Below are 55699 nucleotides of genomic sequence, written 5' to 3'. Positions count from 1 at the left end.
GAATACTGCAAGGAGCGCAAGACCTTCAGCAGCGCGCTGATCGACAATCAGGTGATCCACTTCCGCCTCGCCGAATTGCAGACCGAAATCGAATGCCTGCGCGCGCTGGTCTATCAGGCCACCGAGCAATACATCAAAGGCCAGGACGTCACCCGTCTGGCGTCGATGGCCAAGCTCAAGGCCGGGCGTCTCGGTCGCGAAGTCAGCGACAGCTGCCTGCAATATTGGGGCGGCATGGGCTTCATGTGGGACAACCCGGTGGCCCGCGCCTATCGCGATGTGCGGCTGGTGTCGATTGGCGGCGGCGCCGACGAAATCATGCTCGGCATCATCTGCAAACTGATGGGCATCCTCCCGGGGAAGAAGAAATGAGCATCCTGCCCGATTGCCAGACCCTGCTGCTGGAGCAACATGGCGGCGTGCTGCACATCACCCTCAATCGCCCCGACAGCCGCAATGCGATGAGCCTGCACATGGTCGCCGAACTGCGCGCAGTGTTCGCTGCGGTAAAGGATGACCGCGATGTTCGCGCCCTGGTGCTCAGTGGCGCCGGCGGGCATTTTTGTGCCGGTGGCGACCTCAAGGACATGGCCAACGCCCGCGCCCGGGGCGCTGACGCCTACCGCGAATTGAACCGTGCTTTCGGCGCGCTGCTGCAAGAAGCGCAGCACACGCCGCAAGTGCTGATCAGCGTGTTGCAAGGTGCGGTGCTCGGCGGCGGGTTCGGGCTGGCGTGTGTCAGCGACATCGCCATCGCCGATCATCAGGCGCAGTTCGGCCTGCCGGAAACCAGCCTCGGCCTGCTGCCGGCGCAAATCGCCCCGTTCGTGGTGCAGCGCATTGGTCTCACCGAAACCCGCCGACTGGCGCTGACCGCTGCACGCTTCGACGGCCTGGAGGCACGACGTTTGGGGCTGGTGCATTTTGTCGAGCAGGATTCGCAAGCCCTGGCCGAGCGCCTTGATCAAGTGCTCGGCCAGATTTTGTGTTGCGCACCGCAGGCGAATGCGATGACCAAAAAATTGTTGCTGGCCAGTGCCGGACAGCCGTCGAGTGAATTGCTCGATGAGGCGGCGCAATGGTTCAGCGACGCGGTAGCTGGAGCCGAAGGGATCGAGGGCACCATGGCTTTTGTGCAAAAGCGTAAACCGCGGTGGGCTACCTAAAAGCATCGCTGGCAAGCCAGCTCCCACAGGGGATTTGCGTCGCTCACAAAACCTGTGGGAGCAGGCTTGCCAGCGATGAGGCCAGCACATGCAATGCAACTTCCAAGGAAATAGCCCATGCCCGCCATCCACAAAATCCTGATCGCCAATCGCGGTGAAATCGCCTGCCGCATCCAGCGTACCGCCCAGGCCCTCGGTTATCGCACCGTCGCCGTGTTCAGCGACGCCGATGCCGACGCCCTGCATGTGCAGATGGCCGACCAGGCGGTGCACATCGGCCCGGCGCCCGTGCAGCAGTCCTACCTGAACATTGCGGCGATCCTCGATGCCGCACGCCGCAGCGGCGCCGACGCGATCCATCCCGGCTATGGCTTTCTTTCGGAAAACGCCGGGTTCGCCCGCGCCTGCGAAGAAGCTGGCCTGACCTTCATCGGCCCAAGTGCCGAGGCCATCGAGTTGATGGGCAGCAAGCGCCTGTCGAAAATCGCCATGCTCGACGCCGGCGTACCCTGCATCGCCGGCTATCAAGGCGCGGCGCAGGATGACGCGACGATGCTGCGCGAAGCCCAACGCATTGGCTACCCGTTGATGATCAAGGCCAGCGCCGGCGGTGGCGGGCGCGGCATGCGTCTGGTGCACAACAGCGACGAATTACCCGCGCAATTGCGCACCGCGCGTTCCGAAGCATTGAACGGTTTCGGCAGCGACGAACTGATCCTCGAACAGGCGCTGATCGAGCCACGGCATGTCGAGGTGCAGCTGTTCGGCGACCACCATGGCAACCTGATCTATCTGGGCGAACGCGATTGCTCGGTGCAACGACGCCATCAGAAAGTCATCGAAGAAGCACCCTGCCCGGTCATGACCCACGCGTTGCGTCAGGCCATGGGCGAAGCGGCGCTCAAGGCCGGTCGTGCGGTGAATTACGTCGGCGCCGGCACCGTCGAATTTCTGCTCGATGCCCGTGGGCAGTTCTACTTTCTGGAGATGAACACGCGGCTGCAGGTCGAGCATCCGGTCACCGAGTTGATCACCGGGCTGGATCTGGTCGCCTGGCAACTGGCGGTCGCCGAAGGGCAACCACTGCCATTGACTCAGGACCAGGTCACGCTGAATGGCCACGCCATGGAAGTACGCCTGTATGCGGAAGATCCGGCGCAGAATTTCCTGCCGCAGACCGGGCGCATTCAAGCCTGGGAACCGGCGCTGAGCCCAGGCGCGCGGATCGATCATGGCTTGCTCGAAGGCCAGTCGATCAGCCCGTTCTACGACCCGATGCTGGGCAAGCTGATCGCTCACGGCGCCACCCGCGAAGAGGCCCGGCGCAAGCTGCTGCGCGCGGTGCAGGACAGTGTGCTGCTCGGCGTGCAGAGCAATCAGCGGCTGCTGGACAGCCTGCTGCAACATCCGCAGTTCATCAGCGGCGAATTCAGCACTGCGTTCATCGCCCAGCACTTCACCGATCACCCAGACCTGCACACCTATGCCCCGAGTGCAGAAGAGCTTGCGATCGCCGCCGTGCTGTTTTACCAGGCCGGCGCGCAAGCCCACCGTTCGCCGCTCAAGGGTTGGCGCAACAATGCCGGCGTGCCGCTCAACTTCCGTCTCGGCCTTGAACAACAGGACTGGACGCTACAACTGCTGGCGGGCGGCGATGGTCACTTCAGCGTCAACGTCATGCAGCGCTCGCTGGCGGTCAAGGTCATTGACGGTGATCAGCGCTCGGTGACCCTGGAGATCGACGGCCTGCGTCAGCGTCACGCCTATCGGCTGGAGGGCGAAGCCCTTTGGCTGTTCACCCATCCCGGCAGCCTGCGCCTGGAGGATCGAACTCATGCACTGATCAACAGTCAGAGCAGCGTCAGCTCCGGCACGCTCAAGGCGCCGATGGACGGGGCCATCGTCGACGTACTGGTCAGCGAAGGCAGCCCGGTCAGCAAGGGTCAATTGCTGGTGGTGCTGGAGGCAATGAAAATGGAGCACCCGCTCAAGGCCGGCATCGATGGCGTGCTCAAGCGGGTGCAGGTCAAGGTCGGCGATCAGGTAAAAAATCGTCAGGTTCTGTTGCAGGTCGAGTAGTCACCCGGACACAAGCGCGGGGTTTGACTACGCTCTGATAAATCAGAACGCGGAAATCAGGAACCCTGCGATGCCCCATTGGCTGGTCATAGATCTGGAAGCCACCACAGACGAGGGTGGCTGGCCGGTTACGGACATGGAAATCATCGAGATCGGCGCGACCCTGGTGGATCGGGCCGGGCGCGAGCAGGATCATTTCCAGCGCTTCGTCAAACCGACGCGGCGCCCGTTGCTGACGACGTTCTGTCGAGAACTCACGCACATCACCCAGGCCAATATCGATGCCGCGCAACCATTGAGCGAGGTCTGGCCGGCTTTCGAGCGCTGGCTCGGCCAGCACCAGACCCGTCTCGAAGGCTGGGTCAGTTGGGGTGACTACGACCGCAAGCAACTGCTGCAGGAATGGCAACGTCTGCACCTCGACAGCCTCTTGGGCCGGGTGCCGCACATGAATCTCAAACAGCGCTTCGCCAAGGCGCGGCGCCTGGAGCGGCCATTAGGACTCAACGGTGCGCTGCAACTGGCGGGCATGCAGTTCAGCGGTCAGCAGCATCGGGCGCTGGAAGATGCGCGCAATACCGCGCGCTTGTTGCCGCTGGTGTTGCCACTCTAACGCAGGTGACGGCGCCAGAAGCGTTGTGCATACTGGCCGCCCCTTTTTGACCCTTTTAAGCCCTTTTCGAGAGGAATCGCCCATGTTCAAAGTCAACGAGTACTTCGACGGCACCGTCAAGTCGATCGCTTTTGGCACCGCTGAAGGTCCGGCGACCATCGGCGTCATGGCCCCGGGCGACTACGAATTCGGCACCGCTCAGCGCGAAATCATGCACGTGATCTCCGGCGCCCTGACCGTCAAACTGCCGGACAGCAGCGACTGGGAAACCTTCGCCGCCGGCAGCCAGTTCAACGTGCCGGCCAACAGCAAGTTTCAGCTGAAAGTTGCGGTCGACACCGCTTACCTGTGCGAATACCGCGGCTGACACCACGGTTTTCCCGGCGCAAAAAAATGCCCGTGTCACAAGACACGGGCATTTTCATTTCAACGCCGGTTACTCGAGGATTTCCACCGCCATCCCGACTTCGAGCTGACCGTTGCTGTCGTTGACCAGGTTCTGCCCGAACATCGCACCATCGGCCTGGGCCCGGTATTTCTGCAAGGTCGCCAGCGGTTCGCGATCGGCACTGCGTTCGCCGGTCTGCGGATCGATGGTGGTCAGAATGCAGCGTGAGCATGGCTTCACGACCCGGAACTCGACGTCACCGATACGGATCCGCTTCCACCCATCCTCGGCGAACGCCGCGCTGCCCTCGATCACCAGATTCGGCCGAAAGCGCAGCATCTCCAGCGGCCGCCCGACCTTTTGCGAAAGATCCTGCAACGATGCCTCGCCGATCAACAGCAACGGAAATCCGTCGGCAAATGCGACCTGATCATCATCCTTGCCGATACCTGCCTGGGTCATGCGCGCACGATCCAGCGGCACCTGCACCAGCCGCGTCGGTTTGCCAATGAAGTCGCTGACCCAACGCGCTGCGGCGTCACCGGCATCCGGTACGCGCAGGGTGTCGCGCCAGATGGTCACGCCGCGCAGTTCGGCGTCGTTGCCCGGCAAGGCAATCTCGATTGAAGGCTGTTCTGGCGCACTCAGGGTCAGACCGCCCTGCACATTCCACAGGGCGGACAACTGGCTCATCTTCGCTTCAGCGCGCTGGGTCAGGAAGCGGCCACTGGCCTCGTCCACCAGCATCCAGCGTCGATCCCCTGCGAGGCCCAGTTTGTCCAGACCAATCGATTGCAGAATCTCGGGTTTTCCGGATTTCAACGGGTAACGATAAAGCGCGCTCAGACGCAGCATGGCCAGCTTCCTGGTGGCTAAAGAAAGCCACCCTATACGAGCTTGATCTGCGAATCAAAGCCTCAGTCCAGACGCCGCAAAACAATGTAGGAGCTGCGGCACGCTGCGATCTTTTGGCCTTTAAAATCAAAGTTAAAAGATCGCAGCGTGCCGCAGCTCCTACAAAAGTGGTTTGGTGTCAGGATCAGGCCGGTACTTCATCCAGCATCAGCCGCTGGCGCACCACGTCGACCAGTTTGTCCGGCTGGAACTTGGAGAGGAAGTTGTCGCAGCCGACCTTCTTCACCATCGAATCGTTGAAGCTGCCGGACAGCGAGGTGTGCAGCACCACGTACAGGCTGCGCAGGCGCGGGTCGTTGCGGATTTCGGTGGTCAGGCGATACCCGTCCATTTCCGGCATTTCCGCATCAGTGAAGATCATCAACAGTTTGTCGGTCATGTGCACGCCGGTATCGGCCCAGGCCTTGAGCATGTTCAGCGCTTTCAGACCATCGCTGGCGATGTGCATTTTCACCCCGAGCTGACCGAGGGTGTCGCGCAGTTGCGAAAGCGCGACGTTGGAGTCGTCCACCAGCAGCACTTCGCGACCTCGGGCACGTTCCAGCACCGGATCGTCAAGCTTGTCGCGCGAAACCTTGGCGTTGTACGGGACGATTTCGGCGAGGACTTTCTCGACGTCGATGATTTCCACCAACTGTTCGTCGACCTTGCTGATCGCAGTCAGGTAATGCTGACGCCCAGCGCTGGTGGGCGGCGGCAGGATGGCTTCCCAGTTCATGTTGACGATGCGATCCACGCCCCCCACGAGGAAGGCCTGCACCGAACGGTTGTATTCGGTAACGATGATGGTGCTGTTCGGACCCGGCACCAACGGGCGCATGCCAATCGCCTGGGACAGGTCGATCACTGGCAGCGTCTGGCCGCGCAGATTGACCACGCCGCAGACAAACGGGTGGCGCTGGGGCATCAGGGTCAGCTTGGGCAGTTGCAGCACTTCCTGAACCTTGAACACGTTGATCGCGAACAATTGGCGTCCGGCCAGTCGAAACATGAGAATTTCCAGGCGATTCTCACCCACCAGTTGCGTGCGTTGGTCTACCGTGTCGAGAATGCCGGCCATCAATGACTCCTGGGCTTGTTCTGATGAATTCACTAAGAGGAGTTATCGGCGGTTGGTGGCCAATCTTGATCCCCATAAAGATTGATATAAAAATGCCAGACGCGGGCATTGATGTCACATTAACATCATGCTTTACTGACGCGGTGTTTTCATCTGCAACATTCTCTTCTGGCGCGACCACCGTTCGCGTCACAGGTTCCCGCGCATCAGGGAATCCCCTAGGAACAATCAGGCCCAACCTGATGTTCGCAGTATCCAATAGCCATTAATGTGACGCCATTCTCATTGCATGAACGGAGTCAGGCTATTGTGTGCGATCGCAGTTCGGTGGAACCCCATCCTCTCGAAACCCTCAGCTTGTGCACCTGCACGCCGGGGCGCGGTCTCGCGACGGTTCATGATCGTCGACACACACGGCATTCCCTCATCAGACATGACGCTGTGGAGATAAGCATGCCAATCGACCGCAAAGACTGGGCACAACGCTTTCCCGAATTTCTCGTCGAGGCTGAAACGCTCCTGGCCAAGTCCGAAGAATGCCTGAGCCATCTGCAGATGATCAGCAATGACAAGGACGCCATCGATTGCATGCGCACGACCCTGCTCAAGCTCGCCCGCCGGGCCGAAGCGTTGGCGCTGGAAGCGGTTTCCGAGTTCTCCCTGCACATTCACAGCCTGCTCAGCCATGCGCCGGACTCTATCGATCTGCATGCGCAGGCGCTGGATGCGCTGAAGGACTGCTTTACCCTGATGGCCTGGCAGATCGAGCTGGTGGACCAGAACACTGGCCAGTTGAGCCTCGATACCAGCGAACAGAAGTCTCTGATCGAAGCCTTTGCATTTCAGGTCGGTCAATGCGGGTTTCAATCGCCGCTCCCGACCCAGTCACTTTTGTTCACGCTGGAACGCCAGGCCTGATTGATCGCAATCGAGTCCGCAGATCCCGTTTGATGAATGTCGCAAATGAATAGTTCTTGCCTGCCAGCGACAAGCACAAGTTAATTAATCACACCTGACCGCTGCAGATATTTTCCTGCCGCCTCAGGGTTTTCCTGTGTCTGTATAACCGGCAACTTCAGGCAATATCGATAAGCGCAAGAGGCAATAAAGCGAGTTTTTTCCAGAATGGAACTCATGTCCAACTCAGCGTCTTTCCTGACTTGCTGGACATAGGAGGCAAGCGCGACCAACGGTACCTTAAGTGGTATTATGCCGAGCACTAATTGCTTTCAATTAGTGGCAAAGTGATTCAATGGCAGACATCCATCGAAGTTGGCGGTCAGATATCGTTCACTGAACCTCACTAAAACCAATAACATTATTGACAGCAATTTCAGACAGAGATCTGCCCACCACCGGTTGATCTACCCGCAGCGAACATCCATTGGCTCCATCCGTTATGTACGCCAGTCTCAAGTCACTCAGCACATGGCCACCTTCCCGGGAAAATGCCCGCCGCTTCACACTTATATTGTGTGTCGCCGCAACCGTCGGCAGCTTGCTGACCTATGGCTTTTCGGCACCACTGTCGTTAGGTGTACTGCTATTGAACGGCGCTGCCACCGCATGTGTGTGGGTGCAATATCGGCTGTCGCGCAAATCGATCAAGTTCCAGCCCAAGGAACTCGCGGACCGTTTGCTCGAAGTCCAGGAGAACGAGCGCCACCGACTCAGCCGCGAACTGCATGATGATATCGGCCAGTTGCTGACCGCCGCCAGGCTGCAAAGCGAGTGGCTGAAAAAACGCTTGCCGCAGGATCTGCAAGAGCATTGTTCGACGTTATGCGACACCCTTGAAGAAACCCTGAACAAGGTGCGCGATGTGTCGGCCATTCTCAATCCGCGCCAGTTGACCAGTCTCGGTCTCGAAGCCAGCCTGCGCGCGCACCTGCTCAAGACCCTGGCCAACACCTCGGTGCACTGGAGCCTTGATTGCCAGCAGCGGCTAAACGGCATTCCGGAAGAAATGGCGGTCGCCGCTTTTCGCATTACCCAAGAAGCGGTTACGAATATCCTGCGTCATGCGCAGGCCAAGAATCTGCTGATCCGCGTGCAGCGTCTGCCACAAGGCCTGACATTGTTTATCAGCGACGATGGTCTGGGATTTGCGCCCGCCGCCGACCCGGCCCGCGAAGGACAACGAGGCATGGCCGGGATGGCCGAGCGAGTCGAACAACTGGGCGGCACGCTGAGCGTCATCAGCGAGCCGGGCAACGGCACTCAAATCGAAGCACTCTTCCCCTGGGCGCCCCGTGCACTCGAGCGGGCCAGTACGAATAAGGTTATGCGTTGACTTGTAACTTACTTCTGGTGGATGACCACTCGCTGATCAGGGCCGGCGTGCGCGCTCTGGTGCTCGATATCCCCGGCTACGCGGTCGTTGGCGAAGCCAGCGATGGCTCGCAGCTGCTCGAGATGGTCGAGCAACTGAGCCCCGACATCGTGTTGCTGGATATCTCGATGAAGGAAACCGGTGGCCTGGAAGCTTTGCAGCGACTCAAGCGGGTGCGCCCGCAAAGCAAGGTGCTGATTCTGTCGATGCACACCGATCCGGCGCTGATCATGCAGGCTCTGGAATCCGGAGCGCACGGTTATCTGCTCAAGGACACCACGGCCACCGAGCTTGAACACGCCCTCGAGGCCCTGCGTAACAACGAACGCTATCTGAGCCCGGCGATCGCCCATACCGTGATCAACCAGGCACTGACCCGCACACAGAAAAACCAGCCGGAAGTCGCAGACTCGCACAATCTGACGGCCCGTCAGCTGGAAATCCTGCGGTTGATCGTGCGCGGCAAATCCACCCGAGAAATCGCCAACGGCCTGGGCCTGAGCATCAAGACCGTCGAAACCCACCGCTCGCAGATCATGAAACGCCTGCAGATCTACGACGTGGCGGGTCTGGTGCTGTTCGCGGTGCGCGAGCAGATCATCAGTCTCGACGACTGATTGCCGCGGCACCGCTCAGCAGCGGCGAATGCTCGGGCAAGTGCACCCGCAGGGCAGCCGGACGCGCCTCGAAACGCAGGCTTTCGCCTTCCAGCGGCTCGCCGTCAAGGTTGATGCTCAGGCCCTCGGCGACCTTGATTTCGACCCAGGGCAAACGCGCCCTGACAAACAGATTGTCGAGGCCGAAACCGTCGCTGAGCAGACTTTTCAGGGTACCGACCAACTCCTGGGGCGCCGGCAGGATGCTGATATCCAGCAGGCCGTCATCCGCCAGTGCCTGCGGACACAATTCATGTCCGCCGCCCGCCTGGCGACCGTTGCCGATGCCCAGCGCCAGCAGCTCGCCACTCCAGTGAAAATCCGGCCCCTGCAATTCGCCGTAGGCCGCATGCAACTCACTGAAGCGCGACAGACCGGTGAACAGATAAGCCGCTCCGCCCAAGACTTTTTTCAGGTCTTCCGAGGTATTGGCGGTGACCTGACTGCCGAACCCACCCGTCGCCATATTGAGAAAAATCTGCTCGCCGGCTGCGCCCAGATCAATGTCTCGTGGCGGTACATCCAGCAACTCCAGGGCCTCGGCCGGTTCCAGCGGGACTCCCGCCGCGCGAGAAAAATCGTTGGCCGTCCCCAGCGGCAACAACACCAGGCTGGCTTGATGCGGATGGGCGGAAAGTGCTTCGGCGATATCGCGCAACGTACCATCGCCACCGCCGGCGATAATTTTTGTATACCCCGCCGCCAGTGCCTCTTGCACCAGCCGTTGCGCGTCCCCAGCCTCCCAGGTCAAGCGCACCGCCAGGTCCCAGCCCTGCTTGCGTTTGTCTTCAACAGCGGTGCGGACCGCCTCGTTGAGTGCCTGCTTGCCATGCAGAATCAACAGTGCCCTGCGTTCACTCATATCGGTTACTCCCCAGGATTGAATCGGTATGAAACATCTTGACCACTGGTGCACGCAAAAAAGCCGCAGGTTTTACTTTTAATTCAAGCGTCTGAATCACGGCGTCCTACACAGCGGTATTTTTTCTTACAACATGTGAGGAATCGGCTCAATTGACCCATCACGATCATTGATTCACCGTGTGCAGGTGGTATCAATTTTCAATTCAACAACACAAGGATGTGCAGGTAATGAGTAGAAACACTCACGGAGCTGGTAACGGGCCGACTCATGGAAAGACTGGTGAGCTTGATGTTGAAATCGCCGATGGACATTTCCATGCACAGCCATGAAGCCAGAATCTCGCCCAGTCCGGTCGCACCGCTTAATGAAAGCCGCGCCAGTCACTCACCTGATTTCAAAAAGAGCGCTAGAACCCCTGGAGACGTTGATATGGAACCGCGCGTGACCGAACTGGAAACCCATCTCAAATACATCCGGCGGGACATGGATGAAGTGCGCATTGATGTCAAAACGATCAAGCATCGCCTGGCCTATTCGGCGGGTGCAATGGCCGTCGTTCTGGGTTTGTTGGGCTGGGTTGCCAACAGCCGGTTCGATCAGTTGGTCACATTGATGAGCCATTGACGGCGAAATGCAGGCATCGACGCCGTATCGGTCGAGCCTGCACATGTCAGGCGCATCAGCCGAGCAGATCACTCAGAGGTATGAAAACGACTTGATCGCCTTCTGCCAGTGTTCGGCCCTCCAACACTTCGACCAACCCATCCGCCCAGGCAGCGCTGCGCAACACACCTGAGCTTTGATCGCGATAGATGATCGCCCGCCCCTGTTCAAGCCGGCCCCGCAAATATTCACGCCGATTGCCGGCTACCGGCCAGACAAAACCTGCCGGGACAGCGAACTTCAACGGCTCGACATCCTGCACACCCTGACGACGTAACAGGTAGGGCCGTGTGAGCAAGGCAAAGGTCACCAATGTCGACGCCGGGTTGCCGGGCAGACCGATCACCGGGACATTGCGAAAATGGCCGAATGTCAGCGGCTTTCCAGGTTTGATCGCCAGTTTCCACAGCGCCAGCTCGCCTTCTTCCCTCAAGGCGATGCCGAGAAAATCCGCTTCGCCGACCGAGACACCGCCCGTCGAGAGGATCAGGTCGACATCCTGCAAGTCGCCCAGGCGCGCACGCGTCGCTGCCAGATCATCCGGAAGAATACCGGCATCGATCACTTCACAACCCAAGCGCTGCAGCCAACTGCACAAGACCACCCGATTACTGTTGTAAATCTGTCCCGGGCCCAGTGCCTGGCCGGGCTCGACCAGTTCGTCCCCGGTCGACAGCACCGCCACCCGCACCTTGTGCACCACGTTCAACCCGGCACACCCCAGCGACGCCGCCAGACCTTGCTCGATCGGCCCCAGCCGCGTACCTGCCGGCAAGATCAATTCACCGGCGGTGGTTTCCTGGCCTTGCGGGCGAATGTTCTGGCCGATGCGCAGGGTTTCGGTAAATCGCACCCGGCCATCGTCCTGGACTTCGGCGTTTTCCTGCATCTCGACGCAATCCGCACCGGCAGGCACAGGTGCACCGGTGAAGATTCGCGCACAGGTACCGGGCTTCAACGGTTCGGGCGATTGCCCGGCAAACACTTTCTGACTGACCGGCAGCGGCTCGCCGGTCCAGTCAGCGAGATTCAGCGCATACCCATCCATAGCGCTGTTTGGCCATGGCGGCAGGTCGAGTGTCGAGAGCAAGTCGTCGGCCAGCACCCGCCCTTGGACCTCAGCCAACGGCAAGAACTCGCGCTCGACAATCGGCGTGGCATCAGCTATTGCCAGCAGACGGGCCAGCGCTTCTTCGACGGGCATCAGGCTGCCGGTCTTGCCCGGCTTACCCGCGGGATTCACAAGGTGCCGCCTGTTTCAAGTGAGGTACGAAGTTGCACGGACGGTGCCGCGAATCCAGTTGCTCGGCCAGAATACCGTCCCAGCCGGTGCGTACGGCATTGGTCGAGCCCGGCAGGCAGCACACCAGGGTGCCATTGGCCAGACCGGCCAGCGCCCGCGATTGCACGGTCGAGGTGCCGATATCGGCCACTGAAATCTGGCGGAACAACTCTCCGAATCCATCGACCTGTTTGTCGAGCAGGCACGCCACGGCTTCCGGCGTGCTGTCACGCCCGGTGAAGCCGGTGCCGCCGGTAATCAGCACAACCTGCACCACGTCCTCGGCAATCCAGTGCGCAACTTGCGCACGAATCTTGTACAGATCATCTTTAAGCAGAACCCGTTCGGCCAAGCGGTGGCCGGCAGCGGTCAGGCGGTCGACGAAGACCTGGCCTGAGGTGTCGGTGTCCAGGGTTCGGGTATCGCTGACAGTCAGCACCGCAATATTCAGCGGTGCAAAAGGTACATCGGCCTTGGCTTTCATCAGGCGCGTCCAGTTGTAGGGGGAACAGCCCGGTGTTATATCACAGCGCCTGAATTTTTCGCCGCCCTGCTGGAGAGCTACCATGACCTTGAACACGCCGTTGCCCCCCTGCTCCGTTCTGCTTCTGGCAGGCGGACGCGGCCAGCGCATGGGCGGCCAGGACAAAGGCCTGATCGAATGGCACGGCGAACCGCTGATTGCGCATCTGCAGCGCAAGGTGCGGCCGCTGACCGACGACCTGATCATCTCCTGCAACCGTAATCGCGAACGTTATGCCGCCTACGCCGACCAACTGGTGAGCGATGAGGAAGGCGACTTTCCGGGCCCGCTGGCCGGTATCCTCGCCGGGCTCAAGGCTGCCCGTCTGCCGCATTTGCTGGTGTTGCCCTGCGATGTGCCGCGCATCGACGCAGCGCTGCTGCACGACATGCGCACAGCCGCCAGCCAGTTTCCTGAAAAACCTTTAATGTTGCGTCATGACGACCATTGGGAACCCCTGTTGTGCGTGATCCCGGTGGCGCATCTGCCCGCGTTCCAATCGGCCTGGAACGCCGGTGAACGCAGCCCCGGCCGGGTCATGCGCAGCCTCGGCGTGACGGCCCTGCAATGCCCGGACAATGACCCGCGCCTGGCCAACCTCAACACCCCCGAACTGTTAAAGGCGCATAACACTGTGTCAGACTGACACCACTCAAGGAACTCTCACGCCTTGTATACGTCTCAAGCTCAGTAACCAAAAGTATTCCCATTCGGAGACACACTCATGACTCAACGGACCCTCGCCACTTTCATGCTCGCACTGGGCCTGGCTACCCTCGCTGGTTGCTCCTCGCCAACAGTGATCACCTTGAATGACGGTCGCGAAATCCAGGCCGTCGACACCCCGAAATATGACGAAGATTCGGGCTTCTACGAGTTCAAGCAACTGGACGGCAAAGAGACCCGCATCAACAAGGATCAGGTTCGTACCGTTAAAGAGCTGTAAGCTCTACGTCGACACCGGATACAGAAAAGCCCGCATTGTTGCGGGCTTTTTCATGGGCGTGGAAAAGTGGTTAGCCTCACCACTCAAGAGTGATCCGGCTCTCGAATGAGCGCTCTTCGCCCGTCACCGGATCGACAAAACGCAAGCCCTGCGCCAGCAGCTTCAACGGATTGGCGTAGTCATCCTCAACGTCTTTCAACACGTCCGGGTAAAACGGGTCGTTGCAGATACTCGCCCCCAGCGCGGTCATGTGCACCCGCAGTTGATGCTTCTTGCCGGTCACCGGGTACAGGCCATAGCGCCACAGATCGCCGTTCTTTTCCCGGACTTCAACCGCCGTTTCTGTATTGGCGACGCCTGGCCCTTCCTGCATGCGGAAGAACGGTTCGCCATCGATCAGACAGCTTTTATGCACCAGCGGAAACTCCAGCTCAGGCAGCGCACGGGCAATCGCCTCATAACGTTTATCGATCTTGCGGGTCGGGAACAGCGACTGATAAGCCGAACGGGTCTGCGGATTGGCCGAGAAGATCACCAGCCCCGCCGTGTGCCGGTCGATACGGTGCAGCGGGACAAGGTGCGGGTTGTCCAGACGGCGAATCAGTCGGCGCAGCAAGGTTTGCTCGACATACTCGCCAGCCGGTGTCACTGGCAGAAAATGCGGTTTGTCCGCCACCACCAGATGCTCGTCGGCATAGAGGATCGATTCGAGGACCGGAATCGGTTTCTCATCCGGCACCTCGCGGAAATAGTGAATGCGCAGGCCTTCCTTGTACGGCAGGTCCAGAGCAATCGGCTGACCCTGACCATCCAGCACCCGCCCGCGGGCGATCCGGTCCAGCCATTGCTCGCGACTGATCGCAGCGAAATGCTCACACAGGCAATCAAGCACGGTCAGCCAGGAACCTGGCGGCAGGTAAAGGGTACTGGCCTGATTCTCGGCAGCGGAAAATGTTGGTGTGGACATACGGAAATTCGAACCCTCAATGCAGGTCGGTATTATCCAACACTGCACGATACGAACCTAGCGCCGATTCCGCCGCCTGCCTCAGGCCGGGATCGCCTTCAGCGCGGCGGCTTCGGTGAACTCCTTGAGCCAGCGCAGGACATCGACGGCTTCCCAGCGCCCCGGGTCATACAAGGCATACAGCAATCCTTGATAACCGACCACGTCGAGTTGCCTGTGATAACCGGCCCGCTGAAACAGCGCCTCGATTTCCGCGAAGCAGGTATTGAAATGCAGTTTGTTGAACGGCGTCTTGCCCTCGGTGACCAACCCGTCCAGGCGCAGCTCGAGGACGGCCTCGCGCACCACGTCAACCGACATCCGGTTCACGCTGTTCTTCAACTGTTCGACATTGACCACGGTTCGTCCCTCTGACTGCCGGGCGCGCCTGCTCAAGTCATGAAAGCGGCAGGCCCAGCCAATTACTGTATGCGCATACAGTAACCGAATAAATCGCAGAGTGCCAAGGAAGGAATGTGCCGTCGCGACCGGCGGGAAGTCATAGTGAGTCACTGAAGTGACGAATTAGCGCAGGAAGTCCGCCACCTGATCAGCGCTGAACGGCCAGCCCAATTCCGCTCCAGTATCCACCCGACGCAGCACCGGGATCCGCAGACTGTAAGCCTCGAACCAGGATTCGTCATCGGCAATATCCACCAGTTCCACCAGCAGACCATGCTCGACAAAAGGCATCAACTCGGCCTCTGCCACCTCACACAGATGGCAGCCCAAGGTGCCGAACAACTGACATTCAGGAGGCATGATCGCTCAACCGAAAAAATGAGCATTCATTCTAGGCCTGCCTCGAAAACCCGTCGAGCCGCAGCGGGCCCAAGACCGGACATCACGAGCAATCAGCAAAACCCTGACGCAAATCAGTCCACAGAAAAGCCAATCAGGCCATGCTCCCGCGCTTTTTGCCTCTACGCTTGAAAGCCAGAACCCGACATCGGAGTGTCTTGTGTTTGCCAACCTGTTGATCATCCTCGCCTCATCCCTGGTGATGATTGCCCTGTTCCGGCGCCTGCGCCTGCCGCCGGTGCTGGGCTATCTCTGCGTGGGGCTGTTGGTGGGGCCGACGGCATTCGACTGGGTCAACGAGAGTGAACACCTGCCCGATGTGGCCGAGCTGGGCGTGGTGTTTCTGCTGTTCTCGCTGGGCCTGGAGTTTTCCCTGTCGAAGATGATCGCGTTGCGCCAGGTGGTGTTTCGTCTGGGCAGCCAACAGGTGCTGCTCAGTACGGCCTTGCTGGGGCTGGTGCTGATCCTGCTGGGCATGCCGGTGACTTCTGCATTGTTGCTTGGCGCCGGCCTGTCGTTGTCATCGACGGCGATCGTCACCAAGGAGTTGAGCAGCCTGGACGAAGTGTTCAGCAGCCACGGGCAGAATGCAGTCGGGGTCTTGCTGTTTCAGGACGTGGTGGCGGTATTACTGTTGACGCTGGTGCCGGTGTTCGCCGGCAGCAGCGCGCAACCCTGGTACTGGGCCCTGCCGTTGACCCTGGGAAAAACCGTGGTGCTGTTTTTCGGTCTGCTGCTGGCCAGCCGCTGGTTGCTGCCACGACTGTTTCATGAAGTGGCCGCCTCACGCTCTGCGGAACTGTTCGTACTGCTGGCGCTGGTGATCGTATTGCTGACCGCATGGCTGACGCACCTGTTGGGCCTGTCCCCTGCCCTCGGCGCATTTCTCGCCGGCATGCTGCTCGGCGAAAGTCACTATCGCCATCAGATCGAGGCCGATATCCGGCCGTTTCGCGACATCCTGCTCGGGGTGTTCTTTGTCAGCATCGGCATGCTGATCGATCTGCAACTGTTTGTCAGCCACAGCGTGCTGATCATCGGCCTGACGCTGGGTTTGATGCTGATCAAGGGCACCGTGGTGGCGTTGCTGGTGAAGTGGCGCGGCAGCGATCCCGAAACCGCCTGGCGCAGCGGCCTGGCCTTGGCACAGGGCGGCGAGTTCTGTTTTGCCTTGATGGCGCAGATGCAGCAAAACCGGATGCTGCCTGACGAATTGGGTGCCCTGCTGCTCGCCGCCACGTTCTGCTCGATGCTGCTGACCCCGCTGTTGCTGCGCGCGGCGCCGAAAATTGCCCTGTATCTGCATCGCAAGCCAAATCAGGAAGCGCAGATCGAAGAGATCAGCGCGCTCAACGCCAACCTCGACCAGCATGTGCTGATTTGCGGATACGGGCGGGTCGGCCAGTCCATCGGGCGTTTCATGCGCAATGCCAATCAGCGTTACATCGCCCTGGACAACGATCCGGTGCGCATTCAGGAAGCCGCCGTCGCTGAAAGCAATGTGCATTACGGCGACTCGTCCCGCGCCGATCTGCTGCTCGCCGTCGGACTGTTGCGTGCTCGGTTGGTGGTGATTGCGGTGGACCAGACCGATGTTGCCTTGCGCATTCTCAAGGAAGCACGCCGCCACAATGACCAGGTGCCGATCCTGGTGCGCACTCGCGACGACAGCCAGTTGGCGGAACTCAAGGCTGCCGGCGCCACCGAAGTGGTGCCGGAGCTATTGGAGTCGAGCCTGATGCTCGGCTCCCATGCGCTGATCATGCTCGGCCTGCCGGCGCGTCAGGTCCAGGAACGCGTCGATCAGGTGCGCCGTGATCGCTATCGCCTGCTGCACGGGTTTTACCGTGGCGCCGACGACGAGGAAACCTAGTCGGCATTCTAAATCGAGAACGCCCGCTAGTCCTGGCTGACCGCGCCGATCTTGTGCAGCGACAGATCGGCGCCGTAATACTCCTGTTCCTGACTCAGGCGCAAACCATGCAACGCCTTGATCACGCCGTAGACCGCGAAGCCGCCAATCAATGCGACCAGCACCCCGAGCGCAGTGCCGATCAACTGGCTGATCAGGCTGACACCGCCGAGGCCGCCGAGCGCGCTCTGACCGAAGATGCCACAGGCGATCCCGCCCCATACCCCACACAAACCGTGCAACGGCCAGACCCCCAGCACATCGTCGATGCGCCATTTGACTTGCGCTGCGGTGAAGCACCAGACAAACAGCGCCCCGGCAATTGCTCCGGTGAGCAGAGCGCCGACCGGATGCATCAGGTCGGAACCGGCGCAAACCGCCACCAGCCCCGCCAGCGGGCCGTTGTGCAGGAAGCCCGGGTCATTGCGCCCGACAATCAGTGCGGCGACCGTGCCGCCGACCATCGCCATCAACGAATTGACCGCAACCAGACCGCTGACGCCCTGCAAGGTTTGCGCGCTCATCACGTTGAAGCCGAACCAGCCGACGATGAGAATCCACGAACCCAGCGCCAGAAACGGAATGCTCGACGGCGCGAACGCCACCAGGCGCCCGTCGCGATAGCGCCCGTTGCGCGGACCGAGCAACAGCACGGCCGCCAGCGCCAGCCAGCCGCCCATGGCGTGGACCACCACCGAGCCGGCGAAATCATGAAATGCGGCACCGAATCGCGTCGTCAGCCAGGCTTGCAAACCGTAGTTGCCGTTCCAGATCATGCCCTCGAAAAACGGGTAGACGAAGGCCACGATCAACGCCGTCGCGCAGAGCTGCGGAACGAATCGCGCGCGCTCGGCGATGCCGCCGGAAATGATCGCCGGGATCGCTGCGGCGAAAGTCAGCAGAAAGAAGAATTTCACCAGTCCATAACCGTGATCGGCACTGAGCACCGCCGCCGGTTGCATGAAGGTCACGCCGTAGGAGATCCAATAGCCTATAAAGAAATAGGCCAGGGTCGAGACGGCGAAGTCGCTGAGGATTTTCGACAGTGCGTTGACCTGGTTTTTCTGGCGTACCGTGCCCACTTCCAGAAAGGCAAAACCGGCGTGCATCGCCAGCACCATCACCGCACCGATCAGAATGAACAACGTGTTGGAGCTGTGAACCAGCGTGTCCACAGCGCTTTGCAGATTTTCCATAAAGAGGCAGACCTGAAGGCTAAAAAGGCACCAAAGCGGTTCGCGCGAACGATTCACGCACCAAGTTGCGCCTTTTCAGGCATCGCACAGCAACTGCGATGAACGACTTTGGCGCACAAGAGCAATGTCCTGACACGAACCCGGATTATTTGAGTTAAGGTTTTGCTGCATCCATGCCCGCCAACAGCGCACGGCGACGGCAAGACGCACCACGACATAGCAAAAGCTGTACCAGTCAATTGGAGTGAACCTTCGCGCAAGGCTCATACTCGAACGCATCAGACGTCACTTATGGAGATCCACCGATGGCCAGTATCAAGGCAAAGACTGCTCAAGAAATCCTGATGAACGACTTCCAGACCCTGGTCGCCGACACCGAACGGTTGCTCGAGCACACCAAAACTCTGGCCGGCGATCAAGCCGATGAGCTGCGCGACCAGATCCACGACAGCCTGCTGCGCGCCCGGGAAACCCTGAAACAGACTGAAGACACCCTGCGTGATCGCGGCCAGGCGGCCGTCACCGCCACTGAAGACTACGTGTCGGCCAACCCTTGGCAGTCCGTGGGCATCGCCGCCGGTGTCGGCTTCCTGCTGGGCCTGCTGGCCACCCGGCGCTGATCATGGCGATCGGCGAATCCGGCCCGGGGTCGGGCACATCCTCCTCCACGCGGCGCTTGGGCGCCGCGGTTCTTGGTTTGCTGCACAGCCATGTCGAACTGTTCGGCATCGAGTTGCAGGAGCAGAAATCACGCACCGTCAGCCTGCTGCTGTTCGCCGGCCTGGCACTGGTGTTTGCGCTGCTGTTGCTGGTCGGACTGTCGGCTCTGGTGTTGATCCTGCTGTGGGACACTTATCGCCTGGCCGGCATCATCGGCCTGTGCGTGTTCTATACGCTGGCGGCGATCTTCTGCGCGCTGCGCCTGCGGGCTGCGATCTTCGATGAATCCTCACCCTTCCACGGCACCCTGGAAGAACTGGCCAATGATCGGGAGCGCCTGCTGCCATGAGCCTGTCTGAACTGCCACACAACGGCTCACGCCGGGAAATGCGCAAGGCCCTGATCCGCTTGCGCATGGAAATGCATCGTCAGGAAATCCGTCACGAAGCCGGGCAAGTGCTGCTACCCCTGCAGCGCGTGCGCGGCATGACCCAAGGCCTGCAAGGCGGTTTCGGCATCAAGCACGCGCCGCTGTGGGGCGTGGCCGCCGTCACCCTGCTGGGTTTCATCACCGGCAAAGGCGCGAAAAGCGGTGGCATTGGTGGCCTGACCCGGCTGATCCGGCTAGGCACCACCCTGGGGCCTCTGATCAAACTGGTGATGCACAGCTCGAGTAAACGCTGAGCCGCGCATCTGGCTGTATTCTTGCAATACCCGCGGGATGAACCTCCTTATCCGGAGGTTCAATCCCGCGCGCCTATCCGAACGGCGGGGTTCACCCAGAACAAGAACGACTAAGGAGGCCCCGTGATCGACGGGCAACCGCTCGCCTGCTTTCAGCCTTTCATCGATACCGCCACCGGACGTATTGCAGGCGTCGAAGCACTGGGCCGCCTGCGTCAGGCGGACGGGCAACTGGCCTCGGTCGGGCCGCTGTTCGCCGACCCGCGCACCCCGGCCGTTGCCTTGCGGCGTCTCGACCGGCAGATTCGCGACAACGCCTTGAGCCGCTTGCATGAAGCCCCCGCCGAATGGTTTCTCAGCCTGAACATGTCGCCGCGCTGGATCAGTCGCCTGCGCGCAGATCAGCCGCTGCCGAGCCTCAAGCAGATGCTGCGCCATGGCGTCGAGCCGCAACGCATCGTCTTCGAAATCACTGAACTGGGCGGCAACAGCCAACGTCTGGCCGAGGTGGTTGCGCGCTATCGCGAGGCCGGTGCGCGCATCGCCATTGACGATTTTGGTGCCGGCTATTCGCAGCTCGACCGGGTGCTGGCCCTGCAGCCGGACATTCTCAAACTCGACATGCGCCTGTTTCAGGCCGCAGCGCTGGGCGGGCCGAGCAGCGAAGTGGTCAAGGCCCTCGCGCAAATGGCCGAGAAGACCGGTTGCTGGATCATTGCCGAAGGCGTGGAAACCGAGGCTCAGCTCAATTTCGCTCTTGAATGCGGCTCACGTTACGTTCAGGGCTTCCTGTTCGCGCGGGCTGAGGAAGCCTTTTATTCAACGGATGCCTTTGTGCAGCGCTTCGCCGAACTGCGCCAGCGTTACGTGCGCCAGAAACTGACCGAGCGTGGGCGCCTGATGCAGATGCGCCAGCAACTCGCCGAACTGATGGCGATTCTCCAGGCCTGGGCCCAGGCTCATGCGCCGCTCAGTGCGCTGCCACAACTGACCGACTATCCCTGGCTGCTGCGGTTCTACCAGTGCGACCGCCACGGCACGCAACTGACGCCGAACCTTGAGTGGCGTCAAAGTGGCTGGTTTGCCGACGACCGTTATCTGGGGCACAACTGGTCATGGCGTCCGTACTTCTACCATTTGCTCGCCGAGGGCTGGGAGGAGCGCCGTCTGACCTTGTCCAACACCTACCGCGACGCCACCAGCAACCAGTATTGCCTGACCGCCGGGCAGTTCTTCGATAACGGCGAACGGCTGTTGCTGATCGATATCGACGCGGCGGGCCTGTAGTTCCGCTTGCAGCGCAAGGCTCGAACCGGGAAGCTAGGGCCACAGTCATCCCAGTCACCGACGGAGAGAACCAGCCTTGGATTGGCAGACCCTGCTCAACCGCGAACGCCTTGGTAAACCGCTGCATAGCCCGCAGGAACTGGGGCGCAGTCCGTTTCACAAAGACCACGACCGCATCATCTTCTCCGGCGCTTTCCGGCGGCTGGGGCGCAAGACTCAGGTGCATCCGGTCACGAGTAACGACCATATTCACACCCGTTTGACCCACTCGCTGGAAGTCAGCTGTGTGGGCCGTTCTCTGGGCATGCGTGTCGGCGAAACATTGCGCAACGCCCTGCCCGACTGGTGCGAACCCAGCGACTTGGGCATGGTGGTGCAATCGGCCTGCCTGGCCCATGACATCGGCAATCCGCCCTTCGGCCATTCCGGGGAGGACGCGATTCGTCACTGGTTCCAGCAAGCAGCCGGGCGCGGCTGGCTCGATGCGATGAGCGAAGCCGAGCGCGGTGACTTCCTCAACTTCGAAGGTAACGCCCAGGGCTTCCGGGTCCTGACTCAACTCGAATATCACCAGTTCGATGGCGGCACCCGCCTCACCTACGCCACCCTCGGTACCTATCTGAAATACCCGTGGACTGCGCGTCACGCCGACTCGCTGGGCTACAAGAAGCACAAGTTCGGCTGCTATCAGAGCGAACTGCCACTGCTTGAGCAAATCGCCCACAAGCTTGGCCTGCCGCAACTGGAAGACCAGCGCTGGGCGCGTCATCCATTGGTGTACCTGATGGAGGCTGCCGACGATATCTGCTATGCGCTGATCGACCTCGAAGACGGTCTGGAGATGGAGCTGCTGGAATACGCGGAAGTCGAATCGCTGCTGCTTGGTCTGGTGGGGGATGATCTGCCAGAAACCTATCGTCAGCTCGGCCCGCAGGATTCGCGTCGGCGCAAACTGGCGATCCTGCGCGGCAAGGCCATCGAACACCTGACCAATGCCGCTGCCCGGGCCTTCGTCGAACAGCAGGACGCGCTGCTGGCCGGCACCCTGCACGGCGACCTGGTCGAACACATGCACGGCCCGGCCAAACGTTGCGTACTGAACGCCAAGGACATCGCCCGCAAGAAGATCTTTCAGGACAAGCGCAAGACGCTGCATGAAATCGGCGCCTACACCACCCTGGAAATTCTCCTCAATGCCTTCTGCGGCGCGGCACTGGAGCAACACGGGGGGCGCACGCCGTCGTTTAAAAGCCGACGTATCCTTGATCTGCTGGGCAACAATGCGCCCGACCCTCACGGTCCGCTGCACGCCTCGTTTCTGCGCATGATCGACTTCATCGCCGGGATGACCGACAGCTACGCCAGTGATATGGCCCTGGAAATGACCGGGCGCTCCAGTCACTGATCCCGGCTGGCTCAAGCAGTCAGCGTGCCTGACTGGTTGAGCCGCCTGCCCATTAAACCGGCTATGCCGTAATCGCAGGTTACCTGGATCGAAACGTCAGCCGCTTGATCAGGAAACAACTCAGGCAAACTCCGTTTGTTCAACATTTTCCGAACAACTAAACACTCAGTTAAACAAATAAACCCAACACTTCCTTACGCGGCAAAGAGCTTGGTCGTAGTCGAAGTCCTTGAAGTGTGTAGGACTTGTCCTATATTGCCGCTAGAGCCCTGCGAGTTCATACGGCCGCTCATTTATCTGAGCTAAGGTGCGCGCTTTATTCGCGCACGTATGGGATTTGATTATGAACTCCGTTTTTATTGTCGATGATCACCCCGTCATCCGACTTGCCGTTCGGATGTTGCTTGAGCATGAAGGTTACAAGGTCGTCGGCGAGACCGATAACGGTGTCGATGCCATGCAGATGGTTCGCGAATGCATGCCCGACCTGATCATCCTCGATATCAGCATCCCCAAGCTCGACGGCCTTGAAGTCCTGGCCCGCTTCAACGCCATGGGCACCCCGCTCAAGACCCTGGTCCTGACGGCGCAATGCCCGACACTGTTCGGTATTCGCTGCATGCAGTCCGGTGCATCCGGTTATGTCTGCAAGGAAGAGGATCTGAGCGAACTGGTCAGCGCCATCAAGGCGGTACTTTCCGGTTACAACTACTTCCCCAGCCAGGCGTTGAACCCGGTCCGCAGCGATGATGTGCGCTATGCCGAACTGGAACTGTTCAAGTCCGTCAATGATCGCGAACTTATGGTTCTGCAGTTATTTGCCCAGGGTCGCACCAACAAGGAAATTGCCAAAGGCATGTTTCTCAGTAACAAGACCGTCAGCACTTACAAGAAACGTCTTATGCAGAAACTCAAGGCCAGATCGCTGGTGGAACTTATCGAGATGGCCAAACGCAACGCGCTAGTGTGAGAACCCAATGCCCAGTCGCTTAAAGATCTATCTCGCAGGATTGTGCGCAGGCCTGTGCCTCACGACTCAGGCCCACGCCAACCTCGCGACGGCGCAAGACTACGTGTTGCGCAGCCGTTCGAGTCACGAGGCGTTGCCCGTGTCGCTGGAACCGGTGCAACGCGACTGGCTGCAGAGTCGCAGCGAACTGGTGCTGGGCACTTCCGCGCCGGACTATCCGCCGTTCGACATGACCGCCAGCGGTCGCGATTACGAAGGTTTCACCGCCGATTACGCCGGGCTCATCGGTCGGGCCGTCGATCTGCCGATCCGGGTAAAACGTTTTGCCACCCGGGACGCCGCTCTGCGCGCACTGGTCGCCGGTCAGGTCGATATGCTCGGCACCGCCAACGGTTTCGAGGCGAGCATCGCAAACGTCGCGCTGTCCACGCCCTACGCTATCGATCAACCGGTCCTGGTCACCCGCGAAGGCGATACCCGCACACTCACCCAAGGCCTGGCCGGACTGCGCCTGAGCATGGTTTACCACTACCTGCCGCAGGATGAAGTGAAGACGCTGTACCCCAAAGCCATCCTTACGTCCTATCCGTCCTATCAGAACGCAATCAACGCGGTGGCCTTCGATCAGGCCGACGTATTTCTGGGCGACACCATTTCTACCCACTACATGATCAACAAGGGTTATCTGAACAACATTCGCATGGCCAATTTCGGCAAACAGGAAGCCCACGGCTTCAGCTTTGCCGTGCGCGCGGACAACCCGAAACTTCTCGCGGTGATCAACGCCGCACTAAAAGCCGTCCCGACCAGTGAACGCGACAGCATTGCCAAGCGCTGGAGTGCCGGCAGCGACATCCTGCTGACCGACCAGAAACTGCAATTGACCCGCCATGAGGAGCAGTGGCTCAAGCGCCATCCAGTACTGCGTGTCGTGGTCAACGAGGCGTTCGCGCCACTGACATTTTTCGACAGCGACGGCAATCTGCGCGGCATCACCGCAGATCTGCTCGAATTGCTGCGCCTGCGCACCGGCCTGCGTTTCGAACTGGTCCGCAGCCGCAGCGACGGCGACATGATCGAACAGATCAAGGAGCATCGGGCCGACCTTATCGCCGCGTTGCTGCCCAGCCCCGAGCGGGAACAGTCCCTGCTCTTCAGTCGGCCCTATCTGGAAAACTCCTATGTCCTGCTGACGCGCAAATCCGCCGACAGTCCGACGCATCCGACCCAGCTCAAGGGCAAATACCTGGCAATCGCCCAGGGCAATCCGATGGCCGGATACCTGCGACGCGAATTTCCCCAGATTCACCTCACGGAAACTTCCGATACGTTTGGCGCTGCAACCTTGCTCGCCGAAGGCAAGGTCGATGGCGCAGTCACCTCGCTGGTGATCGCCAACTACCTGATTGCTTCGCGGATCTTCGAGCATCAGTTGCAGATCACCACCACCCTGGGCACTCGCCAGGCTGCTTTTTCGCTGGCTACGGCCCGCGACAATACCGAGCTCGCATCGATCCTCGACAAGGCGTTGCTGAGCATCACGCCCGAGGAGCTGGGGGTCATCAACAGTCGCTGGCGCGGTTTTTCCAACGCCGCGCAAGGCAACTGGCATCACTATCAGCGCCTGTTCTATCAACTGATCGGCGCCGCGTGTCTGTTGCTGGTGTTGTCACTGCTGTGGAATGCCTACATGCGCCGACAGATCAAGCAGCGCCAGGCGGCGGAGCGGGCCTTGAACGATCAGTTCGAGTTCATGCGTTCACTGGTCAATGGCACACCGCACCCGATTTACGTGCGCGACCGTCGCGGCCTGCTGCAAAGCTGCAACGACAGCTACCTCGAAGCCTTCAACGCCAAACGCGAAGACGTGATCGGCAAAAGCGTCATGCAAGGCACCTTGAGCAATGCTTTCGAAGCCCAGGCGTTTCAAGCGGATTACCAGCAGGTCATGGCCGAAGGCACGCCATTGCTGCTGGACCGTCCGCTGCACATTGGCGGCCGGCGTCTGACGATCTATCACTGGGTCCTGCCGTATCGCGATTCCGGCGGCGATGTCCAGGGCATCATCGGCGGCTGGATCGACATCAGCGAGCGCCGACAACTGTTCGATGAACTGCGCCAGGCCAAGGAACGGGCCGACAACGCCAACCGCGCGAAAAGCACCTTTCTGGCCACCATGAGCCACGAAATCCGCACTCCGATGAACGCCGTGATCGGCATGCTCGAATTGACCTTCGAGCGCATGACCGTGCAACACCCGGACCGCGCATCGATCGAAACCGCCTACGCCTCGGCCAAGGACTTGCTGGGCCTGATCGGTGACATCCTCGATATCGCGCGCATCGAGTCCGGGCGGCTGAGCCTGAGCCCGGAGCGGGTCAATCTGGTGGAGACAATCGCATCGGTGGTAAGGATCTTCGACGGCCTGGCCCGGCAGAAAAACCTCACCCTGGCGTTGTCCGTCAATCCGCCCGGACTGCAAGCCGACGTCGAACTGGACCCGTTGCGCTTCAAGCAAATCCTTTCCAACCTGATCAGCAACGCGATCAAGTTCACCGAGACAGGGCAAGTACGGGTCACGCTGGACGTGCAGCCAAACGGCCCGGGTAAATGCTCGCTCGTTCAACTGACGATCCAGGACAGCGGAGTCGGGATCAGTATCGAAGATCAACAGCGTCTGTTCGCCCCCTTCGCCCAGGCCGCCAATGGCCGGCAGCAGGCGCGCAGCGGCGCGGGCCTGGGGCTGGTGATCTGCCGCAACCTGTGCGAAATGATGGGCGGACAGTTGCAATTGAGCAGCCAGCCCGGGATCGGCACGCAGGTCTGCCTGTCGCTGCCACTGCGCACCCTGCCGTGCAAGCCCGTCGTGACGAAGACCGAGCCACCGATTCGTACGAGCCTTACGCCGCTTAACATCCTCGTGGTCGACGACCATCCGGCCAATCGCCTGCTGATGTGCCAGCAACTGGAATTTCTCGGGCATCGCTTCAGCCTCGCCGAAGAGGGTCGCAGCGGATTTGAACAGTGGCAGTCCGGCGACTTCGACCTGGTGATCGCTGACTGCAACATGCCGCTGATGAACGGCTACGAACTGAGCGCCGCCATCCGCCAGCACGAACGACACAGCGGGCGTGCACCGTGTACGGTGCTGGGTTTCACAGCCAATGCACAGCCCGAGGAAGTACAACGCTGCAAACAGGCCGGGATGAATGACTGCCTGTTCAAACCCTTGAGCCTCAGCGCGCTAAGCCAATGGGTCAGCGGCTTGAGGCCCTTGACGTGCGAACCTGCCTTCAATGTCCTCGGGTTGAATCAGTTGACGGGCGGTAACCCGCTGCAGACCCGGCGCCTGCTCGCGGAGTTGCTCAAGAGCAGCCGCCTCGACCGACAGGAATTGCTGGCACTGGCGCCGCCAGATGATCGCGAAGCACTGGCGATGATGGCGCACAAGATCAAGGGCGCTGCCCGGATCGCTCAGGCCTCGCGCCTGATCGCCCGTTGCGATGCCCTCGAACGAGCCTGTACGCCAGACACGCCAGCGTCCGCCCTCGCGCGCTGCCTTCAGGCCACCGACGCCGCCATGCTCGAACTGGAACAGGCCTTGCTGCAACAACTGGACTCGCTTGAAAAAGGCAGAATGACCGAGCCTTAACTATGCTTTGACGCTGAGCAGTGTGTTTACTTCAATGGAGAGTCTGCAATGCCCAGCCCACTGCGCCCGGATCAACGCCGGTTCCCGTTGCACGTGCACATCAGCGTCATGTTCACCTTTCTGCTGTTGCTGACTGGCGTCGTGCTGGGGTTGTTCAATTACCGTCAGACCACCCGGATCATCCTGTCGGGCAGCGAAAACCTGTTCAATCGCATCGAACAGGATGTACGCGTGGATCTGCAGGCCACTTACGAACCGATCCGGCATCTGCTGAGCCTGCTCTCGGTCAACCAGGCGGCCGAGGCCACCAACCTGCAACAGCGTCTGGCACTGCTCAGGCCGTTCAGCCAGTCGCTCAAGGACAACAGCAATCTCGCGTCACTCTATCTGGGGTATGGCAATGGCGACTTCTTCATGGTTCGCCCCTTGCGCACCGACACTCTGAAGGCCTTGTTCAATGCACCGCCAACAGCGGCCTATCAGGTCTGGAGCATCGAGCACGCCGGCGACGGCACCGCGTTTTCTCAGTCGTTGTTTTTCGATGAGGCTCTGAACCCGGTCGGTCGCCAGGACAATCCCGCCGATCGCTACGACCCGCGCGCCCGCAACTGGTATCGCAACGCACTTGCCCAGAGCGATCAGATCACCACCGAACCCTATGTGTTTTTCTCCACGCACAACGTCGGCACCACCCTGGCCCGGCGCAGCAATGGCAGCGCGGTGATTGGCGCCGACCTGACCCTGGCTGCGCTGTCGGCCACCCTGATCAAGCATGTGGTCACCCCCGCCACCGAAATCGTCCTGTTTGATGCCGATGGCAATGCTGTGGCCTACCCGGACAGTCGCCGGCTGATCGTCGATGACAGCAGCGCACGCCTGGCCAAGGCCGCCGACCTGAGCCCGAATCTGCACGCGCTGCTGTCCACCGCTCATCAAGGCAAACGGCTGGAGGTTGATGGTCGCCACTGGATCGTCGCCCGCACCAATTTGCAGGAAGGCGGACCGAACGGGCTGCAGATGGCCCTGCTGGTACCGGAAGACGAGTTGCTCGCCGACGCCTACCGCATGCGTTGGCAAGGTGCATTGATCACCCTCGCGACGTTGCTGTTGTGCCTGCCGCTGGGTTGGCTGATATCGCGGATTCTGGTCAAGCCACTGCACGCGCTGGTCAAGGAAGCGGACGCGATTCGCAGTTTCGATTTCAACTTCCCGCTCACCCGTCGCTCGCCGGTGCTGGAAGTGGATCAACTGAGCCTGTCGATGGCGCGCATGAAGGACACCCTCGCCAGTTTCTTCCGGATCACCGACAGTCTGTGCGCCGAGACGCGCTTCGCCCCGCTGCTGCAACGGGTGCTGTTCGAAACGGCCCAGATCGCCCAGGCCCAGGCAGGCTTGATCTATCTGCGTGAAAACGATGGCAACCGGATGGAACCGTACGGCCTCGTGATCGACGGCGTTTCGCAGGAACCGGGCGAGTTCAATGTACTGGGTGGCGATCTTCTGGCAGGCCAGGGGCCCGCGTGGTTCCAGCAACTGGGTCATGCTGACAACGTGGTGACCAATCTCGGCTTCGACCAGGCCGGCGACCTGCAGAGGGTGCTGCTGGCCATGCAGTCGCCGCGCGTGCATCTGATCGGCATTCGTCTGCGTAACCGGCACAACGAAACAATTGGCCTGGTGATTCTGCTGATCAATGACAGCGGCAGCGCACTGGACCTGGAAAAACTGCGCCCGGACCGTATCGCCTTCCTGCAGGCGGTTTCCGGCGCAGCCGCGGTCAGTATCGAAAGCCAGCGCCTGCAGGCCAGGCAAAAGCAGTTGCTCGATGCGTTCATCCAGTTGCTGGCCGGCGCGATCGACGCCAAAAGCCCGTACACCGGCGGCCATTGCCAGCGCGTCCCGGAACTGACGTTGATGCTCGCGCAAGCTGCGGCCGCCAGTCAGGCTCCGGCATTTCGGGACTACCAGCCCAACGAGGACGAATGGGAAGCCCTGCACATCGCCGCCTGGCTGCACGACTGCGGCAAGGTCACGACGCCGGAATACGTTGTCGACAAGGCCACCAAACTGGAAACCCTCAACGACCGCATCCACGAAATCCGCACGCGCTTCGAAGTGCTCAAACGCGACGCCTGGATCAGCTACTGGCAGGCGCTGGCCATGGGTGGTGATGAGGCACAACTGCGCGAACGACGAGACTGCACACTGACGGAACTGGACGATGACTTTGCATTTGTCGCGCGCTGCAATCTGGGCGGCGAGGCGATGGCGCCTGCGGATCTGCAACGCCTTGAGCGCATCGCCGAACGCCGCTGGACGCGCACCCTCGATGATCGTCTCGGCGTGTCCTGGGAGGAAAACCGCCGGCAGGCACGCTCGCCGTCACCGACTCTGCCGGTCAGCGAGGCGTTGTTGGCTGACAAACCGGAACACTTGATCGAACGCGCCGACAGCGAACTGATTCCAGAGGACAACCCGTGGGGGTTCAAACTGGATGTGCCGCGTTACAAGTACAACCGCGGCGAGCACTACAATCTGAGCATTGCCCGCGGCACGCTGACCCGCGAAGAGCGTTACATCATCAATCACCACATGGTGCAGACGATCCTGATGCTCAGCCACCTGCCCTTCCCCGGGCATCTGGACAGCGTCGCGGAAATTGCCGGCGGGCATCACGAAAAGATGGATGGCAGCGGTTACCCCAAACGCCTGAAGCGCGAAGAAATGAGCCTGCCGGCGCGGATGATGGCGATTGCCGATATTTTCGAGGCACTGACCGCCGCTGATCGCCCGTACAAGAAGGCCAAACCTCTCAGCGAGGCGCTGGGCATCATGGCCACCATGTGCCGCGAGGCGCACATCGATGCCGAATTGTTCGGGCTGTTCATCAACGACGGGGTGTACATGCAGTACGCCACGCGGTTTCTCGATCCGCGACAAATCGATGCGGTGGAGCCGGCCAGCCTGTTGCGCAAGGCTGGCCTGGCGGTCTGATCAGCAGTCGGTCAGACGCAGGAAGATCGCGGCCAGGCGCTCGATGCCCGCTTGATCATCCGCGCCGAAACGCGCGAGCTTCGGGCTGTCGAGATCGAGCACACCAATCAGCCGACCGTCCTTGACCAACGGCACTACCAGTTCGCTGTTCGAGGCGCTGTCACAGGCGATGTGCCCGGGAAAGGCATGCACGTCCTCAACCCGCTGGGTCTGCAGACTGGCCGCCGCCGCGCCGCACACGCCGCGTCCGAACGGAATGCGCACGCAGGCGATCTGGCCCTGGAACGGGCCGAGCACCAGTTCTTCGTCGCGATTGAGGTAGAAACCGGCCCAGTTCAGGTCATCGAGCTGGTTGAACAGGAACGCCGAAAACTGCGCGGCGTTGGCGATAAAATCGCGCTCGTCCGCCAGCAGCGACTCCAGTTGTGCGGCCAACATGCCATAGCCCTCGAGGCCCTGGCCGCTTTGTTGCAAATCAATCATGCCTTGTGCTCCAGCAATTTCAGTCCCACCCAGTAACGGGCGAATTGGTACGCGCAACGTCCGTTGCGGTTGCCGCGTCCGGTTGCCCAGCGCACAGCGAGAATGTCCAGCGCTTCGTCACGCTGCCAGCTCAATCCGGCCTTGGCCGCCAACTGGCCGATCCAGTGTTCGACGACGTTGAGAAAGTGTTCCTGGGTAAACGGATAGAACGACAGCCACAGGCCGAAACGATCCGACAGGGCGATTTTGTCTTCCACCGCTTCGCTGGGGTGCAGTTCGCCGTCGACGCGCTTCCAGTTTTCGTTATCGCTCTCCTTCTCCGGCACCAGATGGCGACGGTTGGAGGTGGCGTACAGCAAGACGTTGTCGGGGGCCTGCTCGAGCGAGCCGTCGAGCACGCTTTTCAGCACGCGGTAATCGCCTTCGCCGGACTCGAACGACAGGTCATCGCAGAACAGCACGAAGCGCTGCGGCAGTTTGCCAATCTGCTCGACCACCCGCGGCAGGTCCGCCAGGTGATCGCGCTCGATCTCGATCAGGCGCAAGCCAGCCGCCGCGTGCTCGGCCAGCAGCGCGCGGACCAGCGACGACTTGCCGGTACCGCGCGAGCCCCAGAGCAGCGCGTGGTTGGCCGGCATGCCGTCGAGAAACTGTTGCGTATTACGCCCCAGTTGCTCGACTTGTCGGTCGACACCGATCAGGTCCGACAGGCGCATGTCGAGGCTGACTTCCAGCGGCAACAAGTACCCGCTGCGCCCGTCACGCTGCCAGCGCGCCGCCAGACAGGTGCCCCAGTCGATCAGCGGACGCGGCGCCGGCAGCAAGGGTTCGATCCGCGCCAGAACCGACTCGGCACGTTCAAGAAAAGCATTCAATCGGGAATCCACGTCTTCTCCTCGGACACGTTCACAGTGATGATGTCGATCCAGCGACGACACACAGATTGCAAGTTCCCGTTCGAGCCTTGTTACAAGGCGATTCGGGAACCTCGGTATCCATACATGATCGACTATGCTTGAGCAGCGAAGGGAAACGGAAGTGGTTCAACACCCCATGGATATCAAATTCACCCACCGGCTGTCATACAAGCAAGCCAGATTGACTGTGCTGGTCGGGTTCATTCTGGGCACGCTGCTCAGCCTGCTGCAAATCGGCATCGATTATGCCAGCGAAGACGCCTCCATCAACCGTGAAATCCTGTCGTTGCTGGAAATCAGCCACAATCCGGCGTCACGGATCGCCTACAACATCGACGCGGAACTGGCCCAGGAACTGACCCTGGGCCTGTTGCGTTCGCCGGCGATCGTTTCGGCGCAACTGACCGACAACAACGGCAATGTGCTGGCCAACGTCAGGCGCCCAGAGTTGCAAAGCGGCTACCGGGTGATCAGCGACTTTCTGTTCGGCGCCAAGCGCCAGTTCGAGGACCGCCTGTACCTCGATCACTTGCCCTCCGAATCGCTGGGCGTGCTCAGCCTGGAAGTCGACACCTACGCCTTCGGCAGCCGTTTCCTGCGCCGCGCCGAGGTGACGCTGCTCAACGGCTTTGCCCGCAGCCTGCTGCTCACCGGGATTCTGCTGGCGCTGTTTTACGTGATGCTGACCAAGCCGCTGGTGCGGTTGATCCGCGAACTCAGCGAGCGCGACGCGCGCAGCGCCGAGCCGACCCGGCTGGAATGCCCGGCCGGACATGCCAACGACGAAATCGGCGAACTGGTCAGGGTTGCCAACCAGCAGTTCGACAATATCGCCACGGAAATCCAGCAACGGCGCAACGCGGAAAACCGTCTGACCGATTACCTCGGGCAGCTGGAGAACATCGTCTCCTCGCGCACGGCCGAGCTCAAGGCCATCAACACCCGGCTCAGCCAGTCCAACCAGGAACTGGAAATCGCCCGCAGCACCGCGCTGGACATGGCCGAAGCGCGTTCGGCGTTCCTTGCCAACATGAGCCACGAGATCCGCACACCGCTCAACGGCTTGCTGGGCATGATCGCCTTGTCCCTCGACGGCCCGCTGAACGCCGAACAGCAGCAACAGCTGTCGATTGCCCATGACTCGGGCAAGGTTCTGGTGGAGTTGCTCAACGATATTCTCGACCTGTCCAAATTCGACGCTGGGCAACTGGAGCTGGAAAACATCCCGTTCGACCTCGGCTCGCTGGTGGAGGACACCGCCAACCTGCTGTCGCAGAACGCGGCGCCAAGTGTCGAACTGACGTGCCTGATCGACCCGCATTTTCCGGCGCTGGTGCTGGGCGATCCGACCCGGGTGCGGCAGATCGTCAGCAACCTGCTGTCCAATGCGCTGAAATTCACCCGGTTCGGGCGGGTCGACGTACGCCTGTCTGCGCACAAGGATGGCGTACGCATCGAGGTCTGCGACACCGGCATCGGCATCGCTCAGGAAGCCCAGGTCAAGATCTTCCAGCCGTTCACCCAGGCCGGGGCCGGCATCACCCGCCAGTACGGCGGCACCGGCCTCGGTCTGGCGCTGACCTACAACCTGTGCGAAGCCATGCAGGGCCGGCTGACCATCAGTTCCGAAGTCGGCTTTGGCAGTCAGTTCTGCGCCGATCTGCCGCTGCCCTGCCATACCAAGGCGGTCATGCCACCTGCGCTGCAGGGCAAGGTGCTGGCGATTACCGCGTCCAGCAGCGGCCTGGCAGAACTGCTCAAGACGTTGCTGCCGGTATGGGGCGTGAACTATGAACAGCGCACCATGGACGACCCGTTGCTGGGCCTGACGCCCGACCTGGTGATTACCGATTGCCCGGAGTGTCTGTTCAGTCTGCGCCCGACCGTCAGCGCGCCGATCCTGGTGGTCACCGCGTATGGCAGCTTCATGCCCAGTGAAGAAGCCGCCGCCCTCGCGCCGTTGCAGCAACAGGCGCGGCCGCTGGCGCGCAACGCGCTGTATCAGATCCTGCGGCGCATTCTGCTGGCCGATGTCAGCACGACCAACGATGCACGCCTCGAAAGCCTGCCGGTGCGACGGCGCGGAAAGGTGCTGCTGGTGGAGGACAATCCGGTCAACCAACTGGTGGCCAAAGGCATGCTCGGCAAGCTCGGTTGCGACGTGGTGGTCGCGGCCCACGGCGCCGAGGCGCTCGATCAACTGGAACACGACGAGTTCGATCTGGTGCTGATGGACTGCAACATGCCGGTGATGGACGGCTACGAAGCGAGCCGGCAGATCCGCCAGAGCGGGCGCTGGCCGCAGTTGCCGATCGTGGCGCTGACGGCTAACGCCATGTCCGAGGAGCGCGAGCGTTGCCGCGCCGCCGGCATGAGCGATTACCTGGCCAAGCCGTTCCGCCGCGAGGAACTGGCGGCCGTGCTCGACCAGTGGATGCCGTCTACGACAGCGCTTTGATCTGCCCCAGCAGGTGATCGAGGCCAGCGCGCAACTCGTTGAGTCGATCGAGATCCACCCCGCTGTCGCACAACAACCGGGCCTTCAACGGCCCGACCTGTTCGCGCAGCGCCTGTCCTTGCGCCGTCAGGCTCAGGTGGACTTCGCGTTCATCGCGCGCCGAGCGCTGGCGCTGCACCAGGTTTAATTGCTCAAGACGCTTGAGCAGCGGCGTCAGCGTGCCGGAGTCCAGCGCCAGCCGCTCGCCCAGCGCCTTGACCGTCGGCTGCTCCGGCGCCGCGTCCTGCCATTCCCACAGCACCAGCATCGCCAGGTACTGCGGGTAAGTCAGGCCGAGTTGATCGAGCATCGGTTTATAGGCGCGGATCACCGCCCGGGACGCGGCGTACAGCTTGAAGCACAACTGACTGTCGAGCTTCAGCGAATCGACGGGCAGATTGTTCATTTGAGCAGGGCTTCAATCTCGCCGCTCAGCTCCTGCGGCTTGGTGGTCGGGGCGAAACGCTTGACCAGTTGCCCGTCCTTGCCGATCAGGAACTTGGTGAAATTCCACTTGATGCCCTGCGAGCCAAGCAGCCCCGGAGCACGCTTTTTCAACTGCACGAACAGTGGATGCGCGTCGGCACCGTTGACGTCGATCTTCTTGAACAGCGGGAAACTCACGCCGTAGTTCAGTTCACAGAACTCGCTGATCGCGCCCTCGTTGCCCGGTTCCTGCTTGCCGAACTGATTGCACGGAAAGCCCAGCACCACCAGGCCCTGATCCTTGTAGGTCTGCCACAGCTCTTCCAGACCTTTGTACTGCGGAGTGAAACCGCATTTGCTCGCGGTATTGACCACCAGCACCGCCTTGCCGGCGTAATCGGCGAGGGTCTTTTGCTCGCCCTTGATGTTGGTGACCGGGATATTCAGCAGGTTGTCGCTCATGAGTCGGCTCCGTAGGTGATCGGGAAAGGTCAAACATAGCGAGCAATTAAATTGTGTGCAATTTAATATTTGGGAGTGCTGCCTGATTGATTCTTGATTGGGCGCCGATTGATCCTTGATTGATCGCTGATTGATTGCTGATTGATCCCTGTAGGAGCTGCCGAAGGCTGCGATCTTTTGATTTTGCTTTGGCTTTGGCTTTGGCTTTGGCTTTGGCTTTGGCTTTGGCTTTTCAGGATCAAGATCAAGATCAAGAGATCGCAGCCTTCGGCAGCTCCTACGGGGCTCGCATTACTCGCGCGGCTCGAGATTCAGGCACACCGAGTTGATGCAATAACGCAGGCCGGTGGGTGGCGGACCGTCGGGGAACACGTGGCCCAGGTGTGCATCGCAGCGGGCACATTTGACCTCGGTGCGAATCATGCCGTGGCTGGTGTCACGGATTTCGGTCATTGCACTGTCGCCGATCGGCGCGTAGAAGCTCGGCCAGCCGCAGCCGGAATCGAATTTGGTTTTGGAGTCGAACAGCGGCTCGTTGCAGCAGACGCAGTGATAGACACCGTCGGTTTTGGTGTCGTTGTATTTACCGGAGAACGGCCGCTCGGTGGCACTGAGACGGCACACGTTGTACTGCTCGGGGTCGAGCATCGCCCGCCATTCTTCCAGGGTTTTTTCCAACTTTTCCATCGTCACACCTCTGCGGCTGAAAAAGCCCGATCTGTACCTTTTCCACGGATCGGGTGGCACGTATGATTGCGCCTCGTCACACGCCAGTCTGGCAGCCAGACCGGGCGCATTCAAACGGATTCTCGGCGCCATGGCGCAAGACTCCGCCTGTGCGAAGACGCAGGAATCCCAGTACGGTTGGCCATCCGCCGTCTGGATCGTTCATTTTCGGGATCACATCGCCATGCAGTTCAGCAAATCGAACAAGCTCGCCAACGTCTGCTACGACATTCGCGGCCCGGTGCTCAAGCACGCCAAACGTCTGGAGGAGGAAGGCCAGCGCATCCTCAAGCTGAACATCGGCAACCCGGCACCGTTCGGTTTCGAAGCTCCGGACGAAATTCTTCAGGATGTGATCCGCAACCTGCCGACGGCGCAGGGTTACAGCGACTCCAAAGGTCTGTTCAGCGCGCGCAAGGCGGTGATGCAGTACTACCAGCAAAAAAACGTGGAAGGTGTCGGTATTGAAGACATCTACCTCGGTAACGGCGTGTCCGAACTGATCGTGATGTCGTTGCAGGCGCTGCTCAACAACGGTGACGAAGTGCTGGTACCGGCACCGGACTACCCGCTGTGGACCGCTGCGGTAAGCCTGGCCGGCGGCAACGCCGTGCACTACCTGTGCGACGAGGGCGCCGGCTGGTTCCCTGATCTGGCCGACATCAAGGCCAAGATCACCCCGAACACCAAGGCCATGGTGATCATCAACCCGAACAACCCGACCGGCGCGGTGTATTCCAAGGAAGTGCTGCTGGGCATGTTGGAAATCGCCCGTGCGCACAACCTGGTGGTGTTCTCCGACGAGATTTACGACAAGATTCTCTACGACGACGCCGTGCACATCTGCACCGCTTCGCTGGCCCCGGATCTGCTGTGCCTGACCTTCAACGGCCTGTCGAAATCCTACCGGGTGGCCGGTTTCCGCTCCGGCTGGATCGCCATCTCCGGGCCGAAACACAACGCCCAGAGCTACATCGAAGGCATCGACATGCTGGCCAACATGCGCCTGTGTGCCAACGTGCCAAGCCAGCATGCGATCCAGACCGCGCTGGGCGGCTACCAGAGCATCAACGATCTGGTGCTGCCGCAAGGCCGTCTGCTGGAGCAGCGCAACCGTACCTGGGAGTTGCTCAACGACATTCCCGGCGTCAGCTGCGTGAAGCCGATGGGCGCGCTGTATGCGTTCCCGAAGATCGACCCGAAGGTCTGCCCGATCCACAACGACGAGAAATTCGTCCTCGACCTGCTGCTCTCCGAGAAGCTGCTGGTGGTGCAAGGCACGGCGTTCAACTGGCCGTGGCCGGACCACTTCCGCGTGGTTACGCTGCCGCGTGTCGATGATCTGGAAATGGCCATCGGCCGCATCGGCAACTTCCTCAAATCCTACCGCCAGTAACCGGCGCGTCAGTGCGCAACGTCCACCACGTTGCGCACTGACGGATTCAGCAACACTTCTGCCCGCCTCGCCTCGCTGCGCCTTCTACACTTGCGATTCACATGGCTTGCACGCGTCTGACGCAAGGACGGCGGGTGGCGGCTGCCTGTCATCCCTTTCGGTTTTGATCGTGGGCAATGACCTGCAGCGCATGGATTCCGCTGTAGGACACAGTTTGAAATAGTCACTCGGTTGAATCACCCGGTGCCGCACCTTATATACCCCGCAGTACGCTACATCTTTAGCTTGAGGAGATTTCTACAACCATGATGCGCATCCTGCTGTTTTTGGCCACTAACCTGGCGGTCGTGCTGATAGCCAGCATCACCCTGAGCCTGTTTGGCTTCAACGGGTTCATGGCGGCCAACGGGGTTGATCTCAACCTCAGTCAGCTGCTGGTTTTCTGTGCGGTCTTTGGTTTCGCCGGTTCGCTGTTCTCGCTGTTCATCTCCAAGTGGATGGCGAAGATGAGCACCAGCACCCAGATCATCACCCAGCCACGCACCCGGCATGAGCAATGGCTGCTGCAAACCGTCGAGCAACTGTCCCGCGAAGCCGGGATCAAGATGCCTGAAGTCGGTATTTTCCCGGCCTACGAGGCGAACGCCTTCGCCACTGGCTGGAACAAGAACGACGCGCTGGTTGCGGTCAGCCAGGGCCTGCTCGAGCGCTTTTCGCCGGATGAAGTAAAAGCCGTGCTGGCCCACGAAATCGGTCACGTGGCCAACGGTGACATGGTCACCCTGGCGCTGATCCAGGGCGTGGTGAACACCTTCGTCATGTTCTTCGCACGGATCATCGGCAACTTCGTCGACAAAGTGATCTTCAAGAACGAAGAAGGCCAGGGCATCGCCTACTACGTGGCGACCATCTTCGCCGAACTGGTCCTGGGCATTCTGGCCAGCGCGATCGTCATGTGGTTCTCGCGCAAGCGCGAATTCCGTGCCGACGAAGCCGGTGCACGCCTGGCCGGTACCAACGCGATGATCGGCGCACTGCAACGCCTGCGCGCCGAACAAGGCCTGCCAGTGCACATGCCGGACACTCTTAACGCCTTTGGCATCAACGGTGGCATCAAACAGGGCTTCGCCCGCATGTTCATGAGCCACCCGCCGCTGGAAGAGCGTATCGACGCACTGCGTCGTCGCGGTTGATTGGCTTGACGCAGTAATGAAAAGGCCCGCAGCGATGCGGGCCTTTTTTTTGCCTGAATTATTGGGTTGTTCTTACTGACCTCATCGCTGGCAAGCCAGCTCCCACAGGGTTTTGAGTGTTTTGAGAAAGTTCGGTCGACCCGGATCACTGTGGGAGCTGGCTTGCCAGCGATGAGGCCCCGTACTGGATGCACAGAACTACCGGCCAGAAACCCGATAAACCCGCTCCTCCAACCGCGTCACGCCCGCCTGCACAAACTTCCCGCTCTCCTCCAGCACATCCTGCTCCTCGAGCATCTGCAGCTGCCAGACACCACCCAGCAAACGCTGCACCTCATCATCACCCACCGCAAACGGCGGCCCGGGCATCTGCGCCTGATCGTAATCCAGAGTGATCAGCAGCCCTTGCACCGCCGAAGGCAGGATCTGCTGCAAATGCGCCGCATATCGCTCACGCATCGCAGGCGGCAAGGCAATCAATGCCGCCCGGTCATACAGCGCCGCGCACTCCTTCAGGTCTTCTGCAGTCAGCGCAAAGAAATCACCGCACCACAACTCAATGGCCTCGGCGCGATAAACCTTGAACGGCCCTTTGTCGCGGACCTGCGGCGTGACCAGATGCTCAGCGAAAAAATCCTCGATGGCCTTCTGCGACAACTCCACTCCCAGCACTTGATGCCCGCGCCCGGCAAGCCACGCCAAATCCAGACTTTTCCCACACAACGGCACCAGCACCCGCGCCGTTTCCGCTACCGCCCAATGGCGCTGCAGATACGGGTTCACCTGCGGCTGATGAAAGCCGATCTGATTGGATTCCCATTTCTTGTGCCAAAACTCAGGCTGCATAGATCCCCCAAGGAATTCGATGAAAAAGCGCTAAAACTTATATTAGATTTAGATCAATGATCTGACTGAAGATGAGGTCATCTTACCGCTCAGGAATCTTTCCATGTTTCCCAGCCTGTTTATCTCCCACGGCTCGCCGATGCTGGCCCTGGAACCCGGTGCCAGCGGCCCGGCCCTCGCGCGTCTGGCGGCTGACTTGCCCCGGCCGAAAGCTATCGTGATGGTCTCGGCGCACTGGGAAAGCCAGGAGCTGCTGGTCAGCAGCAACCCGCAACCCGAGACCTGGCATGACTTCGGCGGTTTCCCGCGTGCCTTGTTCGAAGTGCAGTACCCGGCACCGGGCGATCCGCAACTGGCGGCCAAGGTTGCCGAATTGCTGAACGCTGCCCATTTGCCGACCCGCCTCGACTCGCAACGTCCGTTCGATCATGGCGTGTGGGTGCCGCTGTCGTTGATGTACCCGCAGGCGGATATCCCGGTGGTGCAGGTGTCGCTGCCGAGTCGCGGCGGCCCGGCGCTGCAAACCCGAGTCGGACAAGCACTGGCGAGCCTGCGCGAGCAGGGCATTTTGCTGATCGGCTCCGGCAGCATCACCCACAACCTGCGTGAACTGAACTGGCACGCCGGCCCGGAAAGCGTCGAACCGTGGGCGCGGGATTTTCGCGACTGGATGATCGACAAGCTGGCGGCGAATGACGAGGCCGCGCTGCACGATTACCGTCAGCAAGCGCCGCATGCAGTGCGCAGTCATCCGAGCGACGAGCATTTGTTGCCGCTGTATTTTGCCCGGGGCGCCGGGGGTGAATTCAGCGTGGCGCACCAGGGGTTCACCATGGGGGCGTTGGGTATGGATATTTATCGTTTCGGTTGAAAGCAAGATCAAAAGATCGCAGCCTGCGGCAGCTCCTACAGAGGAACGCGTTCCAACATGTAGGAGCTGCCGCAGGCTGCGATCTTTGATTTTGAAAAAACAGGCAAAAAAAATCCCCGAACCAGTCGGGGATTTTTTATGTTCGATCAATCAGCCCAAGGGCGGATCAATCTTCACGGTAGCGACGCAGTTTCAGCTGCTTGCCAGCGACGCGAGTGTCCTTCAGTTTGGTCAGGAGCTTGTCCAGACCATCTTCCGGCAGCTCGACGAGGCTGAAGCTGTCACGCACCTGGATGCGACCGATCGCTTCGCGGGCCAGACCACCTTCGTTGAGGATGGCGCCCAGCAGGTTCTTCGCGGCGATACCGTCACGCGCACCCAGCGCGGTACGGCAACGGGCACGGCCTTCGCCCAAAGGCATTGGCGCGCGACGCTCGCGGTCACCACGATCAGGACGATCACCGGTGCGCTCAGGACGGTCGCCACGCGGTGCGTTGTTCGGCACCAGTGGACGTTCCTTCTCGATCGCTGCCAGGTTCAACGCTTGACCGTTGGTAGCCTTGCGCAGCAGGGCTGCAGCCAGGGCACGCGGGGTGCAACCGATGTCGGCGGTCAGGCGATCCAGCAGATCACCGTGAGTCGCTTCCGCATCAGCAACCAGCGGCGACAGGCTGTTGGTCAGTTTCTTGATGCGCGCATCGAGAACCGCCTGAGCGTCCGGCAGACGCACTTCGGCAACCTTCTGACCGGTGACACGCTCGATCACTTGCAGCATGCGGCGCTCACGTGGAGTCACCAGCAGCAGCGCACGGCCTTCGCGACCGGCACGGCCGGTACGGCCGATACGGTGCACGTAGGATTCCGGATCGTACGGCATGTCCACGTTGAACACGTGGGTGATGCGCGGAACGTCCAGACCACGGGCAGCCACGTCGGTCGCAACAACGATGTCCAGACGGCCATCTTTCAGCGAGTCGATGACGCGTTCACGCTGGTTCTGGGCGATGTCACCGTTCAGCGCAGCGGCTTTGTAGCCTTTGGCGTCAAGGGCACTGGCCAGATCCAGGGTCGCTTGCTTGGTGCGCACGAACATGATCAGAGCGTCGAAGTCTTCCACTTCCAGCAAGCTGAGAACGGCAGAGGTCTTCTGGTCAGCGTGAACCAACAGGTGAGCCTGTTCGATCGCGGTAACGGTCTGGGTCTTGCTCTGGATCTTCACGTGCTTCGGATCGCGCAGGTGGCGCTCGGCGATGGCACGGATCGACTGCGGCAAGGTCGCCGAGAACAATACGGTCTGACGGGTTTCCGGCATGGCCTTGAAGATCACTTCGAGGTCGTCCATGAAGCCCAGTTTGAGCATTTCGTCTGCTTCGTCGAGAACCAGGTGGTTCACGGTCTGCAGCACTTTTTCGTCGCGACGCAGGTGGTCGCACAGACGGCCCGGAGTGGCGACAACAATCTGTGCGCCATTACGGATTGCTTTCAATTGTGGGCCCATCGGCGCGCCGCCGTAGACAGCCACAACAGTTACGCCCGGCATTTGCTTGGCGTAGGTTTCGAAAGCGGTTGCAACTTGTAGCGCCAACTCACGAGTTGGGGCCAGGATCAGAGCTTGCGGCTCGCGCTTGGACGGATCAATGCGGTGCAGGATAGGCAGGGCAAAGGCAGCGGTTTTACCGGTACCGGTTTGCGCCTGACCAATCATATCGTGACCGGCGAGGATGATCGGGATCGACTGCTGCTGAATGGCCGAAGGCTCTTCATAGCCGGTAGCGACTACTGCAGCGACAATATTGGGATGAAGTTCAAGAGCGGCGAAGCCGCCGATTTCCTGGGTCATGGGTCTGCCTCTAAGTGCATCCGCAAAGACCCATGCTCCAAAGCTGCACATGCCGTGTTGAGACTCAAGAGTCGCCCTGGCAGCTTTGTCGGCGGGGATTTGCGAAAACGTATGAATGAAAAAGAATCGTCAAGGAAGAGCCCGCAGTGCGGACGTGCAGCCGAAGCTGGCTTCGGGGAATTGCGCTACCTAAACGCGGCCCGGTTAAAGGCCGGCGCGCACTATACCGGAATTTGCCCAAAAAGGGAGCTTTTTTTATCGTCTGAATCCATGTGTCGCCGCTGTGTAACGGGCTTTTGCGGATAATCGGGCGAGGGTCTATTTTTCAACAGGCCCGGCCCTGCGGGCGATGACGCTTAAACGATTCACCGATATGCGGCATACCGTCGCTGCCCCGCCCTTCCCGCCCGAGGATTTCGCCATGAATCAGCCCTGCCCCGGCCGCGTCAGCCGTGAACAACGTGGACATGTCCATTTGATCGGTCTGGATCGGGCCGCCAAACGCAATGCGTTCGACCTCGATCTGCTCTACGACCTGAGCCTGGCCTACGGCGAATTCGAGGCCGACAGCGAGGCGCGGGTGGCCGTGGTGTTCGGGCATGGCGAGCACTTTACCGCCGGTCTGGATCTACTCAATGTCAGCGCTGCCCTCGCCGAAGGCTGGCAAGTGCCGACCGGCGGTTGTGACCCTTGGGGTGTGTTTGTCGGGCCACGGGTCAGCAAACCGGTGATCGTCGCCGCTCAGGGTTACTGCCTGACCATCGGTATCGAACTGATGCTCGCCGCAGATATCAACCTGTGCGCGAGCAATACACGTTTCGCGCAAATGGAAGTGCAGCGTGGGATTTTTCCTTTTGGTGGCGCGACGTTACGTTTTCATCAAGTAGCCGGCTGGGGCAACGCCATGCGCTGGTTGCTGACCGGCGACGAGTTCGATGCCCACGATGCTCTGCGCCTGGGCCTGGTGCAGGAAGTGATGGCCAGCGAGGACTTGTTGCCGCGCGCGATTGAGCTCGCCGAACGGATTGCCCGCCAGGCACCGCTGGGAGTGCAGGCGACGCTGATGTCGGCGCGGCAGGCGCGCTATGAAGGTGAGACTGCGGCGGCACAAGGGTTGCCGGCGCTGGTGAAGAAATTGCTGGGCAGTGAGGATGCCAAAGAAGGAATAAGGTCGCTGGTAGAGCGGCGATCCGGGGTCTTCAAAGGAATCTGATGACCTGCCCCTGTAGGAGCTGCCGCAGGCTGCGATCTTTTGATTTTGATTTTAAAAAGACAAGATCAAAAGATCGCAGCCTGCGGCAGCTCCTACAGTTGACCCGGCCGAGACTCAGGTCGCCGGGCGAATACTGTTGATCAACGCCTGCAACGAATACCCCAACCGTGGCGCCAGCGCTTCGGCCCGGGCCGTCAGCGCCTGCATGTCGAGTGCCTGATCGAGGTCTGCCGGCACGATCAGAATCACATTGCCCTCCTTCACCGGCAGTTCCCAGTAATGTCGGTGATACAGCCCGCGCAACAACGCGGCGCCCAACGGTTTGCCGTCATCGGTGGCCCACTGGTTGATCACCAGCCAGCCGCCCGGATTCAGGCGTTTCTGGCAGTCACCGAGAAAGCTCCAGGCCAGATGCCCGACACCCGGGCCGACGTCGGTGTACAGGTCGACAAAGATCAGATCCGCCGGCTCGGCCGTTGGCAACAATTCCAGCGCATCGCCGACACGGATATACAGGCGCGGGTCGTCATCCAGCCCCAGGTATTCGATGGCCAGTCGCGGAACGTCCGGGCGCAGCTCGATGGCCTCGACGTCTTCCAGCGGCAGGAACTTGAGGCAGGCCTGGGTCAGCGTGCCGGCACCGAGGCCGAGAAACAGCGCGCTCTCCGGTTGCTCGTGGCACAACGCGCCAATCAGCATCGCCCGGGTGTAGTCATATTCGAGCCAGCTCGGATCGGCGGTAAACACGCAGCTTTGCTCGATGGCATCGCCAAATTCGAGAAAGCGGTAATCGGCCACTTCCAGCACGCGAATCACGCCGAACTCATCCTGTACCTCGGCGAGCAACAGCTCGACGCGCTCCTCAGACATTTCATCTCCAGATGGTCACCGGGCGCGGTGACGCGATGGCGCCGCTCGGGCACCGTGGCAAAACGCCAATTGTCGGTGATGGGGCGGGAGCAGGTCACGCACTAATTGCTGCTACCATGGGCTTCCCCTGCGTAGAACCGATTAGAGACCGTGATGAGCCAACCCTGGAGCCCTGACAGCTGGCGCGCCCTGCCGATCCAGCAACAACCGCAATACCCTGACGCGGCGCATCTGCGCCAGGTCGAGCAGACCCTGGCCAGCTACCCGCCGCTGGTGTTTGCCGGCGAAGCGCGCGAGCTGCGCCGGCAGTTTGCCGAAGTGACCCAGGGCCGGGCGTTCCTGCTGCAGGGTGGCGACTGCGCCGAAAGCTTCGCCGAATTCTCCGCAGCGAAGATTCGCGACACGTTCAAAGTGTTGCTGCAGATGGCGATCGTCATGACCTTCGCCGCCGGTTGCCCGGTGGTCAAGGTCGGGCGCATGGCCGGTCAGTTCGCCAAGCCGCGCTCGGCCAATGACGAAACCCTCAACGGCGTGACCTTGCCGGCCTACCGTGGCGACATCGTCAACGGCATCGGTTTCGATGAAAAGAGCCGCGTGCCGGACCCGGAGCGTCTGCTGCAGTCCTATCACCAGTCCACCGCGACCCTGAACCTGCTGCGCGCCTTTGCCCAGGGCGGTTTTGCCGACCTGCATCAGGTGCACAAGTGGAACCTGGATTTCATCGCCAACTCGGCCCTGGCCGAGAAATACAGCCACCTCGCCGACCGCATCGATGAAACCCTGGCGTTCATGCGCGCCTGCGGCATGGACAGCTCGCCGCAACTGCGCGAAACCAGTTTCTTCACCGCCCACGAAGCGCTGCTGCTGAACTATGAAGAAGCTTTCGTGCGGCGCGACAGCCTGACCAACGATTACTACGATTGCTCGGCGCACATGCTGTGGATCGGCGACCGCACCCGCCAGCTCGACGGTGCTCACGTCGAATTCCTGCGCGGGGTGAACAACCCGATCGGCGTCAAGGTCGGCCCGAGCATGAACCCGGACGACCTGATCCGCCTGATCGACGTGCTCAACCCGGACAACGATCCGGGCCGTCTGAACCTGATTGCGCGGATGGGCGCGAACAAGGTCGGCGATCACCTGCCGGCGCTGATCCGCGCAGTGCAGCATGAGGGCAAGCAGGTACTGTGGAGCTCTGACCCGATGCATGGCAATACGATCAAGGCCAGCAGCGGCTACAAGACCCGCGATTTCGCGCAGATCCTTGGCGAAGTGAAACAGTTCTTCCAGGTGCATGAAGCCGAGGGCACGTATGCCGGCGGGATTCACATCGAGATGACCGGGCAGAACGTTACCGAGTGCATCGGCGGTGCACGGCCGATCACTGAAGACGGATTGTCGGACCGTTATCACACCCACTGCGATCCACGGATGAATGCCGATCAGTCGCTGGAACTGGCGTTTTTGATTGCCGAGACGCTGAAGCAGGTTCGGCGCTAAGGTTGGATATCTTTAGCGTCTGCGCTGGCCTCTTCGCGGGCAAGCCCGCTCCCACAGGTGTTTGTGTCGTACGCAATTTATGCAAACGACGCGATACCTGTGGGAGCCTGGCTTGCCAGCGATGGCTTCAGATCAGTCAACGCCAATCTCGGCCAATGCCACCCTCAACCGCCCCGCACTCTCGCGCTGACAATTGAGCTGCACTCGCTGCAGCCCCAGCCAGTCCGCCATCTGCCGCAGATTCAGTGCCAGCGCCAACATCCCGCCATCGTCCAGACCCGGTTCTTCCTCGTGCACCGCATGCACCGCCAGGCGTCCCGCCGCCCGCTCCGCGCGCAGATCGACCCGCGCGGCAATTCGTTCGTTGTGCAAAAACGGCAGCACGTAATAGCCGTAGACCCGCTTGTGCTGCGGTGTGTAAATCTCCAGCCGATAGCGGAAATCGAATAACCGCTCGGTACGACTGCGCTCCCAGATCAACGAATCGAACGGCGACAACAGCGCACTGGCGAGCACCTTGCGCGGCACTTTCGGCTCGGGCAGGCAGTAGGCGATCTGGCGCCAATCGGCGACTTCGCACATCTGCAGTTGCCCGTCCTCGACCAGTTCCGCCAGGCGTGGACGCGCATCCGCCGGATTCAGGCGAAAGTAATCGCGCAGATCTTTCTCAGTGCCGACACCCAGCGCCTGCGCCGCGTGCAGCAGCAAACCGCGCTGCGCTTCGGCTTCGTCCGGTAGCGCTTGCTGCAGAATCGACGCCGGAATCACCCGCTCCGGCAAATCATACAAACGCTCAAAACCGCGACGTCCGGCCACGGTCACTTCGCCGGCAGCGAACAGCCATTCCAGCGCAAGCTTTTCCGCGCTCCAGTCCCACCAGGGCCCGGCCTTGTCCTCGCGGGTCGACAGACTGCCGGCGCCCAAGGCGCCCTGCTCCTCGACCGTGCGCAACACCCGTTGCACCACGTCCTGTTGCTCACGGCCGAATCTGGCCAGTTGCTGATAGATGTCTTCGCCGCGTCTGGCGCGCTGCATCCGCCAACCCAGCAACGGATACATCGCCAGTGGCAGCAACGACGCTTCGTGACCCCAGTATTCGAACAGCGTACGACGTCGCCCGGAACTCCAGGCAGCCTGGTCGAGCAAATCGGAAGAATAAGAACCGAGACGGGAAAATAGCGGCAGGTAGTGCGAGCGCACCACGGCATTGACGGAATCGATCTGCAGCAGGCCGAGTCGTTCGATCAGCCGGTTGAGCTGCGGCGCCCGGACGGTTGGCGGCTGGCGCCCGTTGAATCCTTGGGCCGCCAGCGCCAGACGTCGCGCCTGTTTGAGGGAAAAGGCCAGAGTCGCGGGCATGAGCATCTCCTTGTCTGCTCGCAACCTACCTCACCTGAAAGTGGTTTGTGTAGTAATGGCCCGATCATTTATGCATCGGATCGTCCCAGAACGGCCGCACGGCCTCGTGTTCGACGTCAGCTCGGCTGACCCCGATGTCCTTCAGCGCTTCGTCGCTCAGACTGGCGAGCAGCTCGCGCTCACGGTGCAGTTCGTACCAGCGGCTGAACTTGTGCAGCAGGTCGGAAACGATATGGCCGTGGCCGGAAAATTTTGCGTCGTCTACATACTCTCTTTGACCTTTCATCGTGTTGCCTCCTTTGTGGATGGCTCAAGTCTCGCGCCGGCGCTAAGATCAATCCAACGAATGTTTCTGATGGCATGCATCACGGAGATTCATCAATTGTCGGCCTACCCCAGTATCGATACCGATGTCCTGCGCACCTTCGTCGCGATTGCCGATCAGGGCGGTTTTACCCGTGCCGGCGAAATGGTCAACCGCACGCAGTCGGCGGTGAGCATGCAGATGAAGCGTCTGGAAGAAGATGTGTTGCAGCGCCAGCTGTTCGAACGCGATGGACGCCAGGTGCGCCTGACCGCCGAGGGCCAGGTGCTGCTTGGCTATGCGCGGCGCATCCTCAAGTTGCACAGCGAAGTGTTCAACACCCTGCGCGAGCCGCACATGGTCGGCACCGTGCGCATCGGTACGCCGGACGATTACGTGATGCGTTTTCTACCGGGGATTCTGTCGCGGTTCGCGCAGTTCTATCCGCTGATCCAGATCGAAGTGCACTGCGAATCCAGCAAGCAGCTGTTGCAACGCACCGACCTCGATCTGTCGATCGTTACCCGTGAGCCGGGCAACGAGATCGGTCAGTTGCTGCGCAAGGAGCGGTTTGTCTGGGCCGAGGCGCAAAACTTCAGCGCCCACGAGCAGACGCCGCTGCCGCTGGCGATGTTCAACAGTGATTGTTTCTGCCGCTTGTGGGCGTGCAATGCGCTGGACGCAATGGGCCGCGAATACCGCATCGCCTACAACAGCACCAGCCTGTCGGCGCTGATGGCAGTGGTGAGCGCGGGCCTGGCGATCACCGCGCAACTGGAAAGCCTGATCACCCCGGACATGCGCATTCTCGGCGCCAACGAGGACCTGCCGTTGCTGCCCGAGGCCAGCATCATGCTGATCCGCAACCTGAACAATCCGTCGCCGATCACCGAATGCCTGGCCGAGCACATCGTCGAAGGCTTCAAACTTTAAAGGCGAGCATCACCGCACACAGCACCAGAAACCCGCAGAACAGCCCGCGCAGCAGCTTTTCCGGCATGGCGTGGGCGACTTTCACCCCCCAACTGATGCTGGCCAGACCGCCGATCGCCAGTGGCAGGCCGATCATCCAGTCCACCTCGCGATGCACCGCGTAGGTCACCAGAGTCACACCGGTGCTCGGCAACGCCAGCGCCAGCGACAGGCCTTGAGCGACCACCTGACTGGTGCCGAACAGGCTGGTCAGCACCGGCGTCGCCACCACCGCCCCGCCAACACCAAACAGTCCGCCCATAGTCCCGGACGCCGCGCCGAGCACGCCGAGCCACGGCCAGGAATAACGCATTTCCGAACTCGCGGCGGGTGGCCGGCCAAACATCTTCAGCAGGTTGTACGCCGAGAGCACCACCAAAAACGCGACGAAACCGATACGCATGGTTTGCGCATCGATGCCCACCGCCCAGATCGAGCCGATCCACGCAAAGCAGAAGCCCATCAGCGCCAGCGGCAACGCGTGACGCAGTTCGATGCGATTGCGCTGGTGATAACGCCACAGCGCCAGCATCACGTTGGGCACGACCATCACCAGCGCGGTGCCTTGGGCGATCTGCTGATCGAGGCCGAACCACACGCCCAGCAGCGGGATCGCGATCAACCCGCCGCCGATACCGAATATGCCGCCCAAGGTGCCAAGGGCCGCGCCAAACAGCAGGTACAACAAAAACTCGATCACAGCGATGTCCTCATCCGTCAGGCGTTTCATCCTACGCAGTCGAGGCTGGCGGGGAAACGCACAGCAACGCACAATGGCTATGCCAATTTCGCACAAGCACACTCAATACCCATGAATCCCAATCAATTGACCGACCAGCTCGGGTTGTTTCTCGATGTGCTGGAAAGCGGCAGTTTTTCTGCGGCTTCCCGGCGTCATCCGCTGACGCCGTCCGCCGTGGCTCGACGCATCGACAGCCTGGAAAGCGCGGTTGGCAGCCAATTGTTCATTCGCAGCACCCACGCCGTGCGCGCCACCCCGGCCGGACTGGCGTTCGCCGAACGGGCGCGGCGTATCGTCGCCGAGTTGCAACTGGCCCGCGCCGAAGCCGTGTCGCTGAGCAGTGCGCCGGAAGGCTTGATCCGCATCGATGCCCCGGCGGCGTTCGGTCGCCGCCATCTGGCACCGGTGATTGCCGACTTTCTGGTGCTGTATCCGGGCCTCGACGTGCAACTCCACCTGATCGACAGCTTCATCGACATGCACGGCTCGAACCTGGGCAAGGTCGATCTGGTGTTGCGTGCCGGGCAAATGGCCGATACGCGACTGGTCGCTACCCCGCTGGCAAGCATGGTGCGCATCGCCTGCGCCAGTCCCGATTACCTCAAGCGCCGTGGTGCACCAAGTCATCCCGGGCAGCTAAGTGACCACGACGGACTGGACTGGGAAGGCCTCGCCCCGCCCTTCGCCTGGCGCTTCGAACAGGACGGGCAAATGCAATTGCATCGCCCGGCGCGGATCCGCATGAGCGCCAACAATGCCGAAGCGCTGGTCTGCGGCGCACTGGCCGGGCTGGGCATCGCACATTTGCCGACCTGGCTGGCCAGTGAATACCTGCTGCGGGGCGAACTGCTGCCACTGTTCTGCGAGAACGGCCTGCCGCCACCGGAAAGCACCGGCATCTATGCGCTGCGCATGGAGCAACAGACGACGTCGCGCAGCCGCCTGCTTCTGGAATATCTCAAAACCCGCTTCAGCCCGGTGCCACCTTGGGATCTGGCGCTGCAACGCGAACTGGGCCGGCACTAGTGCCCAGCGATTTATCTGGCGCATTAAACATTCGGACGCTAGATTCAAGCTCATCACCGAACAAGGCCTTGCCATGACCACCGAACACGACACCACCGACAACTGCGATCATCTGCTGCTGGACAACCAGGCCTGCTTCGCCCTGCATTCCACTTCGCTGATGATGACCAAAGTCTACAAACCGCTGCTGCAGGCGCTGGGCCTGACCTATCCGCAGTACCTGGCGATGATGGTGCTGTGGGAACAGGACGGATTGACTGTAGGCGAGATCAGTACACGACTGCTCACTGATCCGGGATCACTGACGCCGCTGCTCAAGCGTCTGGAGGCTGAAGGTTTGCTCAGTCGGACGCGCAGTCGCGAGGATGAGCGGGTGGTCATTGTCGAACTGACCGCAAAAGGCCGGGCCTTGCGTGATCAGGCCAAGAGCGTTCCACACTGCATCCTCGGCGCCAGCGGCTTCTCTCTGGAACGCCTGCAAAACCTGCAAGCGGAACTGCAGGCACTGCGCAGTCATTTGCAGGACAGCCTCACCTGAGTTCAATTCCGATCGCAACACAGAACCAGTGGGAGCCGGGCTTGCCCGCGATAGCGTCCTGTCAGTCAACATCTTCTGGACTGACACACCGCTTTCGCGGGCAAGCCCGCTTCCACAGGGACCTCGTCGGCCCTCCAAGTGCCGGTACGACTGAAAATCCCGCAGTGCCAACGCCCTCTCCCCACCCGCTCTAAATCAACGCTTTCCGGGCCATTGGCGCACCGCTCGTCAAAGTTTCCCAATTTTTTCAAAAAATTATCTTGCGCACTAAACATTAGCGAGCTACATTCACCTCGCACTTACTTAGCGCGCAAACATTTAGCGCAGAAAAACACACCCAACGAGGCCCACACCATGCAAACTCTCTACACTGCAATCGCAACCTCCACTGGCGGCCGTGACGGTCGTGCGATCTCCAGCGACAACGTTCTCGACGTCAAACTCGCCACCCCGAAAGAACTCGGCGGTGCTGGCGGTGCGGCGACCAACCCTGAGCAATTGTTCGCTGCCGGCTACTCGGCCTGCTTCATCGGCGCGCTAAAATTCGTCGCCAGCCAGACCAAGCGCAAGATCCCGGACGACGCTTCGATCACCGCCCATGTCGGCATCGGCCAGATTCCTGGCGGTTTCGGTCTGGACATCGACTTGCACATCAGCCTGCCGGGCCTGGAACAGGCTGACGCACAGAGCCTGGTCGACGCGGCGCATCAGGTCTGCCCGTACTCCAACGCGACCCGTGGCAATGTCGATGTGCGTCTGCACGTCACTGTCTGATCACTGACGCCTCAGGCCCGAACAGGAAATGAACATGAACACTTTCAGCAAAGTCTTGACCGGTACCCTTCTCGCCCTGTCCATCCACAGCGCATTTGCCGGTGACGTCGAACACAACACGCAGGCTTTTCTCGATGTGCTGAACGCCGGCACCGGCAAACCCATGGAACAGCTGACCCCCAAAGACGCCCGCGCCGTACTGGTCGGTGCGCAGTCCGGGGTCAAGCTGACGCTGCCGAAAGCCGACGTCAGCGAGAAGACCATTCAGGTCGATGGCCAGCCGTTGAAGCTGACTATCGTCCGGCCGGCCGGGGTCAAAGGCGAGCTGCCGGTATTCATGTTCTTCCACGGCGGTGGCTGGGTACTGGGCGACTTCCCCACTCACGAACGTCTGGTGCGTGATCTGGTGGTCGGTTCAGGGGCGGCGGCGGTGTTCGTCAATTACACACCGTCTCCGGAAGCGCATTACCCGGTGGCGATCAATCAGGCCTACGCCGCAACCAAGTGGGTGGCAGAACACGGTAAAGAGATCAATGTCGACGGCAAGCGTCTGGCCGTGGCGGGCAACAGCGTCGGCGGCAACATGGCGGCTGTCGTGGCGCTGATGGCCAAAGACAAAGGCACCCCGGCGATCAGATTCCAGGCATTGCTGTGGCCGGTGACGGACGCCAGTTTCGACACCGACTCATACACCCGGTACGCCGATGGGCACTTCCTCACGCGTAACATGATGAAGTGGTTCTGGGACAACTACACCACCGACGCCAAACAGCGCAACGAGATCTACGCCTCGCCACTGCGGGCAACCACCGCGCAACTGAAGGGCTTGCCGCCCGCGCTGGTGCAGACCGCCGGAGCCGATGTGCTGCGCGATGAAGGTGAAGCTTACGCGCGTAAACTCGACGAGGCTGGTGTAGCGGTAACGTCGGTGCGGTACAACGGCATGATTCACGATTACGGTTTGCTCAACGTGGTCAGCCAGGTGCCGGCGGTGCGTTCGGCGATGTTGCAGGCTTCGCAGGAGCTGAAGGAACACCTGAAATAAGCACATTTCCTTTGTAGGAGTGAGCCTGCTCGCGATAGCGGCTGAGTCAGTCGATGTAGATGTCGGCGGGGATGACGCTATCGCGAGCAGGCTCACTCCTACAGGGGATTGTGTGAAGCTCAAAACGCAGGCACAAAAAAGCCCGACTCAATGGTCGGGCTTTTTTGTGCGTACGGTTTGGCCAGAATTACTTCTTGGCGCGACCTTTGTACGAACCACCTTCACGGGTGTCGATCTCGATCATGTCGTCGATTTCGATGAAATCAGCAACTTGCAGCTCGGTACCGTTAGCCAGTTTGGCAGGCTTCATCACCTTGCCCGAGGTGTCGCCGCGAGCGGAACCTTCGGTGTAGGCAACTTTACGCACGATGGTGGTCGGCAGCTCTACGGAAACCAGACGGTCTTCGAAGAAGATCGCTTCGCAAACATCGGTCATGCCTTCTTCAACGAAAGGCAGAACGGCTTCGATGTCTTCGGCGTTCAGCTCGTACATGGTGTAGTCAGTGGTGTCCATGAACGTGTAGGTGTCGCCGCTGATGAAGGACAGGGTCGCTTCTTTGCGGTCGAGGATCACGTCGTCCAGCTTGTCGTCCGCACCGTAAACGGTTTCGGTCTTGTAACCGGTCAGCAGGTTCTTCAGCTTGGTCTTCATGATCGCGCTGTTACGGCCCGACTTGGTGAATTCAGCTTTCTGAACCAGCCAAGGATCGTTGTCGATACGGATCACGGTACCGGGTTTGAGTTCTTTACCAGTTTTCATTGCGAATATCCGAATTTGGATGGGATTTACAAAAATCTAGGCCGCGTATCATATCCAATTTAGGTAAAACTGTACCAGCGCCGTGGCAAGATCCGCCTGCAAGCCCTGTTCCAGACACCACTGTTCAGCGTTTTCCTGCAGTTCCGGCCAGTGTTTGCGCGCCTCTAGCCAGTGCTCGCCGATCGGTTGACCGGCACTCCAGGCCCGCCATAAACCGTTCATCGCTTCGGCAGCCGCCGGTGAAAGCCCTTTGGTATACAGCGCGAGGAAGGCATCGAGCTTGTCCAGATGGATGTCTTCGTCCTGCTGATAAATGTGCCAGAGCATCGGCCGTCCGGCCCACTGCGCCCGCACGAACGAGTCTTCGCCGCGCACCGCGTTGAAATCGCAGCACCACAGCAACAGGTCGTATTGATCCTGACGCACGAACGGCAGCACTTGTACCGTCAACGCCTGACGCACGTTGAGATCGCCGACCTGCAACGACTCCACCCCGAGCCAGCGCGCGACATCTCCAAGAATTCGCCCTTCCGGCACCAGCAGATGGGTCGGCGCATCCGCGGCGGCCAGCACCTCCAGCCAGCTGGCGAGACCGGCATTCTCATAGGCAAACAGTGAAATCAGTTGTGCACCGGGTGCCCGTTCGATCCCTAGATGCAGTAGAAATTGCCGCTGCGCCTGCTCATCCGCTTGAAAGGCGCGACGGCGCTCCAGCAAGCCCTGTTCACGCAGCAAGCCACCGGTGCCCGGTTGGAATCCGGGAAAGAAGAAAAACTTCTGCACCGTTTTGTATTTCACTGAAGGCAAACCGTGGCAGCCGCTGACCCAGTCTTCAGCGCTGAGGTAGTCGAGGTTCATCCACAGCGGCGCGGGTTGCCGCTCGGCCATGGCGTCCATATACGCCGAGGGCAACTGGCAGGCAAATGCGGCGATCACCACATCCGCCGCTTCTGTCTGCGGCCAGTCGCTCGGCCAATGTCGCACCTCGACGCCCAGCTGCGTTTGCTGCGCAAGATTGATGTCGATTTCGGGGCAGATGCGCTCGAAGGCGCGCAGGTCATCGACCCACAGCCGCACCGCCACCGAATGCTCGGCCACCAGTTGCCGGGCCAGACGCCAGGTCACGCCGATGTCGCCAAAGTTGTCGACCACGGTGCAAAAAATATCCCAGCGGGTTTTCGATACCGACATGCAAGACTCCCGTTGGCAAAAGCGCTGATTGTCCGCATAAATGACCTCGCGCAGAAGAGCCGACGCCGATTAATCTTCGTGCGACAATCGCCCCTTGCCCGCAATCATCCGCCAGGAGGCCGCCATGCCCTATCGTCCCAACCCGCGCCGTCCGTTGCCTGTTCAGCTGAGTGCGCTGCAACTGATCGGCAGCATAGCTTTGGGCCTATGGCTGGGTTTTCTGGCCATCGCCCTGACCTGCTGGCTGCTTTCGCGTTTCGTATTCACCACAGAACTGGCGCCTGTCGCGCAGGCGGTGCAGCAACTGGCCAAGCCGCCGGCGGCCGTGCAGCTCCAACCGGACACGCCGCCACAGAGCCCGCTGTTCGAGCAGTACGAAGAGAACCTGCGCAAGAATGAGCAGCAGGCACGGCTGGATCAGGCGCGCAGCAGCATGCGCAACCAGTCGAATCCGAAATGCCAGTTCTGGCTGCAACAGGACCAGACCGCGCCAAGCGAAAAGAGCCGCACCAACGTTTTGCAATTCTGCGATTGATCATGAACAAGCACATTGTCCACCAGTTGATTCTCGACAAACTGCGCGTCGACCTCGACATTGCCGAGCGCGCCGCGCAGACCGCCTACGAAACCGCGACTCACGAAGAGAATATCGCCGAGAACAAGTACGACACCCTCGGGCTGGAGGCGTCCTATCTGGCGGCGGGTCAGGCGAAACGGGTCGAGGAAATCCGTCAGTCTTTGGCGCTATGTCAGAACCTGACGCTGCGCGCCTATGACGAACATCGTGGTATCGAGATCGGCGCCCTGCTCGGTCTGGAAGACGAAAAGGGCCGCGAGCAATGGCTGTTCCTGGCCCCGGATGCGGCGGGGCTGAAAGTCGATGTGGTGGGTCAGCCGATTACCGTCATCACCCCGCGCTCGCCGCTGGGCAAAAGCCTGCTGGGCAAGTTCGAGGGGGATGAGGTGGAGATTCTGGTGGCGGGCACCCGGCAACAGTTCGCTGTCACCGAGGTGCTCTGAGGCCGGGTTTTAGTGGACCGGCAGTTCGACGCCGTCGAACAGCTCTTCCAGCTCCTGCTTGTTGTGGCACTGGATGGCCTTGGCCATCACTTCGCGGGTCAGGTGTGGGGCGAACTTCTCGATGAAGTCGCACATGAAACCGCGCAGGAAGGTGCCGCGACGGAAACCGATCTTGGTGATGCTCGACTCGAACAGCTCGCTGGCATCCAGCACCACCAGATCGTTGTCGAGTTTGGTGTCGACCGCCATCTTGGCGACGATACCCACACCCAAGCCAAGGCGTACGTAGGTTTTGATCACGTCGGCGTCGGCGGCGGTGAATACCACTTTCGGCGTCAGGCCACGGTGGCTGAAGGCTTCGTCGAGTTTCGAACGGCCGGTGAAACCGAACACGTAAGTCACGATCGGGTATTCGGCCAGCGCTTCGAGGGTCAGCTTCGGCAGCTTGGTCAGCGGGTGCCCCTGCGGCACGACCACGCAACGGTTCCAGCGATAGCACGGCATCATCACCAGATCACCGAACAGCTCCAGCGCTTCGGTGGCGATGGCGAAATCGACGGTGCCGTCAGCGGCCATTTCGGCGATCTGCATCGGCGACCCCTGGTGCATGTGCAGCGCCACGTCGGGGTATTGCTTGATGAAATTGCTGATCACCGGCGGCAGTGCATAACGC

56 protein-coding genes (2 of these 56 only partly in view) are annotated in these 55699 nt (G+C 60.7%); 33 read left to right on the top strand and 23 right to left on the bottom strand.

All coding sequences use genetic code 11. The features are described 5' to 3' along the window. The 5 genes from atuD to ppnP all read left to right on the top strand — a co-directional run. Nucleotides 1–372, top strand: the final stretch of a protein-coding gene (gene atuD / locus ACXR0M_RS17845) for a citronellyl-CoA dehydrogenase (RefSeq protein ID WP_458833102.1). Its footprint begins 786 nt before the window's first position; 372 of the gene's 1158 nt are visible here — the last part of the coding sequence; its start codon lies beyond the left edge, outside the window; the stop codon is at nt 370–372. Continuing rightward, nucleotides 369–1166 (top strand): enoyl-CoA hydratase/isomerase family protein, encoded by a 798-nt coding sequence (locus ACXR0M_RS17840; protein WP_458833101.1) that lies wholly within the window; start codon nt 369–371, stop codon nt 1164–1166. Before atuD ends, ACXR0M_RS17840 begins: the two co-directional genes overlap by 4 nt. A 117-nt stretch (nt 1167–1283) precedes the next feature. Then, a complete protein-coding gene (locus ACXR0M_RS17835; protein WP_458833100.1) occupies nt 1284–3245 on the top strand; it encodes an acetyl/propionyl/methylcrotonyl-CoA carboxylase subunit alpha in 1962 nt (653 codons plus the stop codon). A 70-nt stretch (nt 3246–3315) separates the two neighbouring features. Beyond that, nucleotides 3316–3858, top strand: a complete 543-nt coding sequence (locus ACXR0M_RS17830) for an exonuclease domain-containing protein (protein ID WP_458833099.1) — start codon at nt 3316–3318, stop codon at nt 3856–3858. An 82-nt stretch (nt 3859–3940) separates the two neighbouring features. Beyond that, nucleotides 3941–4225 (top strand): pyrimidine/purine nucleoside phosphorylase, encoded by a 285-nt coding sequence (gene ppnP, locus ACXR0M_RS17825; protein WP_458833098.1) that lies wholly within the window; start codon nt 3941–3943, stop codon nt 4223–4225. A gap of 69 nt (nt 4226–4294) precedes the next feature. Here ppnP and ACXR0M_RS17820 read toward each other — a convergent pair whose 3' ends face one another. Both ACXR0M_RS17820 and ACXR0M_RS17815 read right to left on the bottom strand, forming a co-directional pair. Then, entirely contained in the window at nt 4295–5101 is an 807-nt protein-coding gene (locus ACXR0M_RS17820; protein ID WP_458833097.1) for an MOSC domain-containing protein, read from the bottom strand. 184 nt (nt 5102–5285) lie between these two features. Further along, nucleotides 5286–6221: a chemotaxis protein CheV gene (locus tag ACXR0M_RS17815; protein WP_458833096.1), complete on the bottom strand. Its 936-nt coding sequence runs from the start codon at nt 6219–6221 to the stop codon at nt 5286–5288. A gap of 453 nt (nt 6222–6674) precedes the next feature. Between ACXR0M_RS17815 and ACXR0M_RS17810 the strand changes: the two genes are divergently transcribed. The 3 genes from ACXR0M_RS17810 (at nt 6675) to ACXR0M_RS17800 (ending at nt 9170) form a co-directional block, all read left to right on the top strand. Then, the gene (locus ACXR0M_RS17810; protein WP_458833095.1) at nt 6675–7139 is read left to right on the top strand and encodes a hypothetical protein; all 465 of its coding nucleotides are present in this window, start codon (nt 6675–6677) and stop codon (nt 7137–7139) included. Nucleotides 7140–7620: 481 nt separating this feature from the next. Beyond that, nucleotides 7621–8514 (top strand): sensor histidine kinase, encoded by an 894-nt coding sequence (locus tag ACXR0M_RS17805; protein WP_458833145.1) that lies wholly within the window; start codon nt 7621–7623, stop codon nt 8512–8514. Continuing rightward, nucleotides 8511–9170, top strand: coding sequence for a response regulator (locus tag ACXR0M_RS17800; protein ID WP_458833094.1), 660 nt, complete (start codon nt 8511–8513; stop codon nt 9168–9170). Before ACXR0M_RS17805 ends, ACXR0M_RS17800 begins: the two co-directional genes overlap by 4 nt. Here ACXR0M_RS17800 and yegS read toward each other — a convergent pair. Further along, complete coding sequence (yegS, locus tag ACXR0M_RS17795) at nt 9154–10071, bottom strand: lipid kinase YegS (protein WP_458833093.1); 918 nt, start codon at nt 10069–10071, stop codon at nt 9154–9156. The two genes, ACXR0M_RS17800 and yegS, sit on opposite strands and share 17 nt — an antisense overlap. Before the next feature lie 318 nt (nt 10072–10389). On the opposite strand from yegS, the gene ACXR0M_RS17790 reads away from it, so the two are divergent. Continuing rightward, entirely contained in the window at nt 10390–10698 is a 309-nt protein-coding gene (locus tag ACXR0M_RS17790) for a hypothetical protein (protein WP_458833144.1), read from the top strand. A gap of 55 nt (nt 10699–10753) precedes the next feature. Here ACXR0M_RS17790 and ACXR0M_RS17785 read toward each other — a convergent pair whose 3' ends face one another. Both ACXR0M_RS17785 and moaB read right to left on the bottom strand, forming a co-directional pair. Then, a complete protein-coding gene (locus ACXR0M_RS17785) occupies nt 10754–11980 on the bottom strand; it encodes a molybdopterin molybdotransferase MoeA (RefSeq protein WP_458833092.1) in 1227 nt (408 codons plus the stop codon). Then, a complete protein-coding gene (moaB, locus tag ACXR0M_RS17780; protein WP_047295416.1) occupies nt 11964–12503 on the bottom strand; it encodes a molybdenum cofactor biosynthesis protein B in 540 nt (179 codons plus the stop codon). Before moaB ends, ACXR0M_RS17785 begins: the two co-directional genes overlap by 17 nt. Nucleotides 12504–12585: 82 nt before the next feature. On the opposite strand from moaB, the gene mobA reads away from it, so the two are divergent. Both mobA and ACXR0M_RS17770 read left to right on the top strand, forming a co-directional pair. Further along, on the top strand, nt 12586–13188 hold the full coding sequence (mobA, locus tag ACXR0M_RS17775) for a molybdenum cofactor guanylyltransferase MobA (protein WP_458833091.1): 603 nt from the start codon (nt 12586–12588) through the stop codon (nt 13186–13188). A gap of 78 nt (nt 13189–13266) precedes the next feature. Beyond that, nucleotides 13267–13488, top strand: a complete 222-nt coding sequence (locus tag ACXR0M_RS17770; RefSeq protein WP_003226722.1) for a YgdI/YgdR family lipoprotein — start codon at nt 13267–13269, stop codon at nt 13486–13488. A gap of 76 nt (nt 13489–13564) precedes the next feature. Here ACXR0M_RS17770 and ACXR0M_RS17765 read toward each other — a convergent pair whose 3' ends face one another. The 3 genes from ACXR0M_RS17765 to ACXR0M_RS17755 all read right to left on the bottom strand — a co-directional run bounded on the left by ACXR0M_RS17765 (nt 13565) and on the right by ACXR0M_RS17755 (nt 15256). Beyond that, entirely contained in the window at nt 13565–14455 is an 891-nt protein-coding gene (locus ACXR0M_RS17765) for a pseudouridine synthase (RefSeq protein ID WP_458833090.1), read from the bottom strand. A gap of 81 nt (nt 14456–14536) precedes the next feature. Beyond that, nucleotides 14537–14854, bottom strand: coding sequence for a transcriptional regulator (locus ACXR0M_RS17760; RefSeq protein ID WP_458833089.1), 318 nt, complete (start codon nt 14852–14854; stop codon nt 14537–14539). Between the two features lie 165 nt (nt 14855–15019). Continuing rightward, complete coding sequence (locus ACXR0M_RS17755; RefSeq protein WP_458833088.1) at nt 15020–15256, bottom strand: glutaredoxin family protein; 237 nt, start codon at nt 15254–15256, stop codon at nt 15020–15022. A 199-nt stretch (nt 15257–15455) separates the two neighbouring features. On the opposite strand from ACXR0M_RS17755, the gene ACXR0M_RS17750 reads away from it, so the two are divergent. Beyond that, nucleotides 15456–17168 (top strand): cation:proton antiporter, encoded by a 1713-nt coding sequence (locus ACXR0M_RS17750; protein ID WP_458833087.1) that lies wholly within the window; start codon nt 15456–15458, stop codon nt 17166–17168. 26 nt (nt 17169–17194) lie between these two features. Here ACXR0M_RS17750 and ACXR0M_RS17745 read toward each other — a convergent pair whose 3' ends face one another. After that, a complete protein-coding gene (locus ACXR0M_RS17745) occupies nt 17195–18403 on the bottom strand; it encodes an ammonium transporter (RefSeq protein ID WP_458833086.1) in 1209 nt (402 codons plus the stop codon). Between the two features lie 305 nt (nt 18404–18708). Here ACXR0M_RS17745 and ACXR0M_RS17740 point away from each other — a divergent pair, with 305 nt between their 5' ends. The 8 genes from ACXR0M_RS17740 to ACXR0M_RS17705 all read left to right on the top strand — a co-directional run bounded on the left by ACXR0M_RS17740 (nt 18709) and on the right by ACXR0M_RS17705 (nt 30055). Further along, the gene (locus tag ACXR0M_RS17740; RefSeq protein ID WP_458833085.1) at nt 18709–19023 is read left to right on the top strand and encodes a DUF883 family protein; all 315 of its coding nucleotides are present in this window, start codon (nt 18709–18711) and stop codon (nt 19021–19023) included. Between the two features lie 2 nt (nt 19024–19025). Beyond that, nucleotides 19026–19412, top strand: coding sequence for a phage holin family protein (locus ACXR0M_RS17735; RefSeq protein WP_458833084.1), 387 nt, complete (start codon nt 19026–19028; stop codon nt 19410–19412). Beyond that, nucleotides 19409–19747 carry a hypothetical protein gene (locus ACXR0M_RS17730; protein ID WP_458833083.1) on the top strand — a complete coding sequence of 113 codons (339 nt, stop codon included), beginning with the start codon at nt 19409–19411 and terminating at the stop codon, nt 19745–19747. The genes ACXR0M_RS17735 and ACXR0M_RS17730 overlap by 4 nt, the downstream gene beginning before the upstream one ends. Before the next feature lie 123 nt (nt 19748–19870). After that, nucleotides 19871–21034, top strand: coding sequence for an EAL domain-containing protein (locus tag ACXR0M_RS17725; protein WP_458833082.1), 1164 nt, complete (start codon nt 19871–19873; stop codon nt 21032–21034). A 76-nt stretch (nt 21035–21110) separates the two neighbouring features. Next, nucleotides 21111–22439, top strand: a complete 1329-nt coding sequence (locus ACXR0M_RS17720; RefSeq protein WP_458833081.1) for a deoxyguanosinetriphosphate triphosphohydrolase — start codon at nt 21111–21113, stop codon at nt 22437–22439. 343 nt (nt 22440–22782) lie between these two features. After that, nucleotides 22783–23409, top strand: a complete 627-nt coding sequence (locus ACXR0M_RS17715) for a response regulator transcription factor (RefSeq protein WP_041069609.1) — start codon at nt 22783–22785, stop codon at nt 23407–23409. Nucleotides 23410–23416: 7 nt separating this feature from the next. After that, nucleotides 23417–27061, top strand: coding sequence for a transporter substrate-binding domain-containing protein (locus ACXR0M_RS17710; RefSeq protein WP_458833080.1), 3645 nt, complete (start codon nt 23417–23419; stop codon nt 27059–27061). Nucleotides 27062–27109: 48 nt separating this feature from the next. Continuing rightward, nucleotides 27110–30055: an HD domain-containing phosphohydrolase gene (locus ACXR0M_RS17705; RefSeq protein WP_458833079.1), complete on the top strand. Its 2946-nt coding sequence runs from the start codon at nt 27110–27112 to the stop codon at nt 30053–30055. Here ACXR0M_RS17705 and ACXR0M_RS17700 read toward each other — a convergent pair whose 3' ends face one another. Next, the gene (locus tag ACXR0M_RS17700) at nt 30056–30538 is read right to left on the bottom strand and encodes a GAF domain-containing protein (RefSeq protein ID WP_458833078.1); all 483 of its coding nucleotides are present in this window, start codon (nt 30536–30538) and stop codon (nt 30056–30058) included. Next, nucleotides 30535–31425, bottom strand: a complete 891-nt coding sequence (locus tag ACXR0M_RS17695) for an ATP-binding protein (protein WP_458833077.1) — start codon at nt 31423–31425, stop codon at nt 30535–30537. The genes ACXR0M_RS17700 and ACXR0M_RS17695 overlap by 4 nt, the downstream gene beginning before the upstream one ends. Before the next feature lie 166 nt (nt 31426–31591). Here ACXR0M_RS17695 and ACXR0M_RS17690 point away from each other — a divergent pair, with 166 nt between their 5' ends. Continuing rightward, the gene (locus ACXR0M_RS17690; RefSeq protein ID WP_458833076.1) at nt 31592–33913 is read left to right on the top strand and encodes a hybrid sensor histidine kinase/response regulator; all 2322 of its coding nucleotides are present in this window, start codon (nt 31592–31594) and stop codon (nt 33911–33913) included. Here the strand turns inward: ACXR0M_RS17690 and ACXR0M_RS17685 are convergent. The 3 genes from ACXR0M_RS17685 to msrB all read right to left on the bottom strand — a co-directional run bounded on the left by ACXR0M_RS17685 (nt 33897) and on the right by msrB (nt 35527). Continuing rightward, complete coding sequence (locus ACXR0M_RS17685; RefSeq protein WP_458833075.1) at nt 33897–34358, bottom strand: MarR family winged helix-turn-helix transcriptional regulator; 462 nt, start codon at nt 34356–34358, stop codon at nt 33897–33899. The genes ACXR0M_RS17690 and ACXR0M_RS17685 overlap by 17 nt on opposite strands. Further along, nucleotides 34355–34840 carry a glutathione peroxidase gene (locus tag ACXR0M_RS17680; protein ID WP_458833074.1) on the bottom strand — a complete coding sequence of 162 codons (486 nt, stop codon included), beginning with the start codon at nt 34838–34840 and terminating at the stop codon, nt 34355–34357. Before ACXR0M_RS17680 ends, ACXR0M_RS17685 begins: the two co-directional genes overlap by 4 nt. A 291-nt stretch (nt 34841–35131) precedes the next feature. Beyond that, the gene (gene msrB, locus ACXR0M_RS17675; RefSeq protein WP_458833073.1) at nt 35132–35527 is read right to left on the bottom strand and encodes a peptide-methionine (R)-S-oxide reductase MsrB; all 396 of its coding nucleotides are present in this window, start codon (nt 35525–35527) and stop codon (nt 35132–35134) included. Nucleotides 35528–35750: 223 nt separating this feature from the next. Between msrB and ACXR0M_RS17670 the strand changes: the two genes are divergently transcribed. Next, entirely contained in the window at nt 35751–36962 is a 1212-nt protein-coding gene (locus ACXR0M_RS17670) for a pyridoxal phosphate-dependent aminotransferase (RefSeq protein ID WP_025113152.1), read from the top strand. Between the two features lie 305 nt (nt 36963–37267). Continuing rightward, nucleotides 37268–38155 carry a protease HtpX gene (htpX, locus tag ACXR0M_RS17665; RefSeq protein ID WP_045122567.1) on the top strand — a complete coding sequence of 296 codons (888 nt, stop codon included), beginning with the start codon at nt 37268–37270 and terminating at the stop codon, nt 38153–38155. A 198-nt stretch (nt 38156–38353) separates the two neighbouring features. Here the strand turns inward: htpX and ACXR0M_RS17660 are convergent, their stop codons facing one another. Further along, nucleotides 38354–39001, bottom strand: coding sequence for a thiopurine S-methyltransferase (locus ACXR0M_RS17660; protein ID WP_458833072.1), 648 nt, complete (start codon nt 38999–39001; stop codon nt 38354–38356). 103 nt (nt 39002–39104) lie between these two features. Here ACXR0M_RS17660 and ACXR0M_RS17655 point away from each other — a divergent pair, with 103 nt between their 5' ends. Next, nucleotides 39105–39872: a DODA-type extradiol aromatic ring-opening family dioxygenase gene (locus ACXR0M_RS17655; protein WP_458833071.1), complete on the top strand. Its 768-nt coding sequence runs from the start codon at nt 39105–39107 to the stop codon at nt 39870–39872. Between the two features lie 166 nt (nt 39873–40038). On the opposite strand, the gene ACXR0M_RS17650 is transcribed toward ACXR0M_RS17655, so the two are convergent. Then, nucleotides 40039–41712 (bottom strand): DEAD/DEAH box helicase, encoded by a 1674-nt coding sequence (locus ACXR0M_RS17650; protein ID WP_458833070.1) that lies wholly within the window; start codon nt 41710–41712, stop codon nt 40039–40041. A gap of 421 nt (nt 41713–42133) precedes the next feature. On the opposite strand from ACXR0M_RS17650, the gene ACXR0M_RS17645 reads away from it, so the two are divergent. Next, nucleotides 42134–42925, top strand: a complete 792-nt coding sequence (locus ACXR0M_RS17645; RefSeq protein ID WP_458833069.1) for a crotonase/enoyl-CoA hydratase family protein — start codon at nt 42134–42136, stop codon at nt 42923–42925. A 114-nt stretch (nt 42926–43039) separates the two neighbouring features. On the opposite strand, the gene ACXR0M_RS17640 is transcribed toward ACXR0M_RS17645, so the two are convergent. Beyond that, entirely contained in the window at nt 43040–43795 is a 756-nt protein-coding gene (locus ACXR0M_RS17640; RefSeq protein WP_458833068.1) for a spermidine synthase, read from the bottom strand. Nucleotides 43796–43948: 153 nt separating this feature from the next. Here ACXR0M_RS17640 and ACXR0M_RS17635 point away from each other — a divergent pair, with 153 nt between their 5' ends. Then, nucleotides 43949–45295, top strand: a complete 1347-nt coding sequence (locus tag ACXR0M_RS17635; RefSeq protein ID WP_458833067.1) for a class II 3-deoxy-7-phosphoheptulonate synthase — start codon at nt 43949–43951, stop codon at nt 45293–45295. 132 nt (nt 45296–45427) lie between these two features. Here ACXR0M_RS17635 and ACXR0M_RS17630 read toward each other — a convergent pair whose 3' ends face one another. Together ACXR0M_RS17630 and ACXR0M_RS17625 are read right to left on the bottom strand one after the other, a co-directional pair. After that, nucleotides 45428–46654, bottom strand: coding sequence for a winged helix-turn-helix domain-containing protein (locus tag ACXR0M_RS17630; RefSeq protein WP_458833066.1), 1227 nt, complete (start codon nt 46652–46654; stop codon nt 45428–45430). Nucleotides 46655–46718: 64 nt separating this feature from the next. Next, the gene (locus tag ACXR0M_RS17625) at nt 46719–46940 is read right to left on the bottom strand and encodes a DUF1127 domain-containing protein (RefSeq protein ID WP_123453015.1); all 222 of its coding nucleotides are present in this window, start codon (nt 46938–46940) and stop codon (nt 46719–46721) included. Between the two features lie 96 nt (nt 46941–47036). Here ACXR0M_RS17625 and ACXR0M_RS17620 point away from each other — a divergent pair, with 96 nt between their 5' ends. Further along, complete coding sequence (locus tag ACXR0M_RS17620; RefSeq protein WP_458833143.1) at nt 47037–47891, top strand: LysR substrate-binding domain-containing protein; 855 nt, start codon at nt 47037–47039, stop codon at nt 47889–47891. Here ACXR0M_RS17620 and ACXR0M_RS17615 read toward each other — a convergent pair. Further along, nucleotides 47881–48630 (bottom strand): sulfite exporter TauE/SafE family protein, encoded by a 750-nt coding sequence (locus ACXR0M_RS17615; RefSeq protein ID WP_458833142.1) that lies wholly within the window; start codon nt 48628–48630, stop codon nt 47881–47883. The two genes, ACXR0M_RS17620 and ACXR0M_RS17615, sit on opposite strands and share 11 nt — an antisense overlap. A 111-nt stretch (nt 48631–48741) precedes the next feature. Between ACXR0M_RS17615 and ACXR0M_RS17610 the strand changes: the two genes are divergently transcribed. The 4 genes from ACXR0M_RS17610 (at nt 48742) to ACXR0M_RS17595 (ending at nt 52055) form a co-directional block, all read left to right on the top strand. Further along, complete coding sequence (locus tag ACXR0M_RS17610; RefSeq protein ID WP_458833065.1) at nt 48742–49698, top strand: LysR family transcriptional regulator; 957 nt, start codon at nt 48742–48744, stop codon at nt 49696–49698. 73 nt (nt 49699–49771) lie between these two features. Then, complete coding sequence (locus ACXR0M_RS17605) at nt 49772–50236, top strand: MarR family winged helix-turn-helix transcriptional regulator (RefSeq protein ID WP_458833064.1); 465 nt, start codon at nt 49772–49774, stop codon at nt 50234–50236. Nucleotides 50237–50590: 354 nt separating this feature from the next. After that, nucleotides 50591–51010: an organic hydroperoxide resistance protein gene (locus tag ACXR0M_RS17600; protein WP_007940002.1), complete on the top strand. Its 420-nt coding sequence runs from the start codon at nt 50591–50593 to the stop codon at nt 51008–51010. Nucleotides 51011–51044: 34 nt separating this feature from the next. Next, nucleotides 51045–52055 carry an alpha/beta hydrolase fold domain-containing protein gene (locus ACXR0M_RS17595; protein ID WP_458833063.1) on the top strand — a complete coding sequence of 337 codons (1011 nt, stop codon included), beginning with the start codon at nt 51045–51047 and terminating at the stop codon, nt 52053–52055. Between the two features lie 187 nt (nt 52056–52242). Here ACXR0M_RS17595 and ACXR0M_RS17590 read toward each other — a convergent pair whose 3' ends face one another. Further along, entirely contained in the window at nt 52243–52815 is a 573-nt protein-coding gene (locus ACXR0M_RS17590; RefSeq protein WP_458833062.1) for an elongation factor P, read from the bottom strand. 48 nt (nt 52816–52863) lie between these two features. Further along, nucleotides 52864–54006 carry an elongation factor P maturation arginine rhamnosyltransferase EarP gene (gene earP / locus ACXR0M_RS17585; RefSeq protein WP_458833061.1) on the bottom strand — a complete coding sequence of 381 codons (1143 nt, stop codon included), beginning with the start codon at nt 54004–54006 and terminating at the stop codon, nt 52864–52866. 124 nt (nt 54007–54130) lie between these two features. Between earP and ACXR0M_RS17580 the strand changes: the two genes are divergently transcribed. Together ACXR0M_RS17580 and ACXR0M_RS17575 are read left to right on the top strand one after the other, a co-directional pair. Beyond that, the gene (locus ACXR0M_RS17580; RefSeq protein WP_458833060.1) at nt 54131–54541 is read left to right on the top strand and encodes a hypothetical protein; all 411 of its coding nucleotides are present in this window, start codon (nt 54131–54133) and stop codon (nt 54539–54541) included. Between the two features lie 2 nt (nt 54542–54543). Further along, nucleotides 54544–55026, top strand: a complete 483-nt coding sequence (locus ACXR0M_RS17575) for a GreA/GreB family elongation factor (RefSeq protein ID WP_458833059.1) — start codon at nt 54544–54546, stop codon at nt 55024–55026. Nucleotides 55027–55035: 9 nt separating this feature from the next. Here ACXR0M_RS17575 and cysB read toward each other — a convergent pair whose 3' ends face one another. Then, on the bottom strand, nt 55036–55699 hold the 3' portion of the coding sequence (cysB, locus tag ACXR0M_RS17570; RefSeq protein ID WP_007908591.1) for an HTH-type transcriptional regulator CysB. Its footprint extends 311 nt past the window's final position; 664 of the gene's 975 nt are visible here — the last part of the coding sequence; its start codon lies off the right edge, out of view; the stop codon is at nt 55036–55038.

It is taken from the genome of Pseudomonas sp. Eth.TT006 (genome assembly GCF_054456575.1).
The sequence above is the reverse complement of the archived record's forward strand: the minus strand, read 5'-3'. Positions and strand labels throughout refer to the sequence as shown.

What these genes read in the sequence shown, in the direction of transcription:
- ACXR0M_RS17840 (WP_458833101.1), top strand. Translation starts at nt 369, where the DNA reads ATGAGCATCCTGCCCGATTGCCAGACCCTGCTGCTGGAGCAACATGGC.
- ACXR0M_RS17835 (WP_458833100.1), top strand. Translation starts at nt 1,284, where the DNA reads ATGCCCGCCATCCACAAAATCCTGATCGCCAATCGCGGTGAAATCGCC.
- ACXR0M_RS17830 (WP_458833099.1), top strand. Translation starts at nt 3,316, where the DNA reads ATGCCCCATTGGCTGGTCATAGATCTGGAAGCCACCACAGACGAGGGT.
- ppnP (WP_458833098.1), top strand. Translation starts at nt 3,941, where the DNA reads ATGTTCAAAGTCAACGAGTACTTCGACGGCACCGTCAAGTCGATCGCT.
- ACXR0M_RS17820 (WP_458833097.1), bottom strand. Translation starts at nt 5,101, where the DNA reads ATGCTGCGTCTGAGCGCGCTTTATCGTTACCCGTTGAAATCCGGAAAA.
- ACXR0M_RS17815 (WP_458833096.1), bottom strand. Translation starts at nt 6,221, where the DNA reads ATGGCCGGCATTCTCGACACGGTAGACCAACGCACGCAACTGGTGGGT.
- ACXR0M_RS17810 (WP_458833095.1), top strand. Translation starts at nt 6,675, where the DNA reads ATGCCAATCGACCGCAAAGACTGGGCACAACGCTTTCCCGAATTTCTC.
- ACXR0M_RS17805 (WP_458833145.1), top strand. Translation starts at nt 7,621, where the DNA reads ATGTACGCCAGTCTCAAGTCACTCAGCACATGGCCACCTTCCCGGGAA.
- yegS (WP_458833093.1), bottom strand. Translation starts at nt 10,071, where the DNA reads ATGAGTGAACGCAGGGCACTGTTGATTCTGCATGGCAAGCAGGCACTC.
- ACXR0M_RS17790 (WP_458833144.1), top strand. Translation starts at nt 10,390, where the DNA reads ATGCACAGCCATGAAGCCAGAATCTCGCCCAGTCCGGTCGCACCGCTT.
- moaB (WP_047295416.1), bottom strand. Translation starts at nt 12,503, where the DNA reads ATGAAAGCCAAGGCCGATGTACCTTTTGCACCGCTGAATATTGCGGTG.
- mobA (WP_458833091.1), top strand. Translation starts at nt 12,586, where the DNA reads ATGACCTTGAACACGCCGTTGCCCCCCTGCTCCGTTCTGCTTCTGGCA.
- ACXR0M_RS17770 (WP_003226722.1), top strand. Translation starts at nt 13,267, where the DNA reads ATGACTCAACGGACCCTCGCCACTTTCATGCTCGCACTGGGCCTGGCT.
- ACXR0M_RS17765 (WP_458833090.1), bottom strand. Translation starts at nt 14,455, where the DNA reads ATGTCCACACCAACATTTTCCGCTGCCGAGAATCAGGCCAGTACCCTT.
- ACXR0M_RS17755 (WP_458833088.1), bottom strand. Translation starts at nt 15,256, where the DNA reads ATGCCTCCTGAATGTCAGTTGTTCGGCACCTTGGGCTGCCATCTGTGT.
- ACXR0M_RS17745 (WP_458833086.1), bottom strand. Translation starts at nt 18,403, where the DNA reads ATGGAAAATCTGCAAAGCGCTGTGGACACGCTGGTTCACAGCTCCAAC.
- ACXR0M_RS17740 (WP_458833085.1), top strand. Translation starts at nt 18,709, where the DNA reads ATGGCCAGTATCAAGGCAAAGACTGCTCAAGAAATCCTGATGAACGAC.
- ACXR0M_RS17735 (WP_458833084.1), top strand. Translation starts at nt 19,026, where the DNA reads ATGGCGATCGGCGAATCCGGCCCGGGGTCGGGCACATCCTCCTCCACG.
- ACXR0M_RS17730 (WP_458833083.1), top strand. Translation starts at nt 19,409, where the DNA reads ATGAGCCTGTCTGAACTGCCACACAACGGCTCACGCCGGGAAATGCGC.
- ACXR0M_RS17715 (WP_041069609.1), top strand. Translation starts at nt 22,783, where the DNA reads ATGAACTCCGTTTTTATTGTCGATGATCACCCCGTCATCCGACTTGCC.
- ACXR0M_RS17710 (WP_458833080.1), top strand. Translation starts at nt 23,417, where the DNA reads ATGCCCAGTCGCTTAAAGATCTATCTCGCAGGATTGTGCGCAGGCCTG.
- ACXR0M_RS17705 (WP_458833079.1), top strand. Translation starts at nt 27,110, where the DNA reads ATGCCCAGCCCACTGCGCCCGGATCAACGCCGGTTCCCGTTGCACGTG.
- ACXR0M_RS17700 (WP_458833078.1), bottom strand. Translation starts at nt 30,538, where the DNA reads ATGATTGATTTGCAACAAAGCGGCCAGGGCCTCGAGGGCTATGGCATG.
- ACXR0M_RS17690 (WP_458833076.1), top strand. Translation starts at nt 31,592, where the DNA reads ATGGATATCAAATTCACCCACCGGCTGTCATACAAGCAAGCCAGATTG.
- ACXR0M_RS17685 (WP_458833075.1), bottom strand. Translation starts at nt 34,358, where the DNA reads ATGAACAATCTGCCCGTCGATTCGCTGAAGCTCGACAGTCAGTTGTGC.
- ACXR0M_RS17680 (WP_458833074.1), bottom strand. Translation starts at nt 34,840, where the DNA reads ATGAGCGACAACCTGCTGAATATCCCGGTCACCAACATCAAGGGCGAG.
- msrB (WP_458833073.1), bottom strand. Translation starts at nt 35,527, where the DNA reads ATGGAAAAGTTGGAAAAAACCCTGGAAGAATGGCGGGCGATGCTCGAC.
- ACXR0M_RS17670 (WP_025113152.1), top strand. Translation starts at nt 35,751, where the DNA reads ATGCAGTTCAGCAAATCGAACAAGCTCGCCAACGTCTGCTACGACATT.
- htpX (WP_045122567.1), top strand. Translation starts at nt 37,268, where the DNA reads ATGATGCGCATCCTGCTGTTTTTGGCCACTAACCTGGCGGTCGTGCTG.
- ACXR0M_RS17660 (WP_458833072.1), bottom strand. Translation starts at nt 39,001, where the DNA reads ATGCAGCCTGAGTTTTGGCACAAGAAATGGGAATCCAATCAGATCGGC.
- ACXR0M_RS17655 (WP_458833071.1), top strand. Translation starts at nt 39,105, where the DNA reads ATGTTTCCCAGCCTGTTTATCTCCCACGGCTCGCCGATGCTGGCCCTG.
- ACXR0M_RS17650 (WP_458833070.1), bottom strand. Translation starts at nt 41,712, where the DNA reads ATGACCCAGGAAATCGGCGGCTTCGCCGCTCTTGAACTTCATCCCAAT.
- ACXR0M_RS17645 (WP_458833069.1), top strand. Translation starts at nt 42,134, where the DNA reads ATGAATCAGCCCTGCCCCGGCCGCGTCAGCCGTGAACAACGTGGACAT.
- ACXR0M_RS17640 (WP_458833068.1), bottom strand. Translation starts at nt 43,795, where the DNA reads ATGTCTGAGGAGCGCGTCGAGCTGTTGCTCGCCGAGGTACAGGATGAG.
- ACXR0M_RS17635 (WP_458833067.1), top strand. Translation starts at nt 43,949, where the DNA reads ATGAGCCAACCCTGGAGCCCTGACAGCTGGCGCGCCCTGCCGATCCAG.
- ACXR0M_RS17630 (WP_458833066.1), bottom strand. Translation starts at nt 46,654, where the DNA reads ATGCCCGCGACTCTGGCCTTTTCCCTCAAACAGGCGCGACGTCTGGCG.
- ACXR0M_RS17625 (WP_123453015.1), bottom strand. Translation starts at nt 46,940, where the DNA reads ATGAAAGGTCAAAGAGAGTATGTAGACGACGCAAAATTTTCCGGCCAC.
- ACXR0M_RS17610 (WP_458833065.1), top strand. Translation starts at nt 48,742, where the DNA reads ATGAATCCCAATCAATTGACCGACCAGCTCGGGTTGTTTCTCGATGTG.
- ACXR0M_RS17605 (WP_458833064.1), top strand. Translation starts at nt 49,772, where the DNA reads ATGACCACCGAACACGACACCACCGACAACTGCGATCATCTGCTGCTG.
- ACXR0M_RS17600 (WP_007940002.1), top strand. Translation starts at nt 50,591, where the DNA reads ATGCAAACTCTCTACACTGCAATCGCAACCTCCACTGGCGGCCGTGAC.
- ACXR0M_RS17595 (WP_458833063.1), top strand. Translation starts at nt 51,045, where the DNA reads ATGAACACTTTCAGCAAAGTCTTGACCGGTACCCTTCTCGCCCTGTCC.
- ACXR0M_RS17590 (WP_458833062.1), bottom strand. Translation starts at nt 52,815, where the DNA reads ATGAAAACTGGTAAAGAACTCAAACCCGGTACCGTGATCCGTATCGAC.
- earP (WP_458833061.1), bottom strand. Translation starts at nt 54,006, where the DNA reads ATGTCGGTATCGAAAACCCGCTGGGATATTTTTTGCACCGTGGTCGAC.
- ACXR0M_RS17580 (WP_458833060.1), top strand. Translation starts at nt 54,131, where the DNA reads ATGCCCTATCGTCCCAACCCGCGCCGTCCGTTGCCTGTTCAGCTGAGT.
- ACXR0M_RS17575 (WP_458833059.1), top strand. Translation starts at nt 54,544, where the DNA reads ATGAACAAGCACATTGTCCACCAGTTGATTCTCGACAAACTGCGCGTC.